Annotated in this window: 45 protein-coding genes, 4 tRNA genes, 3 rRNA genes and 2 pseudogenes (2 of these 54 cut by a window edge); 29 read left to right on the top strand and 25 right to left on the bottom strand. The window is 59.2% G+C overall.

All coding sequences use genetic code 11. From position 1 onward, the window contains the following. Positions 1–1,113, bottom strand: the 5' portion of a protein-coding gene (gene hemA / locus ACEN8Q_RS27855; RefSeq protein WP_008016623.1) for a glutamyl-tRNA reductase. 177 nt of this gene lie to the left of the window's left edge; 1,113 of the gene's 1,290 nt are visible here — the first part of the coding sequence; it begins with the start codon at positions 1,111–1,113; the stop codon falls past the left edge of the window. A gap of 329 nt (positions 1,114–1,442) precedes the next feature. Here hemA and ACEN8Q_RS27850 point away from each other — a divergent pair, with 329 nt between their 5' ends. The 9 genes from ACEN8Q_RS27850 to ACEN8Q_RS27810 all read left to right on the top strand — a co-directional run bounded on the left by ACEN8Q_RS27850 (position 1,443) and on the right by ACEN8Q_RS27810 (position 9,532). Beyond that, a complete protein-coding gene (locus tag ACEN8Q_RS27850; protein ID WP_413427047.1) occupies positions 1,443–3,167 on the top strand; it encodes a tetratricopeptide repeat protein in 1,725 nt (574 codons plus the stop codon). A 4-nt stretch (positions 3,168–3,171) separates the two neighbouring features. Beyond that, positions 3,172–3,789: a lipoprotein insertase outer membrane protein LolB gene (gene lolB / locus ACEN8Q_RS27845; protein ID WP_413427045.1), complete on the top strand. Its 618-nt coding sequence runs from the start codon at positions 3,172–3,174 to the stop codon at positions 3,787–3,789. Between the two features lies 1 nt (position 3,790). Beyond that, entirely contained in the window at positions 3,791–4,642 is an 852-nt protein-coding gene (gene ispE, locus ACEN8Q_RS27840) for a 4-(cytidine 5'-diphospho)-2-C-methyl-D-erythritol kinase (protein ID WP_413427043.1), read from the top strand. 36 nt (positions 4,643–4,678) lie between these two features. Beyond that, a tRNA-Gln gene (locus ACEN8Q_RS27835) sits at positions 4,679–4,753 on the top strand. A gap of 46 nt (positions 4,754–4,799) precedes the next feature. Continuing rightward, a complete protein-coding gene (locus ACEN8Q_RS27830; RefSeq protein ID WP_003171603.1) occupies positions 4,800–5,741 on the top strand; it encodes a ribose-phosphate pyrophosphokinase in 942 nt (313 codons plus the stop codon). 142 nt (positions 5,742–5,883) lie between these two features. Next, positions 5,884–6,483 carry a 50S ribosomal protein L25/general stress protein Ctc gene (locus ACEN8Q_RS27825; RefSeq protein ID WP_008016617.1) on the top strand — a complete coding sequence of 200 codons (600 nt, stop codon included), beginning with the start codon at positions 5,884–5,886 and terminating at the stop codon, positions 6,481–6,483. 169 nt (positions 6,484–6,652) lie between these two features. Then, on the top strand, positions 6,653–7,237 hold the full coding sequence (gene pth, locus ACEN8Q_RS27820) for an aminoacyl-tRNA hydrolase (RefSeq protein ID WP_007973893.1): 585 nt from the start codon (positions 6,653–6,655) through the stop codon (positions 7,235–7,237). Positions 7,238–7,259: 22 nt separating this feature from the next. Then, complete coding sequence (gene ychF / locus ACEN8Q_RS27815) at positions 7,260–8,360, top strand: redox-regulated ATPase YchF (RefSeq protein WP_223501897.1); 1,101 nt, start codon at positions 7,260–7,262, stop codon at positions 8,358–8,360. Between the two features lie 158 nt (positions 8,361–8,518). Then, complete coding sequence (locus ACEN8Q_RS27810) at positions 8,519–9,532, top strand: 1-aminocyclopropane-1-carboxylate deaminase (protein WP_413704022.1); 1,014 nt, start codon at positions 8,519–8,521, stop codon at positions 9,530–9,532. A 98-nt stretch (positions 9,533–9,630) separates the two neighbouring features. On the opposite strand, the gene ACEN8Q_RS27805 is transcribed toward ACEN8Q_RS27810, so the two are convergent. Next, complete coding sequence (locus ACEN8Q_RS27805; RefSeq protein ID WP_413704021.1) at positions 9,631–10,851, bottom strand: MFS transporter; 1,221 nt, start codon at positions 10,849–10,851, stop codon at positions 9,631–9,633. A gap of 334 nt (positions 10,852–11,185) precedes the next feature. Between ACEN8Q_RS27805 and ACEN8Q_RS27800 the strand changes: the two genes are divergently transcribed. After that, positions 11,186–13,243: a methyl-accepting chemotaxis protein gene (locus ACEN8Q_RS27800; RefSeq protein ID WP_413427037.1), complete on the top strand. Its 2,058-nt coding sequence runs from the start codon at positions 11,186–11,188 to the stop codon at positions 13,241–13,243. A 15-nt stretch (positions 13,244–13,258) separates the two neighbouring features. On the opposite strand, the gene ACEN8Q_RS27795 is transcribed toward ACEN8Q_RS27800, so the two are convergent. Beyond that, positions 13,259–14,164 carry a LysR substrate-binding domain-containing protein gene (locus ACEN8Q_RS27795; RefSeq protein ID WP_413427035.1) on the bottom strand — a complete coding sequence of 302 codons (906 nt, stop codon included), beginning with the start codon at positions 14,162–14,164 and terminating at the stop codon, positions 13,259–13,261. Between the two features lie 226 nt (positions 14,165–14,390). Between ACEN8Q_RS27795 and ACEN8Q_RS27790 the strand changes: the two genes are divergently transcribed. The 6 genes from ACEN8Q_RS27790 to ACEN8Q_RS27765 all read left to right on the top strand — a co-directional run bounded on the left by ACEN8Q_RS27790 (position 14,391) and on the right by ACEN8Q_RS27765 (position 20,004). Further along, positions 14,391–15,509, top strand: a complete 1,119-nt coding sequence (locus ACEN8Q_RS27790) for an ABC transporter ATP-binding protein (protein ID WP_413704020.1) — start codon at positions 14,391–14,393, stop codon at positions 15,507–15,509. Positions 15,510–15,524: 15 nt separating this feature from the next. Next, positions 15,525–16,445, top strand: coding sequence for an ABC transporter permease (locus ACEN8Q_RS27785; RefSeq protein ID WP_108228443.1), 921 nt, complete (start codon positions 15,525–15,527; stop codon positions 16,443–16,445). Then, positions 16,445–17,251: an ABC transporter permease gene (locus ACEN8Q_RS27780; RefSeq protein WP_008016604.1), complete on the top strand. Its 807-nt coding sequence runs from the start codon at positions 16,445–16,447 to the stop codon at positions 17,249–17,251. Before ACEN8Q_RS27785 ends, ACEN8Q_RS27780 begins: the two co-directional genes overlap by 1 nt. Before the next feature lie 27 nt (positions 17,252–17,278). After that, positions 17,279–18,325: an extracellular solute-binding protein gene (locus ACEN8Q_RS27775; protein ID WP_413704019.1), complete on the top strand. Its 1,047-nt coding sequence runs from the start codon at positions 17,279–17,281 to the stop codon at positions 18,323–18,325. A 60-nt stretch (positions 18,326–18,385) separates the two neighbouring features. After that, positions 18,386–19,840: an amidase gene (locus tag ACEN8Q_RS27770; RefSeq protein WP_413704018.1), complete on the top strand. Its 1,455-nt coding sequence runs from the start codon at positions 18,386–18,388 to the stop codon at positions 19,838–19,840. Between the two features lie 87 nt (positions 19,841–19,927). Then, positions 19,928–20,004 (top strand) — tRNA-Met (locus ACEN8Q_RS27765). A 99-nt stretch (positions 20,005–20,103) separates the two neighbouring features. Here ACEN8Q_RS27765 and ACEN8Q_RS27760 read toward each other — a convergent pair. Beyond that, complete coding sequence (locus tag ACEN8Q_RS27760) at positions 20,104–21,213, bottom strand: DUF2817 domain-containing protein (RefSeq protein WP_413704017.1); 1,110 nt, start codon at positions 21,211–21,213, stop codon at positions 20,104–20,106. Between the two features lie 166 nt (positions 21,214–21,379). Here ACEN8Q_RS27760 and ggt point away from each other — a divergent pair, with 166 nt between their 5' ends. The 3 genes from ggt (at position 21,380) to ACEN8Q_RS27745 (ending at position 24,065) form a co-directional block, all read left to right on the top strand. Then, complete coding sequence (gene ggt / locus ACEN8Q_RS27755) at positions 21,380–23,212, top strand: gamma-glutamyltransferase (RefSeq protein ID WP_413704016.1); 1,833 nt, start codon at positions 21,380–21,382, stop codon at positions 23,210–23,212. Positions 23,213–23,387: 175 nt separating this feature from the next. Beyond that, complete coding sequence (locus tag ACEN8Q_RS27750) at positions 23,388–23,690, top strand: type II toxin-antitoxin system HigB family toxin (protein WP_090457679.1); 303 nt, start codon at positions 23,388–23,390, stop codon at positions 23,688–23,690. A 3-nt stretch (positions 23,691–23,693) separates the two neighbouring features. Further along, the gene (locus ACEN8Q_RS27745; RefSeq protein WP_413427258.1) at positions 23,694–24,065 is read left to right on the top strand and encodes a helix-turn-helix domain-containing protein; all 372 of its coding nucleotides are present in this window, start codon (positions 23,694–23,696) and stop codon (positions 24,063–24,065) included. 57 nt (positions 24,066–24,122) lie between these two features. Here ACEN8Q_RS27745 and ddlA read toward each other — a convergent pair whose 3' ends face one another. Then, positions 24,123–25,217 (bottom strand): D-alanine--D-alanine ligase, encoded by a 1,095-nt coding sequence (gene ddlA / locus ACEN8Q_RS27740; protein ID WP_413427259.1) that lies wholly within the window; start codon positions 25,215–25,217, stop codon positions 24,123–24,125. A gap of 167 nt (positions 25,218–25,384) precedes the next feature. Here ddlA and ACEN8Q_RS27735 point away from each other — a divergent pair, with 167 nt between their 5' ends. After that, entirely contained in the window at positions 25,385–26,194 is an 810-nt protein-coding gene (locus tag ACEN8Q_RS27735) for an AraC family transcriptional regulator (protein ID WP_413427280.1), read from the top strand. 76 nt (positions 26,195–26,270) lie between these two features. Next, the gene (locus ACEN8Q_RS27730) at positions 26,271–26,639 is read left to right on the top strand and encodes a cupin domain-containing protein (RefSeq protein WP_413427260.1); all 369 of its coding nucleotides are present in this window, start codon (positions 26,271–26,273) and stop codon (positions 26,637–26,639) included. Between the two features lie 12 nt (positions 26,640–26,651). Here ACEN8Q_RS27730 and ACEN8Q_RS27725 read toward each other — a convergent pair whose 3' ends face one another. The 6 genes from ACEN8Q_RS27725 to ACEN8Q_RS27700 form a co-directional block, all read right to left on the bottom strand. Beyond that, positions 26,652–27,251 (bottom strand): flavin reductase family protein, encoded by a 600-nt coding sequence (locus tag ACEN8Q_RS27725; protein ID WP_413427261.1) that lies wholly within the window; start codon positions 27,249–27,251, stop codon positions 26,652–26,654. Between the two features lie 320 nt (positions 27,252–27,571). Beyond that, entirely contained in the window at positions 27,572–27,781 is a 210-nt protein-coding gene (locus ACEN8Q_RS27720; RefSeq protein ID WP_413427262.1) for a hypothetical protein, read from the bottom strand. A 133-nt stretch (positions 27,782–27,914) separates the two neighbouring features. Continuing rightward, positions 27,915–28,970: a hypothetical protein gene (locus tag ACEN8Q_RS27715; RefSeq protein WP_413427263.1), complete on the bottom strand. Its 1,056-nt coding sequence runs from the start codon at positions 28,968–28,970 to the stop codon at positions 27,915–27,917. Positions 28,971–29,098: 128 nt separating this feature from the next. After that, on the bottom strand, positions 29,099–30,385 hold the full coding sequence (locus ACEN8Q_RS27710) for a sel1 repeat family protein (RefSeq protein ID WP_413704015.1): 1,287 nt from the start codon (positions 30,383–30,385) through the stop codon (positions 29,099–29,101). Then, positions 30,385–32,199, bottom strand: coding sequence for a phospholipase D-like domain-containing protein (locus ACEN8Q_RS27705; RefSeq protein ID WP_413427265.1), 1,815 nt, complete (start codon positions 32,197–32,199; stop codon positions 30,385–30,387). Before ACEN8Q_RS27705 ends, ACEN8Q_RS27710 begins: the two co-directional genes overlap by 1 nt. Continuing rightward, the gene (locus tag ACEN8Q_RS27700) at positions 32,196–34,931 is read right to left on the bottom strand and encodes a type VI secretion system Vgr family protein (protein ID WP_413705519.1); all 2,736 of its coding nucleotides are present in this window, start codon (positions 34,929–34,931) and stop codon (positions 32,196–32,198) included. Before ACEN8Q_RS27700 ends, ACEN8Q_RS27705 begins: the two co-directional genes overlap by 4 nt. A 553-nt stretch (positions 34,932–35,484) precedes the next feature. On the opposite strand from ACEN8Q_RS27700, the gene ACEN8Q_RS27695 reads away from it, so the two are divergent. Further along, on the top strand, positions 35,485–35,832 hold the full coding sequence (locus ACEN8Q_RS27695; protein ID WP_413427267.1) for a DUF6124 family protein: 348 nt from the start codon (positions 35,485–35,487) through the stop codon (positions 35,830–35,832). Positions 35,833–35,927: 95 nt separating this feature from the next. Here ACEN8Q_RS27695 and ACEN8Q_RS27690 read toward each other — a convergent pair. From ACEN8Q_RS27690 to ACEN8Q_RS27680, 3 genes and pseudogenes are all read right to left on the bottom strand, one after another. Beyond that, positions 35,928–36,362: pseudogene (locus tag ACEN8Q_RS27690) on the bottom strand (methyl-accepting chemotaxis protein); the annotation flags it as partial. Positions 36,363–36,515: 153 nt separating this feature from the next. Continuing rightward, a pseudogene (locus ACEN8Q_RS27685) lies at positions 36,516–37,154 on the bottom strand (PAS domain-containing protein); the annotation flags it as partial. A 207-nt stretch (positions 37,155–37,361) separates the two neighbouring features. Continuing rightward, positions 37,362–38,672 carry an MFS transporter gene (locus ACEN8Q_RS27680; RefSeq protein ID WP_413704014.1) on the bottom strand — a complete coding sequence of 437 codons (1,311 nt, stop codon included), beginning with the start codon at positions 38,670–38,672 and terminating at the stop codon, positions 37,362–37,364. A 201-nt stretch (positions 38,673–38,873) separates the two neighbouring features. On the opposite strand from ACEN8Q_RS27680, the gene ACEN8Q_RS27675 reads away from it, so the two are divergent. The 3 genes from ACEN8Q_RS27675 (at position 38,874) to ACEN8Q_RS27665 (ending at position 42,228) form a co-directional block, all read left to right on the top strand. Next, the gene (locus ACEN8Q_RS27675; protein WP_413704013.1) at positions 38,874–40,292 is read left to right on the top strand and encodes a short-chain fatty acid transporter; all 1,419 of its coding nucleotides are present in this window, start codon (positions 38,874–38,876) and stop codon (positions 40,290–40,292) included. Between the two features lie 94 nt (positions 40,293–40,386). After that, complete coding sequence (locus tag ACEN8Q_RS27670; protein ID WP_413704012.1) at positions 40,387–41,559, top strand: hypothetical protein; 1,173 nt, start codon at positions 40,387–40,389, stop codon at positions 41,557–41,559. A gap of 144 nt (positions 41,560–41,703) precedes the next feature. Continuing rightward, a complete protein-coding gene (locus tag ACEN8Q_RS27665) occupies positions 41,704–42,228 on the top strand; it encodes a lysine methyltransferase (RefSeq protein ID WP_413427271.1) in 525 nt (174 codons plus the stop codon). Between the two features lie 6 nt (positions 42,229–42,234). On the opposite strand, the gene can is transcribed toward ACEN8Q_RS27665, so the two are convergent. After that, complete coding sequence (gene can, locus ACEN8Q_RS27660; RefSeq protein WP_413427272.1) at positions 42,235–42,879, bottom strand: carbonate dehydratase; 645 nt, start codon at positions 42,877–42,879, stop codon at positions 42,235–42,237. Between the two features lie 141 nt (positions 42,880–43,020). On the opposite strand from can, the gene ACEN8Q_RS27655 reads away from it, so the two are divergent. Continuing rightward, complete coding sequence (locus ACEN8Q_RS27655; RefSeq protein WP_413427273.1) at positions 43,021–43,425, top strand: serine kinase/phosphatase; 405 nt, start codon at positions 43,021–43,023, stop codon at positions 43,423–43,425. 139 nt (positions 43,426–43,564) lie between these two features. On the opposite strand, the gene rimI is transcribed toward ACEN8Q_RS27655, so the two are convergent. Both rimI and ACEN8Q_RS27645 read right to left on the bottom strand, forming a co-directional pair. Then, entirely contained in the window at positions 43,565–44,017 is a 453-nt protein-coding gene (gene rimI, locus ACEN8Q_RS27650; RefSeq protein WP_057398073.1) for a ribosomal protein S18-alanine N-acetyltransferase, read from the bottom strand. Continuing rightward, positions 44,010–44,756, bottom strand: a complete 747-nt coding sequence (locus ACEN8Q_RS27645; RefSeq protein ID WP_413427282.1) for an energy transducer TonB — start codon at positions 44,754–44,756, stop codon at positions 44,010–44,012. Before ACEN8Q_RS27645 ends, rimI begins: the two co-directional genes overlap by 8 nt. A gap of 219 nt (positions 44,757–44,975) precedes the next feature. Here ACEN8Q_RS27645 and mksB point away from each other — a divergent pair, with 219 nt between their 5' ends. From mksB to mksF, 3 genes are read left to right on the top strand one after another with little or no spacing between them, the layout of a single operon-like run. After that, complete coding sequence (gene mksB / locus ACEN8Q_RS27640; protein WP_413704011.1) at positions 44,976–46,256, top strand: Mks condensin complex protein MksB; 1,281 nt, start codon at positions 44,976–44,978, stop codon at positions 46,254–46,256. After that, a complete protein-coding gene (gene mksE / locus ACEN8Q_RS27635) occupies positions 46,246–46,947 on the top strand; it encodes an Mks condensin complex protein MksE (RefSeq protein ID WP_057398076.1) in 702 nt (233 codons plus the stop codon). Before mksB ends, mksE begins: the two co-directional genes overlap by 11 nt. Further along, the gene (gene mksF, locus ACEN8Q_RS27630) at positions 46,944–49,784 is read left to right on the top strand and encodes an Mks condensin complex protein MksF (RefSeq protein ID WP_413427275.1); all 2,841 of its coding nucleotides are present in this window, start codon (positions 46,944–46,946) and stop codon (positions 49,782–49,784) included. The genes mksE and mksF overlap by 4 nt, the downstream gene beginning before the upstream one ends. Before the next feature lie 214 nt (positions 49,785–49,998). Here the strand turns inward: mksF and ACEN8Q_RS27625 are convergent, their stop codons facing one another. The 8 genes from ACEN8Q_RS27625 to ACEN8Q_RS27590 all read right to left on the bottom strand — a co-directional run. Next, a complete protein-coding gene (locus ACEN8Q_RS27625) occupies positions 49,999–52,302 on the bottom strand; it encodes an intermembrane transport protein PqiB (protein ID WP_413427277.1) in 2,304 nt (767 codons plus the stop codon). Then, entirely contained in the window at positions 52,295–52,918 is a 624-nt protein-coding gene (locus ACEN8Q_RS27620) for a paraquat-inducible protein A (RefSeq protein ID WP_085715997.1), read from the bottom strand. Before ACEN8Q_RS27620 ends, ACEN8Q_RS27625 begins: the two co-directional genes overlap by 8 nt. Beyond that, positions 52,905–53,564, bottom strand: a complete 660-nt coding sequence (locus ACEN8Q_RS27615) for a paraquat-inducible protein A (protein WP_413427279.1) — start codon at positions 53,562–53,564, stop codon at positions 52,905–52,907. Before ACEN8Q_RS27615 ends, ACEN8Q_RS27620 begins: the two co-directional genes overlap by 14 nt. A 147-nt stretch (positions 53,565–53,711) precedes the next feature. Continuing rightward, a 5S ribosomal RNA gene (gene rrf, locus ACEN8Q_RS27610) occupies positions 53,712–53,827 on the bottom strand. Positions 53,828–53,985: 158 nt separating this feature from the next. Further along, a 23S ribosomal RNA gene (locus ACEN8Q_RS27605) occupies positions 53,986–56,877 on the bottom strand. Between the two features lie 244 nt (positions 56,878–57,121). Beyond that, positions 57,122–57,197, bottom strand: a tRNA-Ala gene (locus ACEN8Q_RS27600). Positions 57,198–57,227: 30 nt separating this feature from the next. Further along, positions 57,228–57,304 (bottom strand) — tRNA-Ile (locus tag ACEN8Q_RS27595). A gap of 81 nt (positions 57,305–57,385) precedes the next feature. After that, positions 57,386–57,534, bottom strand: a 16S ribosomal RNA gene (locus ACEN8Q_RS27590); it runs 1,388 nt beyond the window's last position. The 16S, 23S and 5S rRNA genes sit together here with 2 tRNA genes alongside, the layout of an rRNA operon.

The raw sequence follows: 57,534 nt of genomic DNA, 5'->3' as shown, positions 1-57,534 counted from the left end.
GGCACTGGTGCCGTTGGCCAGCAGGCGCTGGGCCTTTTGCAATTCTTCGTCGCGCAGGCGTTCGCTCTGTTGACGATAGGCCTTGAGTACATCCACCGCCGCCAATTCACGCAGGCGGACCATGAAGTCTTCGGCGCCGACCGAGACCATCTCTTCGGCAGCCTGGGCTGCGCCCTGGCGGCTCTTGAGGTTCTCGGCGACCACTTCGTGGAGATCGTCGACGCTATAGAGGTAAACATCGTCCAACTCGCCGACTTCTGGCTCGATGTCACGCGGAACGGCGATATCCACCATGAAGATCGGTTTGTGCTTGCGCAGTTTCAAGGCGCTTTCCACTGCACCCTTGCCCAGAATCGGTAACTGGCTGGCGGTGGAACTGATGACGATATCGCTGCGCACCAGCTCCGCCGGAATATCCGACAGCAACACGGCATGGGCGCCGAACTGTTCGGCCAGAATGCTGGCGCGCTCCAGGGTACGGTTGGCGACCACGATGCGCTTTACACCCAGGTCATGCAGATGGCGGGCGACCAGGGTGATGGTCTCGCCGGCGCCGATCAACAAGGCCTGGCTGCGCTGCAAGTCGCTGAAAATCTGTTTCGCCAGGCTCACCGCGGCAAACGCCACCGATACCGGGTTCTCGCCGATGGCCGTGTCGGTGCGCACCTGCTTGGCCGCGTTGAACGTGGCCTGGAACAGCCGCCCGAGCAATGGCCCGATAGTGCCGGCCTCGCGGGCCACGGCATAGGCTGACTTCATCTGGCCGAGAATCTGCGGTTCGCCCAACACCAGCGAGTCGAGCCCGGAAGCCACCCGCATCATGTGACGAACTGCCGCATCATCTTCATGCACATAGGCGCTTGCGCGCAGCTCGTCGAAGCTCAAATGATGATATTCGGCCAGCCAGTGCAGCACGACGTCCGCCGACAGGTGATCCTGTTCTATATAGAGTTCACTGCGATTGCAGGTGGAGAGGATCGCAGCTTCGCGGCTGTCGGTGAGTCGGCAGAGCTGCTGCAAGGCCTCAACCAGTTGCTCAGGGGTAAAAGCCACGCGCTCGCGGACGTCTACTGAAGCAGTCTTGTGGTTAATACCGAGTGCAAGGAAGGCCATTCAAAGTCGCTGATTGTGACGTGAAGCCGGTAATTGTCCTACTTCGACGGAGTCAGAACAACTACTCGATATCTATTGGCCCGGTAGGCGTCGTCGCATACTGAGAGCGGTTCTTGTTTCGCATCCCTTTGTAGGAGCTGGCTTGCCAGCGATGGACCGACAGGCGCCGCGTCTTTGCGGTTAAAACGCGTCATCGTTAACGACCATCGCTGGCAAGCCAGCTCCTACACAAGGACCCGGTGTACACGGGTAAATTGGCGGCTCGGTTATGTTTGGCCGAAAGCTTGTGTCATGATGATCTGACCGCAGGTTAGTCGTCCTCTTCCTATATGAATAGATCTTCCGCGTTGCTCCTCGCTTTTGTCTTCCTCAGCGGCTGCCAGGCCTTGGCACCCGTTTCGTCGGACGGTACGCCGCCGGTTGAAGACAGCACCCCGGCCCCTGAAAAGCCCAAGGTCTACAGCTCGTTCAGCGAGGAAACCATCTTCAGCCTGTTGAGCGCCGAACTGGCTGGCCAACGCAATCGTTTCGACATTGCGCTGGACAATTATGTGACCCAGGCCATCAACACCCAGGATCCGGGCATCTCCGAGCGGGCATTCCGTATCGCCGAATACCTGGGCGCCGATCAGGCAGCCCTGGATACCGCGCTGATCTGGGCCAGGAACGCCCCCAGCGACCTCGAAGCGCAACGCGCAGCCGCCGTGCAACTGGCGCGCGCCGGGCGTTATGACGACTCCATGGCCTATATGGAGAAAGTCCTGCAAGGCAAGGGCGACACCCATTTCGACTTCCTCGCGCTGTCCGCGGCCGACACCGACCAGGACACCCGCAACGGCTTGATGAAAAGCTTCGACCGTTTGTTGCAGCGTCACCCGAACAACAGCCAGCTGATTTTCGGCAAGGCGCTGCTGATGCAACAGGATGGCGACGCCAAAGGCGCGCTGACGCTGCTGGAAAACAATCCACCGGATGACGGCGAAATCGCTCCGATCCTGCTGCGCGCACGCCTGCTGCAAACCCTCAATCGCGGTGACGAAGCCCTGCCGCTGCTGCAGAAAAGCATCAAGAAATACCCGGACGACAAGCGCCTGCGCCTGACTTACGCACGCATGCTGGTTGAACAGGACCGCATGAACGACGCCAAGGCCGAGTTCTCGAGCCTGGTCCAGCAATACCCGGAAGACGACGAACTGCGTTACTCCCTGGCGCTGGTCTGCCTGGAAGCCAAGGACTGGAAGGAGGCCAAGGGTCATCTTGAAGACCTGATCGCCCGGGAAAGCCATGTCGACTCGGCGCACCTGAACCTCGGCCGCATCGCCGAAGAACAAAACGACCCGCAAGGCGCACTGATCGAATATGCCAAGGTTGGCCCGGGCAACGACTTCCTGCCGGCGCAATTGCGTCAGGCCGACATCCTGATCAACAACGGCAAGACCGCCGAAGCGCAACGCAAGCTGGCGGCAGAGCGCGATGAACAGCCGGATTACGCCATCCAGTTGTACCTGATCGAAGTCGAAACCCTGTCCGCCAACAATCAGGGCGACAAGGCCTGGAATGTTCTGCAACAGGCCTTGCAGAAATACCCGGACGACTTGAACCTGCTCTACACCCGCGCCATGCAGGCGGAAAAACGCAATGACCTGGCGCAGATGGAAAAAGACCTGCGCACGATCATCAAGCGCGACCCGGACAATGCCATGGCGTTGAACGCCCTCGGCTACACCCTGTCCGACCGCACAACGCGCTACGCCGAAGCCAAGGCCCTGATCGAACAGGCGCACCAGATCAGTCCGGAAGACCCGGCGGTACTCGACAGCCTTGGCTGGGTGAATTACCGCATGGGCAACCTCGACGAAGCCGAGCGCCTGCTGCGCCAAGCCCTGGATCGCTTCCCCGATCAGGAAGTCGCCGCTCACCTGGGCGAGGTCCTGTGGGCCAATGGCAAACAGCGCGAAGCCAGACAGGTCTGGGGCAAGTTCCTCAAGGAACAGCCTGACAGCCCTACCCTGCGCGGCACCATCAAACGCCTGACCGGATCAGAGACTCTTTAAGATTATGTTTTTGCGCCATTTCATCGTTTTCAGTTTTATCGCCCTGCTCGCCGGTTGCGCCGGACTGGGTCCCCGCGAATCGGTCGAGGGACACGGCAATCCAGCCCAATGGCGTGAGCACAAACAGCAACTGACCAGCCTCGATGGCTGGCAGATCGACGGCAAGATCGGCATCCGCGCCCCGAAAGACTCGGGCAGCGGCACGCTGTTCTGGCTGCAACGCCAGGATTACTACGACATTCGCCTCTCCGGCCCGCTGGGTCGTGGCGCGGCACGCCTGACCGGACGGCCGGGCAAGGTTTCGCTGGAAGTCGCCAACCAGGGGCGTTACGACGCACCGAACCCTGAAGTGCTGCTCGAAGAGCAACTGGGCTGGAAGTTGCCGGTGTCCAACCTGGCGTGGTGGGTCCGCGGGCTTCCGGCTCCGGACAGCAAAAGCCACGTGACACTGGATGCCGACAGTCGCCTGGCCAACCTCGAACAGGATGGCTGGCAGGTCGAATACACCGACTACACCCAGCAAAACGGCTACTGGCTGCCCGAGCGAATCAAGCTGCATGGCACCGACCTTGACGTCACACTGGTGATCAAGGCCTGGCAACCGCGCAAACTGGGGTCGTGACATGCCAGCCAATCGCCTGACTTTGCCGTCTCCGGCCAAACTCAACCTGATGCTGCACATTCTCGGTCGCCGCGAAGACGGCTACCACGAACTGCAAACGATGTTTCAGTTTCTCGATTACGGCGACGAAATCACTTATGCCCTGCGCGATGACGGCGTCATTCAACTGCACACCGAATTCGCAGGCGTCCCCCACGACAGCAACCTGATCGTCAAGGCCGCGAAAAAACTACAGGAACAGTCCGGGTGCACGCTGGGCGTCGATATCTGGATCGAAAAAATCCTGCCCATGGGCGGCGGCATTGGCGGCGGCAGTTCGAATGCCGCAACGACTTTGCTCGGCCTCAATCACCTGTGGCAATTGGGTTGGGATGAAGATCGCCTGGCTGGCCTGGGATTGACGCTGGGTGCCGACGTCCCGGTTTTCGTGCGTGGCCACGCGGCTTTCGCCGAGGGCGTGGGGGAAAAACTGACCCCTGTCGACCCGGAAGAACCGTGGTATCTCGTGCTGGTGCCGCAAGTCTCTGTAAGTACGGCAGAAATTTTTTCAGATCCGTTGTTGACACGTAACACTCCTCCCATTAAAGTGCGCCCCGTTCCCAAGGGAAACAGTCGAAATGACTGCTTGCCGGTGGTAACAAGGCGTTATCCAGAGGTACGTAACGCTTTGAATTTGTTAGGTAAATTTACCGAAGCAAAACTCACCGGAACTGGAAGTTGTGTGTTTGGGGGCTTCCCAAGCAAAGCTGAAGCTGATAAAGTCTCGGCCCTTCTTACAGAGACCCTTACAGGGTTTGTAGCAAAAGGAAGCAACGTTTCGATGTTGCATCGCAAGCTGCAAAGTCTGCTCTAAAGGAACCGATTACAGGGTAATCGTTGCAACAGATACAGGGGCGTCGCCAAGCGGTAAGGCAGCAGGTTTTGATCCTGCCATGCGTTGGTTCGAATCCAGCCGCCCCTGCCATTTTCCTATACTCATCCAGGTTACCCTCAGCCTTCAGGTACTGCGCGTGTCCAAGATGATGGTCTTTACGGGGAACGCTAACCCCGATCTGGCTCGGCGTGTCGTACGTCAGCTGCATATCCCTCTCGGTGACATCTCTGTCGGTAAATTCTCCGACGGCGAAATTACAGCCGAGATCAATGAAAACGTCCGCGGTAAAGACGTCTTCATTATTCAGCCGACTTGCGCTCCGACCAACGATAACCTGATGGAACTGGTAGTGATGGCTGATGCCTTCCGCCGCTCCTCGGCTACTCGTATCACTGCTGTTATTCCTTACTTTGGTTATGCCCGTCAGGATCGCCGTCCGCGTTCCGCACGTGTGGCTATCAGCGCGAAAGTCGTGGCTGACATGCTTACCGTAGTCGGCATCGACCGTGTTCTCACGGTTGATCTGCATGCTGACCAAATCCAGGGTTTCTTCGATATTCCGGTAGATAACATCTACGGCTCCCCGGTTCTGGTGGATGACATCGAAGATCAGCGCTTCGAAAACCTGATGATCGTGTCCCCGGACATTGGTGGCGTCGTGCGTGCACGTGCCGTTGCCAAATCCCTGGGCGTGGATCTCGGGATCATCGACAAACGCCGTGAGAAAGCCAATCACTCTGAAGTGATGCATATCATCGGTGATGTCGAAGGGCGTACCTGTATTCTGGTCGATGACATGGTCGATACCGCCGGCACCCTGTGCCACGCGGCCAAGGCCCTGAAAGAGCATGGCGCAGCCAAGGTTTTCGCCTACTGCACGCACCCGGTACTGTCAGGTCGGGCGATCGAAAACATTGAAAATTCCGTGCTGGACGAGTTGGTGGTGACTAACACCATTCCTCTGTCCGCTGCAGCACAAGCCTGTGCGCGTATCCGCCAACTGGATATCGCACCGGTAGTTGCCGAGGCGGTCCGCCGCATCAGCAATGAAGAATCGATCAGCGCGATGTTCCGCTAAGGGCCCTGCCCTTCTCGAAATGTCTCGTTGACGAAAAGCGCCCCGCCCCGGCATTCCTGTCGGGGCGGGGCTTTTTTGCCCATATCGCCTTTAGCGCTGGTCGCAAACGCTGGGGCGAGTGTGGTTATTTTGGAGATACAACATGAACGATTTTACTCTGAATGCTGAAGTGCGTTCCGACCTGGGGAAAGGTGCGAGCCGCCGCCTGCGTCGTCTCGCAAGCCTGGTTCCAGCTGTAGTTTACGGTGGCGACAAAGCCCCTGAATCCATCAGCATGCTGGCCAAAGAAGTTGCCAAACTGCTCGAAAACGAAGCGGCTTACAGCCACATCATCGAGCTGAACGTTGGTGGCACCAAGCAGAACGTCGTGATCAAAGCCCTGCAGCGTCACCCGGCCAAAGGCCACGTGATGCACGCTGACTTCGTACGCGTAGTCGCTGGCCAGAAACTGACCGCTATCGTTCCAGTGCACTTCATCAACGAAGAAGCACCGACCAAGAAAGGCGGCGAAATCTCCCACGTTGTTGGCGAGATCGAAGTTTCCTGCCTGCCGAAAGATCTGCCTGAGTTCATCGAAGTCGACCTGGCTAACGCTGAAATCGGTTCGATCATTCACCTGTCCGACCTCAAAGCTCCTAAAGGCGTTGAGTTCGTTGCTCTGGCACACGGCGATGACAAGGCTGTTGCCAACGTCCACGCTCCACGTGTTGCTCCAGAAGCTGCAGAAGGCGCTGCAGAGTAATTTTACTCTGTACGCCGGAGTGACCGGAAACATCGCGGACTAGAGCGTAGCGAGAAAGCGGGCGAGAACGCGGAGTTTACATCATGGTAAATGAGCAATTTTCGTCCACTTTCGCCGCACTCCCTGATTGCGGCGATGTTTTCCACCACTCCAATGAAGGGCCCCTATCGTGACTGCCATCAAACTGATCGTTGGCCTGGGAAATCCAGGCGCTGAATACGAACAGACCCGGCATAACGCAGGGGCCCTTTTTGTTGAGCGCATCGCGAACGCACAAGGCGTGAACCTTGTGGCGGACCGCAAATATTTCGGCCTGACCGGGCGCTATTCGCATCAGGGTCAGGATGTTCGCCTGCTGATTCCCACCACGTACATGAACCGCAGCGGCCAGGCCGTGGCGGCCCTTGCAGGTTTCTTCCGCATCAAGCCTGAAGAAATCCTCGTGGCACACGACGAACTCGATCTGCCTCCGGGCGTCGCCAAACTCAAAGTGGGCGGCGGCCATGGCGGTCACAACGGGTTGCGCGACATCATTGCGCAACTGGGCAACCAGAACACTTTCCACCGCCTGCGGCTTGGCATCGGTCACCCGGGCGTCGCCAGTATGGTTTCAAATTTCGTCCTGGGTCGTGCGCCACGCGCCGAACAGGAAAAACTCGATGCCAGCATCGACTTTGCCCTCGGCGTGCTGCCGGATATCCTCGCCGGGGAATGGAACCGCGCGATGAAAAACCTGCACAGCCAGAAGGCCTGACTCTTATCCGAGGGGAAACACCATGGGATTCAATTGCGGCATCGTCGGCCTGCCTAACGTCGGCAAGTCCACCCTGTTCAACGCCCTGACCAAATCCGGGATCGCGGCCGAGAACTTCCCCTTCTGCACCATCGAGCCGAACAGCGGTATCGTGCCGATGCCGGATCCGCGTCTGGAAGCCTTGGCGGCCATCGTCAATCCAAAGCGCATCCTGCCGACCACCATGGAATTCGTCGACATCGCGGGCCTGGTTGCCGGCGCGTCGAAAGGTGAAGGCCTGGGCAACAAGTTCCTGGCCAACATCCGTGAAACCGATGCCATCGCCCACGTGGTCCGCTGCTTCGAAGACGAGAACGTGATTCACGTCTCCAACAGCGTCGACCCGAAACGCGATATCGAAATCATCGAGCTGGAACTGATTTTCGCCGACCTCGACAGCTGCGAGAAACAACTGCAGAAAGTCGCGCGCAACGCCAAGGGCGGTGACAAGGACGCAGTGGTCCAGAAAGGCCTGCTGGAGCAACTGATCGCTCACTTCACCGAAGGCAAGCCGGCGCGCAGCCTGATGAAGAACATGGGCACCGACGAGAAAGCGGTGATCAAGGGCTTCCACCTGCTGACCACCAAACCGGTCATGTACATCGCCAACGTCGCTGAAGACGGTTTCGAAAACAACCCGCACCTGGACGTGGTCAGGGCCATCGCCGAAGAAGAAGGCGCCGTGGTTGTTCCGGTGTGCAACAAGATCGAAGCGGAAATCGCCGAGCTCGATGACGGCGAAGAAAAAGACATGTTCCTCGAAGCCCTGGGCCTCGAAGAGCCTGGCCTGAACCGCGTGATCCGTGCCGGCTACGAAATGCTACACCTGCAGACCTACTTCACCGCCGGTGTCGAAGAAGTCCGCGCCTGGACCGTCCGCGTCGGTGCCACCGCACCACAAGCCGCTGGCGTGATCCACACCGACTTCGAAAAAGGCTTCATCCGCGCCGAAGTGATCGCCTACAACGACTTCATCCAGTACAAGGGCGAAGCCGGTACCAAGGAAGCCGGTAAATGGCGTCTGGAAGGCAAGGATTACATCGTCAAAGACGGCGACGTGATGCACTTCCGCTTCAACGTGTAACGGTGACCGTGGATTTACACGGAACCCGATAGACTGAAAATCCCCGTAATCACTCGCTGATACGGGGATTTTGCTTTTTGGGATCGTGGTAGCGCGCAGCCCTCTCACATGTGCTCTGCTAGACTAAAAACGGCTCATCCGTGATCTGGAGAACCGTCATGCTGGATAAATTTGAACGCTATCCACTCATGTTCGGCCCTACGCCGATTGAGAAACTGAATCGCCTATCGGCGTGTCTCGGGGGCAATGTCGAGCTCTATGCCAAACGAGAGGATTGCAACTCCGGGCTCGCGTTTGGCGGTAACAAGATCCGAAAGCTGGAATACATTATTCCCGATGCCATTGCCTCGCAGGCAGATACGCTGGTGTCCATCGGTGGCGTCCAGTCAAACCACACGCGCCAGGTCGCGGCTGTTGCTGCCAAACTCGGCATGAAGTGCCGTCTCGTTCAAGAAAGCTGGGTTCCGTTCCCGGATGCGGTCTATGACCGGGTTGGGAATATCCTGATGAGCCGCGTGCTGGGGGCCGAAATTGAATTCGTCGACGAAGGTTTCGATATCGGCATCCGCGAGAGCTGGGAGCGGGCGCTGGAAGATGTTAAGGCGAAAGGAGGTAAACCGTATGCCATTCCCGCCGGCGCTTCTGTGCACAAATTTGGAGGTCTCGGCTATGTCGGCTTCGCCGAAGAAGTACGCGAACAAGAGACCAGGATGGGGATCAGGTTTGATTACATAATCGTCTGCACTGTGACCGGCTCCACGCATGCAGGCATGTTGGTGGGATTTGCCAAGGATGGTCGTGCCCGCAATGTGATTGGTATCGACGCCTCCGCCACACCTGAACAAACCAGGGCACAAGTGCTGGCCATTGCTCAGCAAACGGCCAGACTTATTGGGCTTGGCCAGGAAATCACAGCTGACGATGTTGTCCTTAAAGAAGAATATGCCTATCCGGCCTACGGCATCCCATCAGAAGAAACCAATGCAGCCATCCGGTTGTGCGCTCGCATGGAAGGCATGATGACGGACCCGGTCTACGAGGGAAAATCCATGCAAGGCCTCATTGATCTCGTCCGCCAGGGGTTTTTCCCGGATGGGTCGAAGGTGCTTTATGCACATCTCGGTGGTGTACCGGCGATTAACGCGTACAGCTATATCTATCGAAACGGCTGAATTTTTAGAGGTCCTGAAACCGGCGTAAACCATATTCAGGACGCAACACGACAGAAATTTCGGCCACACCACCGCCCCCACACTCGATGGTTGTTGGTTCAGGCCTTTTTGGTACGCGGCAAAAAGATCGCCAACCCCCCAAACAACGGCAGGAACGAACACAGGTAGTACACGTACTCGATGCCGTGAATGTCCGCCAGATGGCCCAGCAATGCCGCGCCAATCCCGCCGAAGCCGAACATCAGGCCGAAGAACACCCCGGCGATCATCCCGACATTGCCCGGCACCAATTCCTGGGCGTACACCACGATGGCCGAGAACGCCGAGGCGAGAATGAAGCCGATGACCACGCTGAGAATGCTGGTCCAGAACAGGTCGACATGCGGCAGCAGCAAGGTGAACGGTGCAACGCCGAGGATCGAAAACCAGATCACCGCCTTACGCCCGATCTTGTCGCCGATCGGCCCGCCAAAGAATGTCCCCGCCGCTACCGCGCCCAGAAACAGGAACAGGTGCAACTGTGAACTGGCGACCGACAGGTCGAATTTCTCGATCAGGTAGAAGGTGAAGTAGCTGGTGAGGCTGGACATGTAGAAATACTTGGAGAACACCAGCAACCCGAGCACGACCAGCGCGCTGATCACTCGCCCCCTGGAAAGGCCGTGAGTCGCCGCCTGACCCTGCTTGAGCTTGAACAGGCTCAAGTGGTTGGCGTACCAGCGGCTGATCCGGTAGAGCACGAACAGCGCAAATACCGCGAACAGGCCGAACCACGCCACGTGCCCTTGACCGAAGGGAATGATGATTGCCGCCGCCAGTAACGGGCCGAACGCCGAGCCTGCGTTCCCCCCGACCTGGAAGGTCGATTGCGCCAGCCCGAAGCGCCCGCCTGAAGCCAGGCGCGCCACGCGGGACGCTTCGGGATGGAAGGTCGAAGAACCGATGCCGATCAACCCCGCCGCCAGCAGAATCAACGGGAAGCTGCCGACCACCGACATCATCAGAATCCCGATCAAGGTACAGACCGTACCCGCCGGCAGTAGCCACGGCTTGGGATGGCGGTCGGTGTAGTAACCGACCCACGGCTGCAACAGCGAGGCCGTCAACTGGAACGTCAGGGTGATCAGGCCGACCTGGGTGAAGGTCAGGCCATAGTTGGCCTTGAGCATCGGATAGATCGACGGCAGTACTGACTGGATCAGGTCGTTGATCAAATGCGCCAGTGCCACCGCGCCGATGATGCGCATCACCAGGGGGGGGCTGCTTTGGGGCGTAGCGGACGCCGGCACTGAACCGGTCTGGGCATTGCTGATAGCCATGGGGTTTTCCGTACAACAGGTGGGTGCAAACGGGCAGGTGCGCCAATGTGCCATTTTTCAGTGCAGCAACGCCATCCCCTTAGCCTGCTAACGACTTCGATTTTCATCGCCACATTGTTGATGGCGCATAGCCATGGTCTGAATCTTGCCTTACTTGTCTGCTTGAACGCGGCTTCCTTACAAAGGGGGCCGACAATGGGAAGTTTCGCCACAGAGTCAGCCTACAGAGCGGACAAGGGTGAACTTTCGAGGCCTTTTTAGAGGGCACGAGTCGGCGGTGCAACAACCTCCGACGCACGCCTATGGTGCGTGGTGTCCAGAGGAGTCATGGGGCATGCAGGCTTTTTTATCACCGGGGATCGGGTTGCTGGGGCGTTTCGGCTTTGCACGCAAATTCCAGCTGTTGTTTCTGCTGTTTATCCTGCCGCTCGCCGGCAGCCTGTGGATGATCGGCCAGGACTATCGCGACAAACTCAGCCTGATTTCCGGCGAACGCGCCGGGGTGCGGCAACTGCTCGCCCTTGATGCGCTGGATGACCTGCTCGCCGCCCAGCGTGATCGCGCCGCCCGGTGGCGCGCCACGGAAACCAATCGTCAGCCAACGCCGGCCACCCTCGCGGCGATGGCTGCGTTCGATGCAGCTCAACCCGCCGTCAGCCAGGCCACTGCCGAATTGGGCAATGCCCTGCAAAAAGAAGCTGCCGAGAGTGAAACGCTATCGCGTTATCAGGCCCTGCAAACCGCCCTCGATGGCCTCGACTCAAAAAGCCTGAGCAATGTCGGCTGGTGGCCGGATGGCTACGATCGCTTCACCAACGCCTTGAGCGCCCTGCAAGCCTTGCGCGAGCAGATCGCCATGGACAATCGCCTGACGCTGGCACCGTGGCTGGAAACCTACTTGCTGACGCAGATCTCCACCCAACATGCGCCAGACCTGATCGAGCGAGTCGGTCGCCTGGCGGCGGTGGGCCAGGCGTCGGTAGTGTCCGGGCAGTTCACTCTGCAAAGCCGCTTGCAACTGCGCGACTTGCGCAGCCGCATCGGCGATGCGCGCGAGCAGCTGGTGAAAACCGCAGGCCTGCTCGAAGCGCGCCTGCCCGGCGCCCTGCAAACCTGGGCCGGGCAATACCATGACAGCCTCAAGCACCTGGACGCCGGCCTGAAGGTGCTGGATGACGGCGTGTTCGGCGGCAGCATCAACCTCAAGCCGGAGGACTTCGAACGCAGTCTCGATGCCCTGCTCTCTGATCTCGCCTCGTTGCGTCAGCAGTCGCTGGTGTCGCTGGATCAACGCCTTGATTACTACCACGGCTCGGCGATCCGCCAGTTCATTGTGGTGGCCACAGTGCTGGGCTGCCTGCTGTTGGCCGCGCTGTATCTGTTCATCTGTTTGCAGGCCTCGATCCGCCGCAGCGCCAGCGGTATCACGCTACTGGCCGAGGCCTTGCGCGATGGCAATCTGAGCCTGCAAGTAGCGGTTCAAGGGCGGGACGAACTGGCGGCCATCAGCACCGCGTTGAACGTCGCCGTGGTGCAACTGCGCACCAGCCTGCAAGGGGTGGATCACGAAACCCTGCAATTGAGCCACGCCGTGCAAACCCTCAACCATCACTCCAGCGACGCCTTGGGCGAAGTCGAAGCCCAGCAGTTGCAGATCAGCCAGATCGCCGCGGCTGCGACGCAACTGGCCGCCACCTCACAAGGGGTGGCCCACAGTTGCGAACAGGCGTCCGGGAGCGCCCAGCACACCCGGCGCATTGCCGCCGACAGCAGCCGTGACAGCCAGCGCACCACCGCGAGCATCCAGCAACTCAACCAACGCCTGAATGAAACCGCAGCGGCACTGGGCCGGGTCAGCGAGCAGGGGCAGCAGATCCAGTTGGTGGTCGACACCATTCGCGGCGTCGCCGAGCAGACCAACCTGTTGGCGCTAAACGCTGCAATCGAAGCGGCGCGGGCCGGCGAACAGGGTCGCGGCTTTGCGGTAGTGGCCGATGAAGTGCGCAGCCTGTCGCAACGTACGCAATCTTCGACTGCGCAGATTGCCGGTACCGTCGATAGCTTGCGCAACACAGTGAACGAAGCCGTGAGCCTGATGGAAGCGGCCTGTGGTCAGGCGCAATCCGATGCACAGGCAGTGACAGGCCTGGGTGAGCGGCTCGGGGAAATCGCCAGCGCGGTGCAAAGTGTCACCGATACCCTGGCGCAAATCGCCACGGCGGTGGAGGAGCAGGCCAGTACCGCCGACGAGGTCAGCGGCAATATCCAGCAGGTCGATCAAGCGGCGGTGCGTTTGCTCGAAGGTGCGCGCGCGGTGAACCAGGCAGCGGACACCTTGAGCCACGGCAGCAAGGCCCTCAGCGACAACACCGGGCGCTTCCGCTTGAGTTGAATCCGGCAGCGCTGCTCAGGCGCGGATCACCGCCTCCGGGAAGTCCTGCTCCAGCTCGGTCTTGAGCCAGTCGATAAACCACACCACGTCCGCCGAGAGCTCGGTGGACGGCGTGAGCACCCGATAGCTTTCCAGCTTCACTTGCGCGTCCACCACCCGCACCAACTTGCCGCTGTGGAGTTCTTCGCGCACCAGCACTTCGTTGGCCAGCGCAATGCCCTGCCCGCTCTCGGCCACCGACAACGCGTGGTCGTTGTTGACGTAGAGCATGTCCGAATTGAGGTGCATGTCGAGGTCGTTGGCGGCGAACCACAGGTTCCACCACTCACCGTCATCGACGTGGATCAGGTTGTGTTTCACCAGGTCCGCGGGGCTGTCGATGGGCCCGACGCTGGCCAGATATTCGGGGGAACAGATCGGAAACACCCGAGGACAAATCAGGCTGGTGCGGGAGTGGGCATATTGGCCGTCCAACCCGTAGACGATGCCCAGGTCAGCGCTTTTGCCATCCACTTCGGTGAAGGTCGAATTGGGTTCGATGGCGAATTTCAAACCCGGACGCAGATGGCGCATGGTCTCTATGCGTGGCATCAGCCAGCGCTTGGCGAACCCCGGCACCACCATGATGCGCAACCAGCGCTCGGCGTGTTTGGGCTGCGCCTCTTTTCCGGCTTCGATGATCAGTTGCAGGGCGGCGCTGATCTTGCGGTGGTACTTCTCCCCTGCCGCCGTCAGGTTGACTCCGCGAGAGGTGCGCTCGAACAGTTGGATGCCCAGCCAGTCCTCCAGCAGCTTCACATGGCGGCCGATGGCCGGCTGGGTCACGTGCAGGGCTTTGGAGGCTTCGACATAGCTGCCCAACCGGGCCGCGGCATCAAAGGCACGCACCGCGTTGAGCGGCGGCAAACGGTGGTCAGGCATGGTTTTCGGACGCCTTGTGCTGTTAAATTTTTTAACAGCCCCTATGTTAAAATTGAAGTTTCGCCCCCGCAACCCCTCGCTGATAATCGAGCCACAGCAGAACAAAAGAACAGCTGGTTACAACACTCGAACGCAATCTCGATCCTGCCCAGAAAAATAATATCCATGGTCCGACGGCTCCGCTGTTTACAGCGCTCGCGGACGATGGGGGAATCGGAGGTAACGCATGAATGCCCTGCATTCGCTGCAAACGCCGGCGGTGTCCATCCGCTCAGTGCGCAAAGTCTACGGTGATCCAAAGACTGGCCCGGTGGCGCTCAAAAGCATCGACCTGGACATTCGCGACAACGAATTCTTCACCCTTCTCGGCCCTTCGGGCTGTGGCAAAACCACGCTCCTGCGGATGATCGCCGGGTTCGAATTCCCTACCGAAGGCGAGATTCTGCTCTACGGCGAAAACATCGCCGACCGCCCGCCATTCCAGCGTCCGGTCAACACGGTGTTCCAGCATTACGCGCTGTTCCCGCACATGACCATCGCCGAGAACCTGGCCTTCGGTCTTGAGTCCCACCCGATGGGCAAGATCCTGAACAAAACGCAGATGGCCGAACGGGTGCGCGAGATGCTTGCCCTGGTGCAGATGGAGCGCTTCGCCAACCGCAAGCCGGCACAACTGTCCGGTGGTCAGCAACAGCGCGTCGCCCTCGCTCGTGCATTGGCGCCACACCCGAAAGTGTTGCTGCTCGACGAACCGCTCTCGGCCCTGGACCTCAAGCTGCGCCAGGCCATGCGCGAAGAGCTGAAAACCATCCAGGCGCGTACCGGCATCACCTTCATCTTCGTCACCCACGACCAGGAAGAAGCCCTGACCATGTCCGACCGCATCGCCGTGTTGTCCGAAGGCGAAGTGCAGCAGGTCGGCCGCCCGGAAGACATCTACGAGCGCCCGCGCAATCGTTTTGTCGCGGACTTCATCGGTGAAACCAACTTCATCGAAGGCACCGTCACCCGCGTCGAAGATGGCCTGGCCTGGTTCGCCGGCCCGGCCGGTCACCCGCTGCCTGCGCAGCCGTGCAGCAATGTGCGGGTCGGTGCCAACGTCGCGTTGTCGGTGCGCCCCGAGCGTTTGCATCTGGTGCCAGGCAATACCGACGGTGCCTTGCCGTGCCGGATCGAAGCGCAGATCTACCTCGGCACCGACCTGCAATACCAGGTCAGCCTGAGCAACGGTTCGCGCCTCACCGTGCGCACCCCCAACTGCGTCGACCAGAGCAAACGCTTCGCACCGGGAAGCCAGGCCGGCCTGTTGTTTGACCAGGGTAGCGCCAGCGTCCTGCACGATTGAGCACGAGGAATTGCCATGCACGCTTTACCGATTGCCAATACCCTGGAACGTCGGCGGGCTTTCCAGAGTTTTCTCGGTGTCAGCCCCGCGCTGATTGCCATCGGCCTGTTTCTGATCGTGCCGATCCTGATCGTCATCGGTTACTCGCTGATGGAAGCCAACCCCTACGGCGGGGTGAACAAGGTGTTCAGCAGCGACGCCTACACCTCGCTGCTGTTCGAACGGCAACTGGATGACAGCCTGGCCTTCGCCGACTCCTACCTGATCATCGCCTTGCGCTCCATCGGCATCGCCGGACTGACCACCGTCATCACCTTGCTGATCGGCTTTCCGGTCGCGGTGTGGCTGGCCATGCAACCGGCCCATCGCCGAGGCCTGCTGATCTTTCTGATCACTGTACCGTTCTGGGCGAACCTGTTGATCCGCACCTATGCGTGGATCCTGCTGCTGCGTAACACCGGGGTGATCAACAACAGCCTGATGGGGCTCGGGGTCATCGATCAGCCGCTGCAACTGCTTTACACCGACGGCGCGGTGCTGCTGGGGCTGGTCTACACCTACGCGCCCTTCGTGGTGCTGCCGATCTACGCCACCCTGGAAAAAATGGACATCCGCCTTCTCGAGGCCGCTCAGGACCTCTACGCCGGGCGCGTGCGTACTTTGCGCAAGGTGGTGTTGCCTATCGCCAAACCGGGGATTCTTGCCGGCGCCATCCTCACCTTCGTGCCTTGCCTCGGAGCGATGATCGCCCCGGAACTGCTGGGCGGCGGCACGCGAATGATGCTCGGCAACCTGATCTTCCGGCAGTTCAGCGATGCCCGTAACTGGCCCTTCGGCGCAGCCCTGTCGCTGGTGCTGATGGCAGCGGTGATGTTGGTTCTGACGGTCTATGCCCTGCGTGCCGAACGCCAGCGCATCGCCAAAGGAGGTGCGTGATGATCGGCCTGTTCAAACGCAACACGCTGGGTGTGCAGGATTTCCCGGGCTTCGGCGGATTCAGTTTCCTGTTCTACCTGTATCTCTACGCGCCGATCGTGGTGCTGGTGGCGTTCTCGTTCAACGCCAATCAGTCGGCAACGGTATGGACCGGGTTCAGCCTCGACTGGTATCGCGCTGCGTTCGCCAACCAGGCCCTGCGCCAGGCGGCCGGCAACAGCCTGTTGATCGCGGTCTGCGCCAGCATGGTCGCCACGGCCATCGCCACCCTCGCCGCCCTCGGCACGTCACGGGGGGCGAAATTCAAAGGCCTGCAATTGTCCATGGGCGCAATCATGCTGCCCCTGGTATTGCCGGAAATCGTGGTCGGCGTCGCCACCCTCGCGCTGTTCTCCACCATCGGTCTGTCCCTGGGCTACGGCAACCTGATCATCGCGCACACGGTGTTCTGCATTCCGTTCGCCTTTCTGCCGATACGGGCACGCCTGAACGACATGGACCTGTCCCTGGAACAGGCCTCGGCCGACCTCTATGCCGGCCCGTGGCGGACCTTCCGCAAGGTGACCCTGCCGCTGCTGATGCCGGGGATTTTCTCCGGGCTGATGCTGGCCTTCATCGTGTCGCTGGATAACTTCGTGATCTCGATGATGGTCTCCCAGGCCGGCACCACCACCTTGCCAATCTTCATCTTCGGCCTGTTGCGCATGGGCGTGACACCCGACGTCAACGCCGTGTCGACCCTGATCCTGGGCGTCTCGGTGCTGTTCGTCACCCTTTCTTATCTGCTGGGCAAAAAGAAATCCTGAACCTTCTACGCACTGTGGGGAAATAGCATGAGCAAGTGGATTAAAAGCATCGGCACGTCGTTGTTCCTGACCTTGCCGCTGACCATGGCCGGCAACGTTCAGGCCGCGGAAAAACTCAATGTGGTGAGCTGGAGCGGTTACTTTTCGCCGGAGATCCTCGCCAAGTTCCAGAAGCAGACCGGCATTGAAGTCACCGTCGACTCCTACGACTCCAACGAAACTCTGTTGGCCAAATTGAAACAGGGCGGTGCGGGTTACGACGTGGCGATCCCATCCCACCAGTTCATTCCGATCCTGATCAAGGAAAAGCTGCTGGAGCGTTTCGACCCGGTCAACGAGCCCTACTATGCCGGCGTCGTCGACAACCTGAAAAAACCCACCTGGGACCCCGAGGGCGCCTACTCCGTGCCGTTCATCTGGGGCACCACCAGCGTGGTGCTCAACACCGAGCGCTACAAGGGCCCTGCCGATACCCTCAAGGTGCTTTACGAGCCACCGACCGAGCTGCAAGGGCGAATCAACATGTTCGACTCGGTCAGTGATGTGGTGGACATGGCCAGCCTGTACTTGAACATTCCGCTGTGCAGTGAAGATCCGAAGCAGATGCAGCAGATTCTGACCCTGCTCAAGGCGCAGAAACCGTTCGTCAAGACCTACAGTTCCAAGGCGGGTTCGATCCGCGAAAACCTGGCGTCCGGTGAGATCGACATGTCGACCTTCTGGGGCGGTTCGTCGATGCGCGCCCGGGAAATGAAACCGAGCCTGAACTACCTGTACCCGAAAGAAGGCGTACTGGCCTGGGTCGACAACATGGTCATCCCGACCGGCAGCAAGAATCCGGCGAACGCCAAGGCGTTCATTGCGTTCCTCAGCCAGCCTGAAAACGCGGCAATGACCCAGAACTTCCTCAAGCACCAGAGCCCGATCAAGGGAGTGGAACCGTTCCTCGACGCAGGCCTCAAGGATGCGCCGGAACTGCACATCCCCGAAGGCACTCCGGTGGTGTTCAGCAAGACCTGCGGCGAAGGCGCGATCCGCCTGGCCGACCGTCTCTGGACCAACCTGATGCGTTGATCGCTACCGCCCCGACGCAATGGCGGGGCGTTTTTCCAGCCGTCTGAAAGGCCGCTTGCAATGAACTCTAATAACATCAGCGAACTGGTCCTGTTGCAGGCCCACGAGCTCGCCGAACGCATCCGCCTGCGCCAGGTTTCCTGCCGGGAAGTGATGCAGACTTATCTTGCCCATATCGAACGCTTCAATCCGCAGGTCAATGCCCTGGTGAGCCTGCAAGCGCCGGAGGACCTGCTGGCCGAGGCCGATCAGCGCGACGCCGAGTTGGCCCGTGGTGAATACAAAGGCTGGATGCACGGCCTGCCCCACGCGATCAAGGACCTGTCCCTCACGCGCGGCATCCGCACTACCTTGGGTTCGCCGCTGTACAAGGACTTCATCCCCGAGCGCGACGGCATCATGGTCGAGCGGATCAAGGCCGCCGGAGCGATCATCATCGGCAAGAGCAACACCCCGGAATTCGGCCTCGGCTCGCAAAGCTACAACCCGCTGTTCGGCGCGACCGGTTGCGCCTACGACCCGAGCAAGACCGCTGGCGGCAGCAGCGGCGGCGCGGCGGCGGCGCTGGCCATGCACCTGGTGCCGGTGGCCGATGGCAGCGACATGATGGGCTCGCTGCGCAACCCGGCCGCGTTCAACAACATCTTCGGCTTCCGTCCGTCCCAGGGCCGCGTGCCCTTCGATGACAGTGCCGACCTGTTTATCGACCAACTCGGCTACGAAGGCCCCATGGCTCGCAGCGTGCGCGATGCGGCGTTGCTGCTGTCGGTGCAGGCCGGGGCCGATGCGCGGGCGCCGCTGTCGATTGCCGAGACCGGAAACGCCTTTGCGGCACCGCTGGAGCGGGACTTCAAAGGCACTCGCCTGGGCTGGCTCGGCGACTTCAACGGCTACCTGCCGATGGAAAAAGGCATCCTCTCGCTGTGCGAAACGGCCTTTGCCGATTTCGAAAGCCTGGGTTGCCATATCGAGCCCGTACAGCCGGAATTCGCGCCAGAGAAGCTGTGGAGCAGTTGGCGGACATTGCGCCACTGGATGGTCGCCGGCTCGTTGGGCGCGACCTATGCCGACCCGCAAAAGCGTGCACTGCTGAAACCGGAAGCCTGCTGGGAAGTGGAAAACGGCCTGAAACTTTCGGCCACTGACGTGTTTGCCGCGTCGGTGATGCGCAGCGACTGGTATCGGGCGATCTCCAGGCTGTTCGAAAAATACGACTACCTGCTGCTGCCGAGCGCCCAGGTATTCCCGTTCGATAAAACCCAACCGTGGCCCGCCTCCATCGAAGGCGTGAGCATGGACACCTATCACCGTTGGATGGAGGTGGTGATCCCCGGCACGTTGTCCGGCTGCCCGGTGGCTAACGTACAGGTCGGCTTCAACGCCAGCGGCCTGCCCATGGGCCTGCAAATCATCGGCAGACACCAGGCCGACTTCGCTGTCCTGCAACTGGCGCACGCGTACGAACAGGCCAGCCGCTGGTTCCAGCGCTGCCCTTCACCCCTGCTCAGAGGATAGATTTTGATAAACGGTTGAAAGCGCAGAGAAATATTTTAGATTTGTGCTTGACGCATCCCCGTTACCGGTGAATAATGCGCGCCACTTGGCTACATAGCTCAGTTGGTTAGAGCATAGCATTCATAATGCTGGGGTCCGGGGTTCAAGTCCCTGTGTAGCCACCAAGTACTAAAAACGGCTTACCGCAAGGTAAGCCGTTTTTTTATGCCTTGAAAAAAACACGCTGCGGTTGCAGGAAATCCTCAACCGCATGCGCGCATCGATCAGACGCCAATGGTCGACAATGCAGACAACGCCCGCTCCCAGATCTGCCACGTGCGCAACCAGACCATCGCCTGCCAATCGCTATCCGCCGGATAGAACTGCTCCAGCAGATTCAACTTGATCCCGCGTCCCGTTGCGTCACTTGGGTTGCCATGCAAATGCAGCCAGTGGTCATCACGCAGATGCCGGTGAACGTCCGGCCCGGGATAGGTCCCGCACTCGATGACGAAAGGCATCAGCCGTACCTGCGGCAGTGCATCGATCAACGCCTGTGAGGTATAGCCGGTGGCCGTCGCGGCCACGCCGGTTTCGCTGACAGTCTCGGCGCCGGTTTGCAGGCTGTAGAGCCATGGGCCGTAAATCGCCTGCGCATCCGCCAGCGCCGGATAGGCGGACTCGGTGATGGTCAGCAACATCGGATGACCGTACTCGCCCGCGCCGGTGTGCAAGTCGAAACACATGGCGACCTCGGCATGGCTCACGTGCTTTTGCACGATTTGGTGCAGCGTGCGGTTCGACCAGCTCGGCGCCAGCCCGCCGTAAAACAGGCCATCGGGATGAGCATGCTGACCGCCCTCGACAATCGACATCAACGCCGGCCAGCCATGCAGGCGAATCTGCTCGTCGAGCAAGGCATCGGCACGATCACGCTCCGGGCCGTGCAACTGCGGACAGGCATAGATTTCATGCAGGGCGTTGTACGCCTGGTTGTCTGGCAGCGGGCGCTGGAAGTTCAGGTGATTGCGGTTCAGGTCGATGTTGTCTTCGTTGACCCGGCGCAACCACGCCATGCCCCAAGGGTTGATGGCATGGATCATGACCACGGCGACATCCGATGGCAGGGAACGCCTGCCCAACTCCTGCAGCCATTTGATCTGGCACCCCGAGCCGTAGAAACCTTCAACCCCGTGGGTGCCGCTCAACGCAATCAACAAGCGCCTGGCGCCCGGATCACCGAGTACCGCCACATCGGTACTCAACGATTCGCCGAACGGGCCTTTGAGCGGGTGTGGATATTCAGTCAGCGTTGCGCCTGCGGTAGTCGCGGCGGCCAGGAACTGTTCACGCTGGGTGCGATAGCCGGGCTGGGTGGGGAATTCGGTTTGCATGTCTGCCTCTTGTTGATTTTCTGGCCTGCCTGTTGGCAACGACCCTACAGAAAATCCTGCCATTGATGAAGGACAAAAACGTCAATGCCACGGGACCTGGTTTGCGTCCCTTCCGGTCGGCCGATACAGTCCACTGATCGTAGATCCAACGGACGGAGTGCCCCACGTGTTTTCAGCCTTCCCCTTGCGCCGCTATCGCCTGCCAGCCCTGGTTCTGCTCGCCAGTGCCTTGACCCTGGCCGCATGCCACAACGCTTCGGTGCCAACATTACCGCTCGCTCCGGAAAGCGCTTCCGGGTTCCGCACCGACCTGCGCACCCAACACGCCGAAAAATACATGGCAGCGGCGGCCAACCCGCTGGCGGCCGAAGCCGGGCGGGAGATGCTGCGCCGGGGCGGCTCGGCCATCGATGCCGCGATTGCGATGCAAGCCGTGTTGACGCTGGTCGAGCCGCAGTCTTCGGGCATCGGAGGCGGCGCATTGATCGTACTCTGGGATGGCAAGGCCGTGCGCACCTACGACGGCCGTGAAACCGCCCCGGCCGGCGCCACCGAGAAGCTTTTCCTGCAGGCCAACGGACAACCGATGGGGTTTACCCAGGCACAGATCGGCGGTCGCTCGGTGGGCACGCCGGGCGTACTGCGCGCCCTCGAACTGGCCCATCAAAAGCATGGGCGCCTGCCCTGGGCGCAGCTGTTTGAACCGGCCATCCAGCTCGCCGAGCAAGGCTTCGCCATTTCGCCACGCCTGCACCAGTTGATCGCCGCAGATTCGTCCATGTCGCGCTCAGCGGAAATGATGGCTTACTTGCGCAATGCCGATGGCAGCCCGAAAGCCGTCGGCACAAACCTGAAGAACCCGCCGCTGGCCGCCGTGTTCAAACGCATCGCCCATGAAGGTCCCGATGCCCTGTACAAAGGCCCGGTCGCCGAGGAAATCGCGACCAAAGTTCAAGGTCACGCCAATCCCGGCAGCCTGTCCCTGAACGACCTCGCCCACTACCAGGCCAAGGAACGCGCTCCACTGTGTACTGACTACAAGCGCTGGCAAGTCTGCGGCATGCCGCCGCCGTCGTCGGGCGGGATCGCCGTGGCGCAGATTCTCGGCACACTGCAAGCCCTGGAGGCTCGCGACAAGCACCTGGCGCTGGCACCGCTGAAACCGGTCAAGACCACGGCCCCGGCCGGCATCGAACCCGCCCCGCAAGCCGTGCACCTGATCTCGGAAGCCGAACGCCTGGCCTACGCCGACCGCGCACAGTACGTAGCCGATACCGACTTCGTACCCGTGCCGGTCAAGGGCCTGGTGGACCCGGCCTACCTCGCCAGCCGTGCCGCCCTGATTGGCGAACGCAGCATGGGCACAGCCAAACCCGGCACCCCACCGGGCATTCAGGTGGCCTACGCGCCGGACCGTTCGCCGCTGCGGATTTCCACCTCGCAAGTGGTGGCCGTCGATGACGCAGGCGGCGCCGTGTCGATGACCACCACCATTGAGTCGGCGTTCGGCTCCCACATCATGGTTCAGGGGTTCATGCTCAATAACGAGATGACCGACTTCTCGTTCATTCCCGAGGAGAACGGGCAGAAAGTCGCCAACCGCGTCGAACCCGGCAAACGCCCGCGCTCATCCATGGCCCCGACCCTGATCTTCGATCGCCAGAGCGGCGAATTCCTCGCCACTGTCGGCTCCCCCGGCGGCTCGCAAATCATCGAATACGTCGCCAAATCCACCATCGGCCTGCTCGACTGGAACCTCGATGCACAAGCCGCCATCAACCTGCCCAACTTCGGCAGCCGCAACGGCCCCACCGAGCTGGAACAGGGACAATTCAGCCCCGCGCTGATTCAGGCGCTGAAAGACAAAGGGCATAGTGTGAGCGAAATCGACATGACCAGCGGCACCCAGGCGATTGTTCGGGTCAAGGACGCCCAGGGGAAAGCATCGCTGACCGGAGGTGCCGATCCGCGGCGTGAGGGACAAGCGTTGGGGGATTGAGTCGTACACAGGTGTGAGAAAGGGCTTACCGGTGGGTAGGCCCTTTTTATAGGTAAAGAGTCCAGGTCGCCTCTCTCCCGCTGCTTTTTCCTACCCGCAAATAATTGCGTCCTGGTTAGAGTTTCCACGCCTCCACAGACTTGCATCAGTCCCACAATGGGACTAGGATCATGCCATGAGAATCATCGCCATCAATCAGTTGAAGCAATTTTGGGAGAGATACCCGAGCGCAGAACAACCCTTGCTGGCCTGGATTGACGAGGTAAGAAATGCAGCCTGGAAAACACCTGCCGACATAAAGCTGCACTTCGCTACAGCCAGTATTCTCAAAAGCCGCAGAGTCGTGTTCAACATCAAGGGTAACGACTTCAGGCTGATAGTCGCCGTGGCTTATCGCTTTGGCGCCGTGTACATAAAATTTGTCGGCACTCACAAGCAGTACGACACGGTCGACGCTGATAACGTCGAAATGGAGTAACCCATGAACATTCACCCGATTCACACCGACGAGGATTACCGCGCCGCTCTCAAGAGCGTGTCTGCACTGTTTGAGAATGAACCTGAAATTGGCACTCCCGAGGGAGATTACTTTGACATCATGATTACGCTGATCGAGTCGTATGAGTCGAAGCACTTCCCCGTCGACTTACCCAACCCTATCGATGCGATCAAGTTCCGGATGGAGCAGTCCGGGTTGTCCGCCGCCGATCTTGCACCCGCCATCGGCCGCACAAATCGTGTTTATGAAGTACTCAATGGCAAGCGAGCGTTGACGCTTCCGATGATCTGGAAACTGCACGAGCTGTTCGGGATACCCGCCCAGAGCCTGATCAAACCGGTCAAGCACGCTTGATCAGGGTCGGCTCTTGCAAGCATACCCACCGATAATACGGGCGATGCAGAACTCCACTTACCGACTGATCTTCAACCCCTGCCGAACGTGGTGCTTCTCCAGCGCCAGCTCGATCAGTCGCGTCACCAGTTCGCTGTAGGTCATGCCGGTGGCCTGCCACAGTTTCGGATACATGCTGATGCGGGTGAAGCCGGGCAGCGAGTTGATTTCGTTGATCAGCACTTCGCCGCTGTCGGTCAGGAACACATCGACGCGGGCCAGGCCGGAACAGCCCAGTACCTGGAACGCTTCGACGGCCAGGGCGCGAATGCGTTCGCTGGCCTCGACGCTGATATTGGCCGGCACCACCACTTCAGCCGCCTTGTCGTCGATGTATTTGCTGTCGTAGGAATAGAACCCGCTATGCACCACGATCTCGCCACAGCCACTGGCGATGGCCTCTTCATTGCCGAGCACCGCGCATTCGATCTCGCGGCCGCTGACGGCAGATTCGATCAACACCTTGGTATCGAAACTTAACGCCAGTTCCACCGCAGCGGTGTATTCGACCTCGTCGGTGACCTTGCTCACGCCCACGGAGGAGCCCTGGTTCGCCGGTTTGACGAACAGCGGCAAGCCCAGCTTGCCCTGCACCTCGGCAAATCCGGTGCGGGCCGCCGTGGCGCGGGTCAATGTCACGAACGGCGTCACGGCCAGGCCGGCATCGCGCAGCAGGCGCTTGCTGACGTCCTTGTCCATGCACACGGCCGAGCCGAGTACATCGGAGCCGACAAACGGCAAATCGGCCATGCGCAGCAAGCCTTGCAGGCAACCATCTTCACCGAGGGTGCCGTGGACAATCGGGAAGATCACATCGACGTGGCCGAGCATTTCCTGGCTGGAAGTTTCCACCAGTTGCTGGCTGGCCTTACCCGGCACCACGGCCAGTTCGCGGTTGGACTGGTTGAGGGCGATCAGCGCCGGGTTTTCCTGATTCAGCAAAAAATTCGAAGGATCGTTGAGGTGCCAGTGGCCCTGTTTGTCGATGCCGATCAGCACCGGCTCGAAGCGCGAACGATCCAGCGCATCGACGATGTTTTTCGCCGATTGCAGCGACACCTCATGCTCAGCCGAACGGCCCCCGAAAATGATCCCCACGCGCAACTTGCTCATGACCTGGCCTCATCCTGACAAAAAGAAAAAACGACCTGCAGAGAATGCGTCACACAGTGCAGTATTTGCCCTTGGTTTTCTAGCGTACCTGTCGCCTTGCGATCAGAAGACAGCGAGTCGCTGACTGGGTTACCGTGCTGCGCATCGAGCTCAAGACAATCATCACCATGGCCAAGTACCCGCCTCGCACTGACTGGTTCCATCGCGCGCCCGATGTCGGTGGGCTACAGCGTTTCGAGGCGTTTTTTGCCGGCCATGGCTACGATCTTCACCGCCACGATACCTATGCCATCGGCCACACCCTGGCCGGGGTGCAGAGTTTTCAGTATCGCGGTGGCTGGCGGCACAGCCAGCCTGGCGCAACGATCGTGCTGCACCCGGACGAAGCTCACGATGGCGAGGCTGGCACCGAGTCCGGTTTCCAGTACCGGATGATGTACATCGAACCGGCGCTGATCCAGCAGATGCTCGGCGGCCAACCGCTGCCGTTCATCAAGACCGGACTGTCGAACGACCCCCGCCTGTTTGCCGCCACGGGAGCCTTGCTGCGCAGCCTTGATTGCCCGCTCGACCCACTGGAAGAACAGGATGCGCTGTTCGATCTGGCGCAAGCCTTGAGCAGCGTTTCCGGCGTGCCAACCAAACGCTCGGGTTTCGATTACGTGGCCGCGCAACGCGCGCGGGAATACATCCACAGCGCCCTCGATCGCACCGTGACACTCGATGAGCTGGCGCAACACAGTGGTCGGGATCGCTGGAGCCTGTCCCGGGATTTTCGCCTGTTGTTCGGTACCAGTCCCTATCGCTACCTGACCATGCGACGCCTGGACATGGTTCGCGCGCTGCTGACTCAGGGACAGACACTGGTCAGCGCCGCGCTGATCGCCGGCTTCACCGATCAGAGCCACATGACTCGGCAATTCAGCAAAACCTACGGCTTGCCACCGGCCCGCTGGCTGAGCCTGCAGCGGCGCTGAGCCACGCACAATCGTTCAAGAATCGCGCCGGGTGGCTGGCTATCGTGGGTTCACATACAACCGCGAGAGCTGTTCCATGAACACATATGAAAGCCTGAACTTCGCTGAAAAACTCGCCCGGATCGATACGCACTGGTCGCCCCGGGTCATCGCCGAAATGAACGACTACCAGTTCAAGGTGGTGAAACTGCTGGGGGATTTCATCTGGCACGACCACCTCGATACCGACGAAACCTTCATCGTTCTGCAAGGCCAGTTACGCATCGACTTTCGTGACGGCCATGTGCTGGTGAACGCCGGGGAAATGTATGTGGTGCCCAAAGGCGTCGAGCACAAACCCAGCGCCGGGCAGGAGGTAAAACTCCTGCTGATCGAACCCAAGGGCGTGCTCAATACCGGCCGCGAAGGTGGCGAGCGCACGGCCGAGAATGATGTCTGGATTTGAGCGCTGCCTGCCTCACGCCTGCAAGCTCTTGCCGTCCACCGGGTCACCAATGGTCAAGAAGTGCCCGCCCGCCACGTGGTGCAAGGTGCGCAAGGCGTCCTGCCCTTCGAAATGCCAGCGGCCTTCGCTGAACACGCGTTCGTCGGCCTGGGCGGCAATCACTTCGGCCAGGAACAGGTCGTACTGCTGGTGATTGTTCGGCTCCGGCAACAGGCGACATTCCAGCCAGGCCACGCAACCTTCGAGCATCGGCGCATCAACCGCCTGGCCGGCGAACGTCTGCAAGTCGTAGGTTTCAAACTTGTCGCGCCCCTGACCCTGGGTCAATTCCAGGCCGGAGGTCGAACCGACGGTCTGCACAATGTCGGCCTGGGCAGCGCAAGGAACGTTCAGCACAAAAGCGCCCGAGGCTTCCAGCAACTGGCGAGTCCAGGTGGACTTGTCCAGCACCACGGCAATTTTCGGCGGCTCGAAATCCAGCGGCATGGCCCAGGCTGCCGCCATGATATTGCGCTGGCCACCGTGGGCTGCGCTGACCAGCACGGTCGGGCCATGATTGAGCAGACGATAAGCCTTGGACAAGGGAACCGGACGGCGGTGGGAAATGCTCATGGAAGTCTGCTCCTGGGGGGAAATGAGCCGATTGTAGCGGCATCCCAAATGAAAAGATCACAGCCTGCGGCAGCTCCTACAGGATGAACGCCCATCGCCAACCGTAACTCTCAACGTGAATGCGTCGAACGCTTCCAGTTCTTCATTCGCTGCATGTCGTTGCTTTCGTTCAGTACCAAAGGAAAGCCTTCAGTCAAGCACGCTGACAACCGGAGTTTTCGCGATTCAATGCACTGGACCACTGGCCGAATCACCTCGGCTAACGATAATTGCGTCGTCATTGGTGATTGTTTGCTCAATGTTTTGACCAGTGACTCCCATCACTTGACCATCTTGTGAATACGCACCTCGACATGACCGCCGCCAAAAAAATCCATGCGATAAATACGCACCTGATCCTCGATTCGCACTGTAAATGATTCAATATGGGACAAATCCCGGATACCTACCGATTTGGGGATAAGATTTTCGATGGACACACCACCGTCATTCATGATTATCGTTGCCCCGTCCGGGCGAGTGATTTTCATGCCTCCTTCAATTTTCTCCACCACGTTGCCAGAATTCGCACTGTAACAAATAACACTGGAAAATTATCGAAATTAAATCTGTGCGCAGACTCTAACCAGATATTCATCCAGTAATCACTTCCGCACGTAAAAGCTAATAGCTATGCTTCTTTTGTTCAGCGCGCTGACGGCGTTCCAATTCAAGCGTGAGTAATAGTGTAGCGTCACTGGGACGAAACTCCATTTGTTTAGGAAGGCGGCGGGCGAAATCCGGAAGCTCACTTATTTCATAGCTCCAGTTATTTCCATAAAACCTCTTAATCAGCTCAAGTTCAGGCGTTGTGTTTCTTGACATTAAATCTTCCTCTATCGGGCGCAGTGATGGGTTGTTACTGGCTTTGCTCACTGTGAGGTCACTGGAACTGGAATTAAGCGTCCTGGCTATGCTCTCCACATGCATCAGGCATGGTTCACAGCCTTCGTTGACTCCTTTTATCCATAGTCGATAAGCATCCAACCGCCGACCCTCCATATCCGCCAGGATGCCAAGTGATTTATAAGCATTTGCATGATTTTTACTCACTGCACACTCAAGCATCAACTTGCCGATGGGCCGTAGCGCCTTCGACTGTACTACTATCGTTGATCCTACCGCTGTCATCGCGTCGACGCTTCCTCGGTCGATTGCGGCATCAAGCCAATAATACATGCCGTCGTCCTGCCTCCCGAAATAAGTTCCTATCTTGTAAGCTGCGATGGGAATCCCTTGTCCGCCGAGTTCGACGAGGCGGGCAAAGGCTTGTTTCTTCGAATCACCGGCTTTTGTATGTCGATATGACCATACGCTATCGAAGTATTTTGCTTTCCAGCTCCCAGATTTAATCGCCGTCTCTAACAAGTCTTCACGCTTCTTTCTGTGAGCAGGGTCTATAAAAAAGTTTTCAATTTGATCGGCGCGAGAAACATACTCAACGAATTTACTGAAGGTGTCGGATGCCGCGGCTTTTTCTGTAGGCGTGAAAGTTTCTTCATCACGACAGATGAAGTTTTTTCCCTGAAACGGCCTTGTCAAACTTGGATTGTCGCTGGTTTCACCCGAACTGTTTTCCCATGCGGGCGAACTATTGAATTCCTCCAGACTTTTGTTTAATGGTTGTGCCGAAACCAAGCCAGCGAAAATCAGAAGTAGAACCGTTGTGAGTGTTCGCACGAATTTTCCTTTTTCATAAAATTAATAAATATGTAGCTGTGATGATTCGAACGACATTCTGATTTAATGCAAAAATTCGGACTTTTGAGTACTTCGCCAGTTTTCTCGCGACATCAGAGCGCAACGCATCATCCGAGCAACCCCCATGTCACACCCCGCTGAGTCTTTACGACCTTTACGGACAGTGGCCACATACGCTCGCGATCGAACTCGACTTTGGCCTTCGGCATGATCTCGCCTTGTTTGAAGTAGCGAGCGGTATTCGCTTGCGCCAAGTAATAACGCCCGTGGCCGTCCCACCTGATTTTCCAGTAGCCGCTTTCCGGGCAGGCTTTGCCGCTGCCACAAGTCGGTTCCAGAAAGTGGTTTTCGCTGAACGAGGGAGAGCCCGGCATGGGTTTGCCCGTGGCAGGATCGAGCACCATGGCCTTGGCCAGTTGGTTGATTAGTGCGGTGCCGGGGTTTTCTGGCGGGATGTTGGCCAGGCGTGCTTCGAGCCATTGGAGTTTGCCGTCCCAGGCGGGCAACTGGGCGGGGGGTAATGGGAGGATTTCGTTGATTTCGGGGACAACGGGGTTGGCATAGGAATAGTTGGCGAGGATTCGCCAGATTTTTCCGTAGCGCTCGGCGCGTTCGAGGTCTTCTTGTTGGCCGAGGTAATTAAGTTCATCGGAAGGGGGGGGATTGCGAAAGCCTTCTGCTAATCGAGAAGCAGAGGTGCTGTTACCAGCAGCAACGCCCATCTGTAAAACTTCCATTGCATCCGTGTATTTCTCTTCGTCCATAAGATAGATCGATAGCATGGAAGCTGCTTTACCGTGGCCCTGCTCGGCAGCGCAGCGACGCATCTGACGAGCAATGTCGGGAGCCATGTTGCTTGGCGACAGCTTGTCGCCCACATAGGCCTGGGCTTGGGCACTGCCCATATCGGCCGCCTTGCGGTAATAACGTAAGGCCATTTCCGGGTCTTCCTTAAGCCCCGCCGAACCCTGCTGCAGAAAGATCCCGATAAAGTAATAACCCGTCGCCACTCCTTCGCTGATCAGTCTCTCGCTCAAGCGCAAATGCTCATCGCCACGCAGTTGGAAATGCCCACGCATGGCACCGTTCTGCAGATTGATGTTGGCCTTGTAATGACCATTTTCGGCAGCGATGCGGTACAGCCGTTCGATCTCGGCATCGACGCTTTTATCCTCTTTGAGTTGATTGTTTTTCTGTAGCCAGCGGGCGTACTGGAACAGCACATCGGCTTCGGCGGAGGGTGCGGGAATCTGCTCGTGCTTGCAGGTGAAGGCCAGATCAGCCTTGATCTCGTTCAGTGATTTCACATGAGGGTCCTTCTTCATATAGGTAAAGGTGCTGCGGCTGTCGCAGGCCGTCAGGAGCAGGAAAGACAGCAGGAAAATTCGATGCATCAGTCGATGTTCCTCAGCGTGGCGGTGTCGTAATAGAACTCGACGAGCGGGGCGTAGGGCACTCCACCGTATTTGTCGTCCTGGAGCTTTTTGTTTTTCTCGATGATCTTCTGCCATTCGTCGAACGCCTTCGCCGGATCATCCTGCGCCCCCATCCCACCCGTATGCAGATCCCACAATCTGCGCCGTAATGCCTTCGTCACACTCGCCCATTCATGAATAATGTTCAGCTCGCTATCCACCTGCATGCTGCGGGTGTTGATGTTGGCCGAGCCCTGAGTGGTGAACACATCATCGACAATCATCAGCTTGGAATGGACGTACACCGGCATCCAGTTACCGGGCGTTGAGTCGGGAGCGACCAGTGAGCACAGGTGCACCTTCAGGCCCGTACGGCCTTCTGCCTTGACCGTGCTTTCCTTGATTACGCGGATTTGCCGATCCAACTGGTACTCCCAGTCGTCAAGCTCCCGCTGGCCGACCCGGTCACGAGGCTCGAAGGTCGGCCGGGGCGGGGCGTTTTGTTTCACTTCTTCAATGCGCTGCAGTTTGGTGACCTGGGGAATGAGTTCGCCCCGTCCCAAGCTCTGGAGCACGCGCTGAGTATTGAGCGCGCCGGGTTTTACACTGTCGTCGCCGGCATTGGTGATCACGAACAGGTGCAAGTTGCCGTAGATGCCTGGGTCGCGTCCCGCGCGAGTCTGGCCGGCGGCAACAGCCTTGATCAGCTCGGCCAATGGCGGCCAGCGAAAATACTGGTTCTCGATATAGATGAACTGGGTCGCGTTGTTGACGGCTTGCAGATACGCCCGCTCGATGTCGCGCTTCCCCTCCTGGGCCTGGGTGCGCACGATCTGCGCGATTTGCCGGGTAGTATCCGGGGTGCATTGCAGTTGCGGACCGGTCTGCATGGACTGGCGCGAGGCAATCAGGTTTTCGCCGGTTTCCTTGCGCCAGGCCTTGGCGAAGTTGTTGTGCAGGGCTTCCAGAATCGGCCCGCTAACGCGGCTGGAAATGTCCTGGCGCGGGGTCTTGCCACGCGGGCCTCTGTTGGGTGGTGGCTTACGCTCCTCGGACCGGTTCAGCGCGGAATGGTCGTCGGTGTCCCAGTACTCGTCGAGCATGTTGTGGCCCATGACGAAACCGACGGCGCGGTCCGGCAATTCAAAGTCGACCAGCACGGTTTTTTGATGGTGCGTCGCGGTCGCTGCCAGGGTAAAGCGCGTAGCGCTACTGGCCTGCGGGTCAAGACGCGCGCGCCGCACTTGATGTTCGATTTCCGCCCGCTCAGTCAGGTCGAAACCGCGACTGACAAACACCGGCAACCCCTGCGCGCCATGCTGGGCCGCTTTATCGTTCGAGACCGCGCACTCGGCAAACCACTGGCGGTCATAGTCGTATTGCGCCTGGGTGGAACTCTGCAAGGCCCGATCATTGACGCGGAACATGCCTTTGCCTGGCAAGTTGGCTTCACCCGCCATGCCTGCCGCATTGAAAGGCGCCTCCCACCCCAGTATCCGGACCTTGATGCCTTTTTTGGCCTTGGCCTTCAGTAACTCGCCGATGCACGACGCCTTGCCATCGCGGATGAAATACATCGATGGCTGGAAACCCCAGCATATGATGTCGACCGTTTCCTTGGCGTTGAAAATAGCCTCGTGAACCGCCCTGAACGCTTCTTCACCGTTGATCAACGGTTCATAGGTCGCCATGGCAGGCAGGTACTCGGTGTCCTGCACGTACCAGGGCGGGGTACAGGTCACCTCCTGGGTATGTTGGAGTGCGAGCGGTGAGACGATCTCGTACTGGCTCATGGTGTTTTCCCTTCCTGATCGCTGATTCCGTGCAGCACCGCGTCGTACAACGCGCGGTGATCGGTGTGTGAGGTGGGTTGGCTCATCTCCGAATCGGGCTTCGCGTTGTGGTTGTGCAAACCACGGTTGGCCAGATGCGCCTGCTCGGCATTGCGGTATTCGGTGGGCACCGGTATGTGGTGGGTCACGCCGTTGGCCATGACCAACCGGTAGCCCCGCGTAACAACCTGATGATCGATCAGCAGCTGCCCAGTCTTGTCCAATACGCCTCGTTTGAGTTCGGCACCGTCGGCGTAGAGCGTGTACGGCATGCCCGCCCAGGCTTGGCGGGTGGCATTGGGGGCTTGCGATACGCTGAATCGCAGCGTTTGTTTGGACAGGCTTACCGGGTAGTCCGGATGGGTGGCGGTCATGCTGGCCGGGCCGCTGTATTCGAAGTGCGCGGCCTTGACCTTGTGGTCGCCCATCGTTCCCGATTCGATACCGCCCTGCTCCAGGGTGAAGTAGCTGCCCCCGCCATTCAGAGTGATTTTCTTCTTCGCCGTGATGCGGATTTCATCCTCGGTGCTGGTGATGTCCAGGCCATGGCGGGCGAACAATTCCAATTTGTCGTTCTGCGCCTGAATCTGCACCGGCCCCTGATTGGCAATCAGCTTGATCCCCAGCTTGCGCACGAACAGGCTCAGGCCCTGGCCGACGCCGATGAACAAGCGCTTGACCACGCTGATGTCGGCTTCGCCGCCGGCGTTGAGCATCAGGTTGTGCTGCGCCGCCAGTTGCAGATGCTGGCCGCTGGTCAGGGCGATGCCCTGCGGGGCGCTGAGCAGCAGGACTGAAGACTTCAACGCTTCCAGATCTTTGCGCAGCAGTTGCAGTTGTGCCGCTACATCCGCCGGCTCGGCGCTGGCGGCCTGGGCGTCGACCGAGAGCTTTTGCAGTTGTTCGCCGGCCTGTTGCAGGCGGTCCACGGCGGCGCTCATGTCCAGCACTTGGCCTTGCGCCTTGGCCTGACTATCCGCACTGATGAACAGGCCCTTACCCGCGCGTAGCGCCCCCCAATCATCCGTGCGCAGCTCAAAGCCTTCCCCGCGCTTCTGCTTCTCGGCATTCACCAGATGCCCCAGGTTGAGCTGGCTCTTGCCGCCGTACTCGGTGCTGAGTTTGACGTGCTCCTGCCCCCGCTCGTCTTCCATGCGCAGCTTGTTGTTGGCCGGGGTGCGCAGCACGTTGCAGGTGTAGTCGCGCTTGCGCAGGGTCACGTGGTCCGGGTGTTCGCTGTCGTGCAGGGCGTGGGCGATGTACGGGCGGTCGGGGTCGCCCTGTTCGAAGGCGATGGCCACTTCGGTGCCGCAGATCAGCGGCAGGTGCAGACCGTGGGTGTCGCCGGCGTAGGGTCGGGCGAGGCGCAGCCACAGGCTTTCCTGGCCGAGTTTCCAACTGTCGCGGTCGAACAGGAAGTTGACCTTGTAGCGGCCTTGCATGTCGATCTCGGCGTATCGGTCGCGGGCTTGGCCGCTGGTGACCCGGGCCGGGACGGTGCCGGCGATTTGCGGTTTGGCCAGGATCTCTGGGCGGAAGCACAGGTATTCCGAATACGGCATGGCCTCGAACTTCGCTTCGAAGCTGGTATCGCGGGCGGCGCTCGTTGTGAGGCCAATGATCGTGCAGCGCGGGCTGAAGGCCCGGGGCGCGCCGCCGCTGATGCTCAGCACCTGGCCCGGCGCCAGGGTGGCGCTGCTGCTGGTGCCGCTCAGGAGGGTCTGCCGGTTGAGGTAGCGCTCGTGGGCCAGGCGGGCGTAAAAGTAGCCGCTGTCCGCGGGCAGCTCGTGATAGAACTGGTAGCGGTCGCCGAGCCGGGTGTAGGGCTCGGCGTAGTGATAGGCCTCGCCGTAGGTGGTCGTGGCGCCGCGGGTCTGGTCGACGTCGGCGTCGAGGTGGGCGTAGGCGTCGCGGTGCTGGTAGGCGCGGATGCTGACGTGTTTTTCCACCACCTTGTGGCGGGTCTGCAGGGCCCACACGCCGTCCTCGCCACTGGCCAGCTCGGCCGGTGGGCGGTACGGTAACTCGACGTCGAACTGGTAGCCGCGCTGGTCGTCGCAGAAATTCACCACGTCGATGTTCAGCCGTTGGTCGCTGGCGATGCAGTACCAGATGCCGACCTCGGCCAGCAGCCGGCTGATGAAGACCAGGTCGCTTTCACCGTACTGCATGACCTGTTCGCGCCGGGGGTATTCGCGCGACAGGTCGAAGACGAAGTCCTGATACGCAAACTGGTGGCGGCTGCGCAGGACGTGTTCGACGATCTCCGGGACCGACTGATGCTGGTAGATGCGGTATTGGCGGCCCCGCCCGAGCAGAGCCAGACGCGGTTGCAGGGTGACTTCGTAGCGCGCTTCGTCGGCGGAGGCGGACAGGCGCTGCAAACCGGTGATCACGCCGTGCAGGGTGCGCAGCGGTGTGATTTCAGGGATGGGCAGGCCTTTGATGACCGGTGGTTGGTTGGCGGCGTACAGGCTGAAACGCGCGTCCTTGCCGAGCAGCTGTTCGGCGGCGAGGTCCTGCTCGGTGCTGGTGAATTCGATGTGGTAGCTGAAGGGCTGGCTCAGGTGTTCCTGGCCGTCAAAGGCCAGGACGTCGAGGCGGGCGTCGAGGTCGCGGACCCAGAGTTTGTGGCGGCTGTGGTCGAAGAAGACGGGCAGAATGGTGTTCAAGTACGAACCTCCCTGGGGCATTCGGGGAGGTTTCATTTCCATCCCCGTTCAAGCGCTCGACAGCTTTCTGGAAGCTGATAAGGGTTGAAATCGGAGGCTTCCGATATGCGCGTAGGATGCGTCCGGGATGCTGGTGTGTCGGGTCTGTAGGATTTCTTCGGCGTATTTGAAGGGGGGCGAGTCGAGGGTTTTTCGATCCCTCTCGGGAGCTATTTGGCGGGCCAGTTTTTGCGTGTTTAAAAGTCCGTCAAGTTACTTCGCGAAAGCCACAGCGCCTTGCGTCGTTGCCTACAGGTACGCCAGAATCCGCCGGCTTGTGCGGTCCGGAATCGGTCGGTAACTTGAATTGGGTCACTGATGGTCAGTGATCGGGTTTAGTCGCCCGGCTAAGGTAAAGCGGTCGCACAAGCATCATCAGTCAGGTATCCACCTGCGCTTGATGGTAGCTGTGCGCTTGGCGTCTTCGGGCGCGCCGGTTTTTGCTTTCCTTGCCGGTCGACTAACTTGCGCACAGCTGCCACCCTTTCGTTTAGTCGCGAGATGGTTGCCGCCCTACTACAGAAGGGAAGCATCTATGTTCAAACCTAGTCCTAATCCGCCGGGATCTGATCCGGCATCGCCGTCCGCAAATCCTGAATCAAACAACTCCTGCGATCCCTCCAGGCGCATCCCTTCAACCGCCGACATCCGCGCCACCCCACGCAAACTCTGCACGATGTTTTTCGTCAACCCAGAGTTGGATACCGAAACCCTGCTGGCCCATGCCTGCGAGTCGCTGGCCTCAGCCAACGTCATGACCATGGATCTGGCGGATCGTACGGAGGGGACGAGTCGCAATACGCTGTTGGGGATTGCCCAAGTCATCCTGCTGGGGGAACTGGCGGTGAACCGGGCGCTGTATCGGATTGATCCGCCCGAATAGAAATCAAAAGATCGCAGCCTGCGGCAGCTCCTACATTGGACTGGCGTACATCCTGTAGGAGTTGCCGTACGCTGCGATCTCTTAGCGATCAGACACTAGTTGGACAACTGATTGGCAAACTGCCCCACCGCATCGACCACTTTCTGCGCGCCGTCCTGGATCTCGACAATCACCGTACCTGCTTCCGCCGCCAGCGCCAGGCCCTGTTCTGCCTGAAGCTTGCCGTCGGTCATCAGTGCCACGGCGTTGCGCGCCATGTCCTGGTTCTGCCGCACCACGAGGACAATTTCGTCGGTGGCCTGGCTGGTCCGCGAAGCCAGTTGCCGGACTTCATCCGCCACCACGGCGAACCCTCGACCCTGCTCGCCCGCACGCGCCGCTTCGATGGCCGCGTTGAGCGCCAGCAGGTTGGTCTGCTCGGCGATGCCGCTGATGGTCTTGACGATGGTACCGATCACCAGCGACTGCTCGTTCAAGGCTTCGATGCCATCGCCAGCGGTTTGCATATGCCTGGCCAGGTCACGCATCACGTCCACGGCCTGGGTCACCACGGCGTTACCGCGCTGGGCGCTTTGGTCGGTTTGCTTCGACGTGCTGTAGGCGATGTTGGCCGCCTCGGCGACGGCTTGCTCCTGATTGACCTGATCGGTAATCACCGTGGCGAACTTCACCACTTTGTAGAGTTTGTTGTTGGCATCGACCACCGGGTTGTAGGACGCCTCCAGCCAGACCGTACGACCATGGCTGTCGATACGTTTGAAACGGTCGGCGACGTATTCGCCCGTGTTCAGGCGACGCCAGAAGTTCTGGTACTCGGCGCTGTTGTACTCTTCCGGCAGGCAAAAGGTGCGGTGATGTTTGCCCTTGATCTGCGCCAGGCTGTAACCCATGCCACTGAGGAAGCGGTCGTTGGCGGTCAGCACATTGCCGTTGAGGTCGAATTCGATCACCGCCGTGGAGCGAACCAGTGCGCCGATCAGGTTCTCGTGTTCACGAGAGGCCTCGATGGTGCGGGTCAGGTCGCTGGAGAAGATCGAAAATTGCTTTATCCGCCCATCTGCCGAGCGCACCGGTTGCAGGATCGAGCGCAACCACGCCTCCTGGCCCGTACCGCGTAGCAGGCGCACTGCGCCAGCGAAGTGCTCGCCACGGGTCAGCGCGTTCTTGAAACGCAACTGGAATTCATCGGATTTGACGTGATCCGGGACGAAGTCGTCGATGTGTCGGCCGATCAGGTCAGCACTCTTGTAGTGCATCTCGCCAAGGAAGTTCTGGTTGACCGACTGAACCCGCCCGTCGCTGTCGAGGGTCAGCACCAGCATCTCGCTTTCAAGACTTTCCTTCACTTGCTGGAGGCTGGAGAGTTCTTCACGAAGAGCCGACAGCTCCTGCTTCAAGCGTTTATTGAACATGGGAAAGCACCGATGGACAGGGGTAGAAAGCGATATGCAGCCTAACCATCGGCCTTGGAAACATTTTCTTAAGCGTGCTTCAGGTTTGTCCTACAAAAATAGTTACGACATGCCCGATCAATGCGCGCCAGCGGCAGAACAGCCTGCGATTCTCGGCATCCGCGCACCGAAGTACGCCGCACTGCCCACGCCCACTGCGCCCATCACCGCACTGAACATCACACAAATCCATGGACTCCACGGCATCAGACCGATCAACAACAGCGGTGTGATGCTCGCCCATGCGGCGTAGGCAATGTTGTAGGTGAACGAGATGCCCGAGACACGAATTCGCGCCGGGAACAGGCTGACCATCACCGATGGCACCGCGCCGACCACCCCGCAGGCCAGCCCTGCCACGGCGTAGGCCAGGCCGATCCAGTCGCCGCCCATGATCAGGCAGGCATACAGCACGCCGATGCCCAGCGGCAGCAGCAGGCTATAGAGCATCACCGTGCGCCAGGCGCCGATGCGGTCGACCAGCAGCCCGGCGAGTACGCAGCCGATGTTCAAAAACACGATACCCAAGGCGCTCAAGGCGAAGGTACGGCTGGCGGTCATGCCAAAGGTTTTCTGCATCATGGTCGGGGTGATGACCACGAACACCACCACGGCCGAGGTCAGCACACAGGTGAGAATCATCGCCGGCAAAATGGCCAGCCGATGCTCACGCAAGACCGTGCGCAACGGCAGCTCGCCCGCCGCTTCGCGTTGCGCCTGCATGGCCATGAACACCGGGGTTTCGCTGAGCCAGCGACGCAGCCACACGCCAATCACCCCAAACACGCCGCCGAGCAGGAATGGGTAACGCCAGGCGTAATCGAGGATTTCCGCCGGGCTGAATGCCTGCGCCAGGAAGGTCGCGGTCAATGCACCGATCAGGTAACCGAAGGTCAGCCCCGCCTGCAGGAAACCCAAGGCATAACCGCGATGGGCGATGGGCGCGTGCTCGGCGACGAATACCCAGGCACTGGGCACCTCACCGCCCACCGCCGCGCCCTGGAGGATGCGCAGGGCCAACAGCAGCAACGGTGCGAAATAGCCGATTTGCGCGTAGGTCGGCATGATCCCGATCAGCAGGCAGGGCAACGCCATCATCAGGATGCTCAGGCTGAAGACTTTCTTGCGCCCCAGACGGTCGGCGAAGTGCGCCATCAGGATGCCGCCCAACGGTCGCGCCAGGTAACCGGTGACGAAGATCCCGAAGCTTTGCAGCAGGCGCAGCCACTCGGGCATTTCCGGCGGGAAGAACAACTGGCTGAGGGTCAGCGCGAAAAACACGAAGATGATGAAATCGTAGATTTCCAGGGCCCCGCCGAGGGCGGCGAGCCCCAGGGTCTTGTAGTCCGAGCGGCTGAACGGCGCCGGGCGCGAATCGGTGTTAGTCATGAAAAGAACTCTGGCACAGGCAAAAACCAAGGCGCTCATGGTCTACGCAAATGCACCGGCGGACAACCCGTTAGACCAAAGTCCCATAGCCACGAAACAGCCCCACAAAAATCCTCGGCTTGAATTAATGTTGGCGCCTGTCCAGACGGGCCGCTACTGCCCCGAAGACCACAACAAACATAAAAATCCGAGGTACCCTCCGTGGCCGCCAAGATCGAAGATAGCCGCTCCGCCCGCTTTGCCCTGCGCTGCTCAAGTTTTGCCGAACGCTGGTTTCCCGACTCCTGGGTGTTTGCTGCCCTGGCGGTGATTATCGTGGCCCTGGCCACCATGGCGATGGGAGCCAAACCCACCGACGCCGCGATGGCCTTTGGTGACGGTTTCTGGAGCCTGATCCCCTTCACCATGCAGATGGCCTTCGTGGTGATCGGCGGTTATGTGGTCGCCAGTTCGCCGCCAGCGGTGAAACTGATTGATCGCCTGGCGAAAATCCCGAAAAACGGCCGTTCTGCCGTGGCTTGGGTCGCCCTGATCTCCATGGTCGCGTCGCTGCTGAACTGGGGTCTGTCGCTTGTCTTCGGCGGCCTGCTGGTGCGCGCCCTTGCCCGTCGTACCGATCTGAAAATGGACTATCGCGCCGCCGGTGCCGCCGCCTATCTGGGTCTCGGTGCCGTGTGGGCACTGGGCCTGTCGTCGTCCGCTGCACAATTGCAGGCCAACCCGGCGAGCCTGCCGCCATCGATTCTGTCGATCACCGGGGTGATTCCATTCACCCAGACGATCTTCCTCTGGCAATCCGGTGTGATGTTGCTGGCCTTGATCGTCATCTCGCTGATCATTGCCTACGCGACCGCCCCCGGCCCGAATTCGGCGCGTGACGCCAAGGCTTGCGGCGTCGACCCGAGTTTCAACCTGCCGCCGCTGCAACCACGCACCCGCCCCGGCGAGTGGCTGGAACACAGCCCGCTGCTGACGATTCTGCTGGTGCTGCTGGCAGCCGGGTGGCTGTTCCACGAGTTTTCGACCAAGCCGGCCATCAGCGCGATCTCCGGGCTGAACACCTACAACTTCCTGTTCATCATGCTGGGTGCCCTGTTGCACTGGCGTCCGCGCAGCTTTCTGGATGCCGTATCCCGTGCGGTGCCGACCACCACCGGTGTGTTGATCCAGTTCCCGCTGTACGGCTCGATCGCCGCACTGATGACTACGGTCAAGGGCGCCGATGCACAGACCCTGGCACACCACATCTCGACCTTTTTCGTCAGCATTGCCTCCCACGACACCTATGCCCTGCTGATGGGCGTGTACTCGGCGATCCTCGGTTTCTTCATTCCGTCCGGTGGCGGCAAGTGGATCATCGAAGCGCCGTACGTGATGCAGGTGGCCAACGACCTGAACTATCACCTGGGTTGGGCCGTGCAGATCTACAACGCCGCCGAAGCCTTGCCGAACCTGATCAACCCGTTCTACATGCTGCCGCTGCTGGGCGTGCTGGGGTTGAAGGCGCGGGACCTGATAGGCTTTTCCTTCGTGCAGTTACTGGTGCACACGCCACTGGTGCTAGTGTTGTTGTGGGCACTGGGGACGACGCTGGCGTATTTGCCGCCGGTAATGCCGTAACCATGAAAAAGGGCCGATATTGAAATCGGCCCTTTTTGTTCCGCCCTGTCTGTTTCAGTATTTGCTGGTCTTAAACGCTGAAAAGGATCTGAGCATGTTCAAACTCGCGGCACTCACCCTCGCAGCCCTCACCCTGAGCACCACCGTCCACGCCGATGCCAATTTGAAGCTGGGCACTACCGAACGCGTTACCCGCCTCTTCGCCTACCCCAACAATTGCAACGTGATCTGCTTTCGCAACTGGACGCTTGAGCAAACCGTCGAGCATTACCTGACCCAGAGCGTGCAGCGCGATGGCTACGGCGACGCGAAGGTTCTGGTCAAAACCGACAATGGTCAGCTCTACGCGGAAATCATCGGCGTGCCCAACGGCTATGAAAAACCTTTGGCGGCACTGCTTGATGCCGGTGACCTGGCCTATAACGGAGCCAGCAAACTGAATGCCGACGGCAAATGGGCGTATAGCTGGTACCTGTTCCTGCCGCTGGGCATGGCCCTGGAGAACCGCAAAAGTGTTGAGTTGCTGCACTTCCCGCCCGACTATTCGTTGACTCAGGCCCAGGATTACCTGAAGTCCGCCACTACGGATCGTTGGGCCACGCTGCTCACCGCCAATGGCATCCCGGCCGAGCAGACGCCAGGCTTTCAGACCATTGTCGACATCGCCCCTATCGCCGCCCCATCCAATGCTGGCAAGGACCTGGAGGGCGTCTACAGCTACTTCAACAACTACCAGACCACCATGGTCAAGAATGTCAGCCTGCACCCCAGCGGTGAAACATTGCCGATGGTCGCCTTCGGCGCACCGGTGCGTAGCTGGATCAAACAACAATACGGGGCGACCGTGAACGTGCTGGGCCTGGCGACAATCAGCCCGAGTGACGGGGTGAACGTGCGGGTGCTGGGTTCCAACCACCCGAGCTACATCTGGTACGCCGCCGACCCGGCGAACTATTCCGGCAACGATGCCAAGGCCAAGGCTGATGCGGCGGGCCTGAAAGTCATGGGCCAGGATTTGAGTGCCGCGTGCTGGCAGGCCGTCATGGGCCGCCAACCGGACAGCAATGCTGATGTCGAGCTGAAAACCTGCACTCAAACCTGGCAAGTGGCCGAGAAAGAAAAAACCTGCGAGCTGTTCTACACCTCGATTCGCAACCTGACGCCAGGCCAGGCAGCGGCCAAATGCTCGACGGCAGCGATTCAATTGCAGCTCAAACAGCTCAAGGCGCCAGCGCCAGCCACTGCCCTGCCCGTTCCACCGTTATAAACCGATTGCGGGCGGTCGACCTGTCAGTTATGACAGTAGACCGCTCGCGATATCTGCGAGAGGCTTGGGCCGTACCCACGTGCTGCAGCACTGACAGGATCGTCAGTCGATGGAAGTCGCAGCACCCAGCCGACAAGGATCGTTATGAGAACTCACGCCTTTCACGGAAAACACCCACATTCTGCGCAAGGTGTTTACCCCTTTTCGGAGCTGCCCGTTCGTCTGGGATTTCCGTCCCTGGCCGACTTCGAAATCATTGAAAACGCCAACGGCCAAGCCACAGCCATTGCAGCACGGCGCGAATTCCCGCGAATCACTCGTATCTGCCGGGCGTCGGGGCATTTGCTGCCCTATCGCTGCCGCCATACCCGCCAGCTCGCGCCAGGCGTGCATGTCTACGACCCGCGCTTCTGCGGACTGCTGCGACACTCCTGCGACCCCAATGTCTTTCTCGACATGAGCGAGTTGTGGTTATGGGCGCTGAAGGACATCAGCCAAGGTGACTGGCTGACCATGGACTTCGCCGCCACCGAAGACAAACTGCAACGCCAGTTCGCCTGCCAGTGCGGCTCATACGATTGCCGCGGCTGGATTACCGGCTACGACGAATCGCCAAACGCCGACGGCCAGGCGTTTCTGCAACACTGGCGTCGGCGAAGCCACGATTGACGGGCCTTATTGCGAATCGATCGGTCGCAGGCGGTACTGCGGCGGCAATTGCTCGAAGCCGCTGATGGTGGTGTTCAGGCTTTTCCAGCGACCGTCCTTGATGCCGTAGATGCAACCGTGGATCGACAGGCTCTGCCCGCGGTGCCAGGCATTTTGCACAATGCTGGTATGGGCGACGTTGGCCACTTGCTGAATCACGTTGAGTTCGCAGAGGCGGTCGACCTGTTCCTCTTCAGTGGCCAGTTTGGCGAGTTCTTCGCGCTTCTCGTAGTAGAGATCGCGAATCGAACGCAGCCAGCCGTCGATCAGGCCGAACTGGCGATCCTGCATCGAGGCGCGCACGCCGCCGCAGCCATAGTGGCCGGTGACGAGGATGTGCTTGACCTTGAGTACGTCGACTGCGTACTGAATCACCGACAGGCAGTTAAGGTCGGTGTGCAGCACCACGTTGGCCACATTACGGTGTACGAACAGATCGCCCGGTAGCATGCCGACGATCTCGTTGGCCGGCACCCGGGCATCTGAACAACCGATCCACAGATACTCAGGCGTTTGCTGGCGGGCCAGTTTGGCGAAGAAATCCGGGTCTTCCTTGGTGATCGCGTCAGCCCAACGCTCGTTGTTATCAATCAGGTCTTGTAAGTCGTGCATGCTGTAAGGCCTCAAGAAAGATGCGCTGCTTTGACAGACGACCGCCCGTCGGGGTCACGCAAGAACCGTAAGTGTTTTCGTTGGAATTCTCGTGTGTCCGGTGAGTCCACCCTAGTAAGGCCCACAGTATGAGGAATTGCCATGACTGATTCACGACGTCCGTACGATGCGGTGCAACCGGAGCCCATCGATGATAACGAAGACCGCATGGGTTCGGTGCGTGAGCTGGATTTCGATGCCGAAGAACCCGGCGCCAGAATCGGTGACGAACTGCCGGACCAGGAGCGCGAGCAACTGATGCCACGCCGGCGCGTACGTGAAGCGGGCCTGACCGGCGCCTCGACCGACGACCATCAACCTACCGACGATGACTTGAGCCCGGAAACCCTGATCCGTGAAGACGGCGCCCGGGATGCCCATGAGGCGGGCAGTGATAGCCGAGCGGATTGGGACCTGAGCATCGTCGACAAGGACGATATCGGTGGCGGGTATGGCCTGGATGAGGCTGAACTGGCGCGGCGGGATCCGATCGACAGGAAGCGTTGATTGTTGGCGTCTGACAGATCGCTTTCGCGAGCAAGCCCGCTCCCACAGGATATTTGTCGTTCACAACATTTGTACACGACACAATACCTTGTGGGAGCGGCGGTGCGACGATTCGACTTGCTCGCGAAGCTTTTTGGTCTCAATCGACCAAAGTACAGGCCATGACCACCGCATCTTCGCGCCCACCCACCGCCGGGTAGTAATCCCGACGCCGGCCGATTTCGTTGAAGCCATAGCGTTCGTACAGCTTGAACGCCGCGGTATTGCTGTCGCGCACTTCCAGGAAACACTCCCGGGCGTCGGCCTTGCAGGCAATCGACATCAAGTGCTCAAGCAAGGTCAGCCCCAGGCCCCGGCCCTGGTTTTCCGGCTTGACCGTAATGTTCAGCAGGTGCGCCTCGTCGAGGATGATCTGCACTACACCGTGGCCTACCTGTTGCTGGCCTTCGAACATCAGCCAGATCTGATACTTGCCCAGGCCATCGAGGAAAATCCCGCGAGTCCACGGGTGACTGTAAGCCGCGTATTCGATTTTCAGTACAGCTTCCAGGTCTGCCTCGGTCATCGGGCGAAACGATACAGCGTCACTCATTCGATTCTTTCCAGCGCGCCATCAGCCGACGCATGGCTTGCCACACGGCGGCCTTGCGCTGTGGCTCTTCCATTAATAATTCCAGGCCCGGCACCGCCCAGGCCGCGCCCAGTCCTTCGATCTGCAACTCGCGATTGAATGCCCCGGCATCCGCCTCACCGGCAAACCGCACCGCGGGCAGGCCGATCAGCCACAAGCAGGCGCATGGCGTTTCTTCCATCCGCACGGAAAGGAAACCCTGTACGAAGTCCCGCGCGGCTTCCGGTCCCTGATCCATCGTGCCACGCACCAGCAGCGGCCAGCGTACCGGCTCACCGACGATCTGCGGGCTGTCCGGCAGACCGGCGGCGCGCAGCATGTCCTTGAGCAGCAGGTAGGCAGGATCGCGGGTCTGGAAGGATTCGCCTGTGGGTAACTCCACCAGCAGCAGGCAGCGCCCGGCCCGCAGCAATTGCAGGGCGAAACGCGGGGGCGGCACGATCGGCGCCTTGACCACCACGGGCGCTTCTTCGGCCTCTTCCACCGGTTTGGCACCGGTGCGCGTGCTTGCCAGCGATGGCCGCGGTACTTCGATCTTCGCCCGCTCGGCCGGCCTGACCACCGGCGCTACGGGCGTTTCAGCCACGACAGCCGGCACGACAGGCGCGAGCGCAACTGGCTCGGGCGTCTCCAGCAGTTCGGGCCGCGACGGCGCAGCAAAGGGCAATTCGGTGCGCGGCAGCCAGTTGACCACCTGCATGGCGGCCAGATAAGCGCGACGACGGGACTCGATAAGCAAAGGTCGGCCACTTGTGGATAACTAAAGTGCGCTGATTCTACCGCCGTTCGCTGAAGATCGCCCGCAGTTGATCGATGCACCTTACCGAAAAGAAGGCGACAGTCCGTCCCGAGAGTGAATCGCATTGCCCCCGATGCAGTACAATCGCGGCTTTTAATCGCCAACCAGCCGGCCATTCCGATGATCGAACCCAAGCGCGTCTTGCGCGCCCTCGCTGAACACTGGGCACTTCTGGAGCCACTGTGCGAGCACTTCGACCAAGGCACACTGAGCCTGAACGAACTGCGCACGCAACTGGCCGCCCAGCAACTCGACAGTACGCCGCAGGACATCACCAGCCTGCTGGATGTGTGGATTCGCCTCGACATCCTGGTTCCCGTGGCCAAAAGCCCGAACCGTTTCGAGCTCAATGCGCAGATTCACGACTTCCTCGCCTATCTGCGCCGTGAACACCGTCTGGGCCTGTGCCTGGAGATCGAAGCCTACCTGCGCCACCTGGAGCGTCTGGCCGGCTATATCCAGGACGCGTTCGATATCCGCGACGGCAATGACCTCGCCCGCCAGTTACGCCTGCTCGACATGCGCATGCGTGACGTGCTGAAAAAACTCGATAACGACGAACAGGCACTGGTGGCTGTCGCCGAACGGGCGAAAACCAGCGACCGGCAGATTCCGTTGCGCCAGCGTTACGCTGAAGTGCTGGCGACCTGGGACGAATACGTCGAGCCGATGATTGATCTTGTGAACGCCGACGGCGCCTTCGAACAAGGCGTGCGCAAGGTCGAAACCGTCCTGCTGAAGATGCTCAGCGAACAGCAACGCCTCGGCCACCTGGTCGACGACGACATGCTGCTGCGCACCCACGCGCGCATCCTCGAAATGCAGACCAGCGCCCAGTTGACCCTGCGTCATGCCCGCGAATTGCTGTTGCCGCTGCGTGAAGAAGCCCGCCGGCACAACGCCGTGACCCGCGGCGCGGCGCTGGCCTTGTCGATGATCCGTCGCAAGGGCCTCGACGCGGTGCCACAAGCGGCAATGCCGATGTTCACCCGCCCGCAGAGCACCTTCCTTGGCAGTGCCAGTCAGGTCGAAGCCTACGTTTATGCCCTGGCGCGTTTCGAACCGAAACCGGCGCGCTTCCCCAAGGCGCACAAGACCCACAAGGGCGGCGATGCACCACGAGCGCCGCGCACGGTTCGGGAAATGCTCGAACGCTGCGAAGACGCCTTGCCGATGCCAGACCTGATGACCTGGCTGCTGGAGCAGGAACCGGACGGCGCCACCGACGAATTGCTGTACTGGTTCTCGCGCCTGTCGCGGGAAAAACGCTTCACGCGCGAGCGTCTGGAACGTCGCGAATACCATACCCACGAGCATCAGGTCAGCCTGCGCTCCTTCGCCCTGCTCTCGGTCAGCGATGACGCCGCCGAGAATTCTGCGAGCATCCCAAATGCATCTTGATCTTTCCGAACTGTCCCAACTGGCGCCGATTTTTCGCGAGCTGTTCAAGGGTTACCACGTCAGCCGCCGCGATCCGGAGCTGTACGCACAGTTGTCGAACTTCCAGGACCAGTACCGCACGCTGTTCAAGGCCCTGGGCTTCGAACTGGTCTGCGACACCCGCGGCTTCTACTACTTCGTGCCGGACCTCGCGGCGGCGGCGGTGAACAAGACCGCCCAGCGTCTGGCGCTGTTCACCTTCATCCTCGTCGAGCACCTGGCCGATCAGGGCCGCGACCCGATCGCCGTGCTCGACGGCGGCAGCCTGGGGCGTGATGAGTTGCCGTCGCTGCTGGAAAAATACCGCGACCTGTTCATCCAGGCCGAAGTGCAGACCCAGGACGAACTGGAAGAAAAGATCATGCGCCGCATGACCCAGCTCGGTTTCGCCAGCGAAGAAAACGGCGTCTACCGTTTCCTGCCGCCGATGCACCGCTTCCTCGATGTGTGCCTGTCGGTGCAACAGGACCGCGATCTGGCTGCCAGCCTGCACAGCGTCCTGCCGTTGCCGGTACCGGTGCTGATCGACGAAGACAGCGACGAAAAACTGCTGCAGACCGACGACCCGCTGGACCTCGCGGAATTTGAGGATGAAAGCGAAGAAGATGCCTTGGCCCGCGCCATCGCCGAAGAACAGGAGCTCGACGCATGAGCAAGGAACGTTACGGCATCCGCCGCTTTGCCCTTCTGAATACCGCCGGCTACAGCCTTGGCCTGTTCCCGCTGGAAGAACCGCTGTCGGTGTACGGCGCAAACAACCTCGGTAAATCCGCCTCGATCAACGCCTTGCAGTTCCCGATCCTGGCGCGCATGTCGGACATGAGCTTCGGCAAGTACAGCCTGGAACAATCCCGGCGCTTCTACTTCGCCTCGGACACCAGCTACATCCTGGTCGAAGTGAACCTGCCCCACGGCCCCCATGTGATCGGTGTGGTCGGTCGCGGCCCGGGTGGCGGTTTCGGTCACCAGTTCTTTGCTTACGCCGGCAAACTGGACCTGGCCCACTACCAGAAAAACGACACCTGCCTGCGCCAGAAAGAACTGTTCACCAACCTTGAACGCGAAGGCCTGAAGGCCTACGAACTCAAGCCGGATGAACTGCGCCGTTTGCTGGTCGGTGGCCACACTTCGATCCCGCTGGACCTGACGCTGATCCCGCTGCGCTCCACCAGCGAGCAAAGCCTGAAGACCTTCCGCGCGCTGTTCATCAACCTGCTGCACATGCGCGAAATCACCGCGGCCAAGCTCAAGCAGCTGTTCCTCGATGCCTTCGAGCACAGCCTGCGTTCCGGCAGCGTCGATTACATTGCCGCGTGCGAAGAAGCGTTCCGCGATGTGCGACGCATGGAGCAGGACTACAACTCGCTGGTCGCCGCCGGCCCCTTGGTCGAAGCCCTGGCCAACGGCGTGAAGCAACGCGATATCCTGCGCGGCAAACTGCACCGGATCTCGCCATTGCTCGACTCCTTGCTCGGCACCTGGTCGGACTACGCGAGTGCGCGCAAAGAAGAGCTGACCATTCAGGCCGAACACTACCGCAACGAGCAGGATGCCCTGCAAAACGACCAGCGCGGTGGTACTCAGGAACTGATGCGCCTGGAGCGGGAAATCACCGGCATCCAGCGCTGGCTCGGCGAATTGTCGGTGCTCAAGCATCGCTTTGCCCTGGTCGATGACGTCAAGGTGCTGGAACAGCAACTGCTGGCCGCGAAGGACGCCCACGACGAACTGGCCGGTGCACTGGCACAATCGCGCCAGTTCAGCGCCGAAGACCTGGATGAGCGCCTGCGCGACCTGGAAAAACGCCTGAAGTCGGTCAAGCAGCAACTCGATCACGCCGATAACAACAGCTACGCCCGTCTGCGCGAAGAGTTCTCGCAGCAAGACGTCGAACGCCTGATGCGCCTGTTCAACAGCGCACTGTTCAGCCTGCCGCTGGGTGAACACGGCATCACCCTTGACGACGATGGCGAATGGGTCAAATCCGTGGAGTTGATCCTCGACGGTTTCAAAGGTGAACGCTTCGAGGTGCCGGGCCTGTCCATCGACATCTCGCACATCGAACCACCGGCGTTACAGGCCCTGGCTGACCGCGCAGCCCTGCGCGACCAGAAAGAACGCCTGGAAAAAGAACTCAAGCAACTGAAAACCCAGCAGGCCGTGGCTGCCGACCGCGCCGCGAGCAAGACCCAGACCGAAGTGCTGTACCAGCAAGTGCTGGATGCGCAGAAAGCCCTGGAAGATTTCCGTCGCGCGCAAACCCTGAGCGCCGAAGAAGGCGACAAGCTGGAACAGATGGCGCAGATGGAAGCCGCGCAGGACGAATTGAAGCGTTCCAGCGATGCCTTTACCGAGCGCGTCCAGCAACTGTCGGCCAAGCTGCAACTGGTCGGCCGGCAGATCGGCGACATGGAAGCCAAGCAACGCACCCTCGACGACGCCCTGCGCCGCCGTCAGTTGTTGCCGGCGGACCTGCCGTTCGGCACACCGTTCATGGACCCGATCGACGACTCCATGGACAACCTGCTGCCACTGCTCAATGACTATCAGGACAGCTGGCAAGGCCTGCTGCGGGCCGATGGCCAGATCGAAGCGCTGTACGCCCAGGTGCGCCTCAAGGGCGTGGCCAAGTTCGACAGCGAAGACGATATGGAGCGTCGCCTGCAACTGTTGATCAACGCCTATGCGCACCGTACCGACGAAGCCCTGACCCTGGGCAAGGCTCGCCGTGCCGCCGTGACGGACATCGCCCGGACCCTGCGCAACATCCGCAGCGACTACGACAGCCTCGAACACCAGCTGGCACTGTTCAACCGCGAGATCAACAAACGTCAGGTCTCCAACCTGCAAAGCTTCCGCATCGTGCTCGCACCGAACAAGGAAGCGCTCAAGCACATTGACCAGATCATCCACAGCGCCGGTCAGTACGAGGAAGGCGAAACCCTGTCGGTCTTCGACCTCAGCCAAAGTGCCGAGCAGGACAACAAGAACGAAGAGGCCAAGGAATACCTGGCACGGCTGGTGGCGGCCAACCACAACCAGCTCGGCCTCAAGGACTTGTTCGAACTGGCGTTCGAAATCACCAAGGTCAACGGCCAGCCGGTGATCCACACTGACATCGACGGCGCGGCGTCCAACGGCACCACCATGACCATCAAGGCGCTGACCAACATGTACTTGTTGCTGCACTTGATGGACCGTGACCAGGCCGGTCGCGTGCGCCTGCCGTACTACCTCGACGAGGCGGCGGACATCGATGAGAAGAACCAGGCCGCATTGCTGGAAACCAGCCTGCAACTGGGCTTCGTGCCGATCCTGGCTAGCGTGAAGCCGCAGGTCTGCGCCAGTGTCGCCATCGACCTGGAAGGCGGCAGCGGGCCTAACGGGATCTACATCGACGAGGCGGACTGGAAGTACATCCGACGTCACGACCAGGTGAAGGCGACAGTCAACGAACAAGCAGATGAACCGGAGCTGGACGCGGTCTGACGCTTGAATCGAAGGCAATGAAAAGGCCGCGGTCCAATGGATTGCGGCCTTTTTTCTGGCAACTGAAAACTTTCAGTGAATTTCAGGGCCTCTTCGCGGGCAAGCCCGCTCCCACAGGAAATTGGGTGTACACAATATTTGCGACCAACCAAGAACCCTGTGGGAGCGGGCTTGCCCGCGAAGGCGTCATCACTGACGCCACACAACCCTCAGACTATTTACCGAGGGAAATCTTCGGTGCCCAGGTCAGCCATTCCTCTTCGAACTTGTCGAACAGCGCGAACGTCTGCTCCGGTTGCGCCGGGTTGCCCATGCGCTCGCCGTCCGGCGTGGCAAAGGCGACACCGCCCTGAATCATCGTCTCCAGGGATTCAGTACGCACCGTTGCACCTCTGAACAGGCCGACATCGAAGTCGAATCCGCTGGTGTTCCAGAACCGGGTGCCGCTGCGTACCAGTGGCGCGTACTTCGGCTCGATCAGGATATGTATCAGGACACGGTCAGCGGTCTGACCCAGTTCATAACCCGTCACCTTGCCCACGGTGATTTCGCGATACGTCACCGGCACGCCGGCTTTCAGCGATCCACGACGAGCGGCGCTCAGTACCAGACTCAGTCCCGCCTCCTGCTTCGCCGTTTCCGGCACAGTGGCCAAAGCCACGAAGTTCTTCTGCGGCCCAAGATTCTTCGGCGCCGGTTGCACCTCGATGTATTGCCCGGTCACCAGGGTTTCGAGGTTGGAGGTCTTGATCAAACCCAGCTCAGGCTTGACCACCCAGAACTGACTACCGACCCGGGCAATGCGCTCCGGCACTTCCGTAATCCGCGCGGTCAGCAGCACCGATTGCAGATCCTCGCTGAGATCAACGCCTTCCACCTTGCCGACATCCAGACCCTTGAAACGAATCGGAGTGCCGGTACGCAAGCCATCAGCACGATCCAGCCTGATCGTGATGACTTCGCCTTTTTGCGTGGCATCGTCATGGCTGGCGAACAAGCGGAAGCGTGGAATGCGCTTCTGCAGCGGCGCCTTGGCTTCCGGGGTTTCAAACGCGATACCGCCGGCCATCAAGCTTTGCAGCGATTCACTTTTGACTTGAATCCCACCGGTCAGTCCGCCCGTGAGCGTGATGCCGCTGGCATTCCAGAAACGTGTCGAAGCGTTGACCAGATCCTCGTACTCCTTCTCGATGTGCACGCCGATGATCAACTGCTTCTTGGTGCGCGAGAACTGATAGCTCTGTACCGAACCGACCTTGACCTGCTTGTAGAGAACCGGGCTGCCGACTTCCAGCGAGCCGAGATTTTCCGTGAACAACACCAGGTGCAGACCAGGTGCACGCAGATCCAGCGGAGGCGCCTTGGCCCGTGCCACGAACTCCCGTTGTGGCGCCGCCCCCTTGTCGCCAGGGCGCACAGCGATGTAGTTACCTTTGACCAGCGCTTCCAGGCCGGTGATCCCCGCCAGGGAAATCGACGGTTTGACCACCCAGAATTGCGTACCGTCCACCAGGTAATCTTCGGCCAACGGGTCCATCGTCAATTCGGCGGTGGCCCCGGACAGATCGGGATCGACCTTCAGCGCCTTGAGATTGCCGACCTGAATGCCTTTGTACATCACCGGCGTACGACCGGCCTGCAAGCCTTCGAAGTCGCTGAGCTTGACCTTGACCCGGATACCGGCCGCCGCTGCATCGAAGTCTTCGTAGAGCCTGAACGGCAGGCTTGGATCAGTAGGCGGGCTGTCCTTGCGGTTTTCAGGTGTAGCGAACGCAATACCACCGGCGACGATGCTGGCCAACGACTCGCTGCGCACCTTCACACCCGACAGGTTGGCATCGATGCTGATGCCGCTGGCGTTCCAGAAACGCGTATGTTTGCGCACCAGTTTGGCGTAGGTCGGCTCGATGAAAACCTTGAGCTCGACGGTGCTCTGATCTTCGGAGAGCACGTAACTCTTGATCTGCCCCACCTTGATCTGTTTGTAGAACACCGGGCTGCCGCGGTTCAACGAACCCAGGCGATCAGCCTTGATGGTCAGGTGCAGACCCGGTTGGGCATCGGAGAGCGGTGGCTCCTGAGCCAGGGCCTTGAACTTGCGAACCGGCTCACCCTCGCCCGGACTGATGGCAACGTAGTTACCCGAAACCAGCGTCTCAAGACCCGTAATGCCGGCCAGCGTCACGCTCGGCTTGACCAGCCAGAAGCGCGTGCTGGTTCGCAGGTATGGCTCTACGTCCTTGTTCATTTCGATGCTGGCAATCACACCTTTGGAACTGCCCTCGTCATCGAGCTTGAGGTTTTTGACCTTGCCGACCGACATGCCCTTGTAGACGACTTCCGTCTTGTTGGCCTGAATGCCTTCGCCACTTTCAAAGCGCACCTGAATCTCGATGCCATTCTCGGTGTAAGCACGCCAGCCGAGCCAGCCACCGATCATCAAGGCGATCAGGGGCAACACCCAAATGGCAGACCAGTTGGAGGCCGGTCGGGTTTTCGCTACAGGCAAATCAGTCATGGTCGTCGTCCGACTCCGTGTTATCCCAAATCAGTCGGGGATCGAAAGTTACGGCGGCAAGCATCGTCAGAATCACCACAGTGGCGAAAGCGATGGCGCCAAGATTGGCTTCAATGCTGGCAAGCCGTCCAAAATTCACGACCGCCACCAGGATGGCGATCACAAAGATATCGAGCATCGACCAGCGGCCGATGAACTCGATGAAGCGGTACATCCAGATACGCTGGCGAGCCGAAAGGGGCTGACGACGCTGCACGGAAAACAGCAGTAATGCGATGCCTACCAGCTTGAAGGTGGGCACCAGGATACTGGCGATAAACACCACGGCCGCAATGGGGAACATTCCGTAGTGCATCAACTCGATCACACCGGCCATGATCGTGCTGGGCGCACCTTTGCCCAAGGAGTTCACGGTCATAATCGGCAACAAATTGGCCGGTATGTAGAGAATGGCGGCGGTAATCAGCAATGCCCAGGTCCGTACCAGGCTGTTCGGGCTGCGAGCATGCACCAGCGCTCCGCAGCGCGTACAAACTTGCTCATCGGTATCAGCTTCCTGCCTGTTCAATTCATGACACTCCTTGCAAATCAGAATGCCTGCATCAATCGCCCGCATGGGCATCCTCTCCTGATAATGCTTGCCAGATCTGGTGAGGCGACATCACGACTTCCAGCCAGACTTGAATCAGCAACAAACCAATGAAGCACGCCAGGCCGAGGCCTACGGTGATTGCTGCCATATCTGCCAGCTTGACGATCGCTACGAGTACACCCATGAAGTAAACCTCGAGCATCCCCCATTCGCGTATATGGTGATAAATGCGATAGAGCAACAGGCCGTAGCTGCGTCCGACATCAAAACGGATGCTCAACAATACGGCCAATTGGCACAGTAGCTTGAGCAGCGGAATCCCCATGCTGCACAGGAACACGATCACTGAAACGCTTTGCATGCCTGTGTCAAAAAGCGCGACAACACCGCTCCAGACCGTGTCTTGCGAAGATTGCCCGAGCAGATTGAGTTGCATGATGGGTAAAAAGTTCGCCGGAATAAACAACAGCAGGGCGGCAATGACCAGGGCAAGGCTGCGCTGTACGACGTTGTAGCGATTGGCATAAAGCTCGTAGCCACAGCGCGGGCACAGGGCTTTTTCGCCATGGGCGAGTACTGGCTTACGCATGAGCAGGTCGCACTCATGACAGGCAACCAGATTGTCTAGCGGTAATTCTGACAGCCCTTGGGCGTCAACCGGATCCGGCATAAAGGCTCTGAGTCTGAAAAAGTTGGCCCTATTCTAGTGCCATGAACTGAAAATAACTGTGCAAAATGTGCAACAGCCAGCCCTGTTTTTTCACGCACAAAAACAAAACCCCTACCTGCGTACGCAGATAGGGGTTTCGGAATTTAATCTTGACGATGACCTACTCTCACATGGGGAAACCCCACACTACCATCGGCGATGCATCGTTTCACTGCTGAGTTCGGGATGGGATCAGGTGGTTCCAACGCTCTATGGTCGTCAAGAAATTCGGGTACTGAGTCGTGACCGGAGGGCCTCGCTTCAGCAAATTGGGTATGTGATGGAAATCGGTGTTTTGTGAGCGTCGAACTTTCGGTTCTTTCGTCTTCACACACCGCAATCTGATGCTTCTTTCGAAGTAAGCAAATTGCTTGGGTGTTATATGGTCAAGCCTCACGGGCAATTAGTATTGGTTAGCTCAACGCCTCACAGCGCTTACACACCCAACCTATCAACGTCGTAGTCTTCGACGGCCCTTCAGGGAGCTCAAGGCTCCAGTGAGATCTCATCTTGAGGCAAGTTTCCCGCTTAGATGCTTTCAGCGGTTATCTTTTCCGAACATAGCTACCCGGCAATGCCACTGGCGTGACAACCGGAACACCAGAGGTTCGTCCACTCCGGTCCTCTCGTACTAGGAGCAGCCCCTCTCAAATCTCAAACGTCCACGGCAGATAGGGACCGAACTGTCTCACGACGTTCTAAACCCAGCTCGCGTACCACTTTAAATGGCGAACAGCCATACCCTTGGGACCGGCTTCAGCCCCAGGATGTGATGAGCCGACATCGAGGTGCCAAACACCGCCGTCGATATGAACTCTTGGGCGGTATCAGCCTGTTATCCCCGGAGTACCTTTTATCCGTTGAGCGATGGCCCTTCCATACAGAACCACCGGATCACTAAGACCTACTTTCGTACCTGCTCGACGTGTCTGTCTCGCAGTCAAGCGCGCTTTTGCCTTTATACTCTACGACCGATTTCCGACCGGTCTGAGCGCACCTTCGTACTCCTCCGTTACTCTTTAGGAGGAGACCGCCCCAGTCAAACTACCCACCATACACTGTCCTCGATCCGGATAACGGACCTGAGTTAGAACCTCAAAGTTGCCAGGGTGGTATTTCAAGGATGGCTCCACGCGAACTGGCGTCCACGCTTCAAAGCCTCCCACCTATCCTACACAAGCAAATTCAAAGTCCAGTGCAAAGCTATAGTAAAGGTTCACGGGGTCTTTCCGTCTAGCCGCGGATACACTGCATCTTCACAGCGATTTCAATTTCACTGAGTCTCGGGTGGAGACAGCGCCGCCATCGTTACGCCATTCGTGCAGGTCGGAACTTACCCGACAAGGAATTTCGCTACCTTAGGACCGTTATAGTTACGGCCGCCGTTTACCGGGGCTTCGATCAAGAGCTTCGCGTTAGCTAACCCCATCAATTAACCTTCCGGCACCGGGCAGGCGTCACACCCTATACGTCCACTTTCGTGTTTGCAGAGTGCTGTGTTTTTAATAAACAGTCGCAGCGGCCTGGTATCTTCGACCGGCGTGGGCTTACGCAGTAAATGCTTCACCCTCACCGGCGCACCTTCTCCCGAAGTTACGGTGCCATTTTGCCTAGTTCCTTCACCCGAGTTCTCTCAAGCGCCTTGGTATTCTCTACCCAACCACCTGTGTCGGTTTGGGGTACGGTTCCTGGTTATCTGAAGCTTAGAAGCTTTTCTTGGAAGCATGGCATCAACCACTTCGTCACCCAAAGGGTAACTCGTCATCAGCTCTCGGCCTTAAGATCCCGGATTTACCTAAGATCTCAGCCTACCACCTTAAACTTGGACAACCAACGCCAAGCTGGCCTAGCCTTCTCCGTCCCTCCATCGCAATAACCAGAAGTACAGGAATATTAACCTGTTTTCCATCGACTACGCTTTTCAGCCTCGCCTTAGGGACCGACTAACCCTGCGTCGATTAACGTTGCGCAGGAAACCTTGGTCTTTCGGCGTGGGTGTTTTTCACACCCATTGTCGTTACTCATGTCAGCATTCGCACTTCTGATACCTCCAGCAAGCTTCTCAACTCACCTTCACAGGCTTACAGAACGCTCCTCTACCGCATCACTTGCGTGATACCCGTAGCTTCGGTGTATGGTTTGAGCCCCGTTACATCTTCCGCGCAGGCCGACTCGACTAGTGAGCTATTACGCTTTCTTTAAAGGGTGGCTGCTTCTAAGCCAACCTCCTAGCTGTCTAAGCCTTCCCACATCGTTTCCCACTTAACCATAACTTTGGGACCTTAGCTGACGGTCTGGGTTGTTTCCCTTTTCACGACGGACGTTAGCACCCGCCGTGTGTCTCCCATGCTCGGCACTTGTAGGTATTCGGAGTTTGCATCGGTTTGGTAAGTCGGGATGACCCCCTAGCCGAAACAGTGCTCTACCCCCTACAGTGATACATGAGGCGCTACCTAAATAGCTTTCGAGGAGAACCAGCTATCTCCGAGCTTGATTAGCCTTTCACTCCGATCCACAGGTCATCCGCTAACTTTTCAACGGTAGTCGGTTCGGTCCTCCAGTCAGTGTTACCTAACCTTCAACCTGCCCATGGATAGATCGCCCGGTTTCGGGTCTATTCCCAGCGACTAGACGCCCTATTAAGACTCGCTTTCGCTACGCCTCCCCTATTCGGTTAAGCTCGCCACTGAAAATAAGTCGCTGACCCATTATACAAAAGGTACGCAGTCACCCAACAAAGTGGGCTCCCACTGCTTGTACGCATACGGTTTCAGGATCTATTTCACTCCCCTCTCCGGGGTTCTTTTCGCCTTTCCCTCACGGTACTAGTTCACTATCGGTCAGTCAGTAGTATTTAGCCTTGGAGGATGGTCCCCCCATATTCAGACAAAGTTTCTCGTGCTCCGTCCTACTCGATTTCATGACCAAGAGATTTTCGCGTACAGGGCTATCACCCACTATGGCCGCACTTTCCAGAGCGTTCCGCTAATCTCAAAGCCACTTAAGGGCTAGTCCCCGTTCGCTCGCCACTACTAAGGGAATCTCGGTTGATTTCTTTTCCTCAGGGTACTTAGATGTTTCAGTTCCCCTGGTTCGCCTCTTGCACCTATGTATTCAGTACAAGATAACCATCTTATGATGGCTGGGTTCCCCCATTCAGACATCTCCGGATCAAAGTCTGTTTGCCGACTCCCCGAAGCTTTTCGCAGGCTACCACGTCTTTCATCGCCTCTGACTGCCAAGGCATCCACCGTATGCGCTTCTTCACTTGACCATATAACCCCAAGCAATCTGGTTATACTATGAAGACGACATTCGCCGAAAATTCGCACTTGCTCATAGAGCAACTCACAAATTTTACCTTAGCCTGATCCGCTACCAGTGAAAGTAACGTTCAGTCTATCTTTCTATCACATACCCAAATTTTTAAAGAACGAACTAGTCAAAGACTAGAAATCAACATTCACCATCATCGATGGAATGCTCATTTCTAAGCTTTACACAATCAGAAGCAGTAGTGGTGGAGCCAAACGGGATCGAACCGTTGACCTCCTGCGTGCAAGGCAGGCGCTCTCCCAGCTGAGCTATGGCCCCGTATTTCTACAGGCGTTTCCCACACAAAATTGGTGGGTCTGGGCAGATTCGAACTGCCGACCTCACCCTTATCAGGGGTGCGCTCTAACCAACTGAGCTACAGACCCAATTTCGGGCTGCTTCTTATCGTCTTCTTCAATGAATCAAGCAATTCGTGTGGGAACTTATGGAGCAGCTGAGTCGTCGATTAAGGAGGTGATCCAGCCGCAGGTTCCCCTACGGCTACCTTGTTACGACTTCACCCCAGTCATGAATCACACCGTGGTAACCGTCCTCCCGAAGGTTAGACTAGCTACTTCTGGTGCAACCCACTCCCATGGTGTGACGGGCGGTGTGT

This window comes from Pseudomonas sp. Pseusp16, from assembly GCF_047324915.1.
In the GTDB taxonomy this organism is placed as follows: domain Bacteria; phylum Pseudomonadota; class Gammaproteobacteria; order Pseudomonadales; family Pseudomonadaceae; genus Aquipseudomonas; species Aquipseudomonas fluorescens_CD.
This window is presented reverse-complemented; position numbering and strand designations above follow the sequence as displayed.

What these genes read in the sequence shown, in the direction of transcription:
- ACEN8Q_RS27625 (WP_413427277.1), bottom strand. Translation starts at nt 52,302, where the DNA reads ATGACTGATTTGCCTGTAGCGAAAACCCGACCGGCCTCCAACTGGTCT.
- ACEN8Q_RS27780 (WP_008016604.1), top strand. Translation starts at nt 16,445, where the DNA reads ATGATCGGCCTGTTCAAACGCAACACGCTGGGTGTGCAGGATTTCCCG.
- ACEN8Q_RS27805 (WP_413704021.1), bottom strand. Translation starts at nt 10,851, where the DNA reads ATGGCTATCAGCAATGCCCAGACCGGTTCAGTGCCGGCGTCCGCTACG.
- ACEN8Q_RS27785 (WP_108228443.1), top strand. Translation starts at nt 15,525, where the DNA reads ATGCACGCTTTACCGATTGCCAATACCCTGGAACGTCGGCGGGCTTTC.
- ACEN8Q_RS27720 (WP_413427262.1), bottom strand. Translation starts at nt 27,781, where the DNA reads ATGAAAATCACTCGCCCGGACGGGGCAACGATAATCATGAATGACGGT.
- ACEN8Q_RS27825 (WP_008016617.1), top strand. Translation starts at nt 5,884, where the DNA reads ATGAACGATTTTACTCTGAATGCTGAAGTGCGTTCCGACCTGGGGAAA.
- ACEN8Q_RS27795 (WP_413427035.1), bottom strand. Translation starts at nt 14,164, where the DNA reads ATGCCTGACCACCGTTTGCCGCCGCTCAACGCGGTGCGTGCCTTTGAT.
- mksF (WP_413427275.1), top strand. Translation starts at nt 46,944, where the DNA reads ATGAGCAAGGAACGTTACGGCATCCGCCGCTTTGCCCTTCTGAATACC.
- ddlA (WP_413427259.1), bottom strand. Translation starts at nt 25,217, where the DNA reads ATGAGCAAGTTGCGCGTGGGGATCATTTTCGGGGGCCGTTCGGCTGAG.
- ACEN8Q_RS27665 (WP_413427271.1), top strand. Translation starts at nt 41,704, where the DNA reads ATGAGAACTCACGCCTTTCACGGAAAACACCCACATTCTGCGCAAGGT.
- ACEN8Q_RS27700 (WP_413705519.1), bottom strand. Translation starts at nt 34,931, where the DNA reads ATGCCCCAGGGAGGTTCGTACTTGAACACCATTCTGCCCGTCTTCTTC.
- mksB (WP_413704011.1), top strand. Translation starts at nt 44,976, where the DNA reads ATGATCGAACCCAAGCGCGTCTTGCGCGCCCTCGCTGAACACTGGGCA.
- ACEN8Q_RS27620 (WP_085715997.1), bottom strand. Translation starts at nt 52,918, where the DNA reads ATGCGGGCGATTGATGCAGGCATTCTGATTTGCAAGGAGTGTCATGAA.
- ACEN8Q_RS27810 (WP_413704022.1), top strand. Translation starts at nt 8,519, where the DNA reads ATGCTGGATAAATTTGAACGCTATCCACTCATGTTCGGCCCTACGCCG.
- ACEN8Q_RS27655 (WP_413427273.1), top strand. Translation starts at nt 43,021, where the DNA reads ATGACTGATTCACGACGTCCGTACGATGCGGTGCAACCGGAGCCCATC.
- ACEN8Q_RS27710 (WP_413704015.1), bottom strand. Translation starts at nt 30,385, where the DNA reads ATGCATCGAATTTTCCTGCTGTCTTTCCTGCTCCTGACGGCCTGCGAC.
- ACEN8Q_RS27760 (WP_413704017.1), bottom strand. Translation starts at nt 21,213, where the DNA reads ATGCAAACCGAATTCCCCACCCAGCCCGGCTATCGCACCCAGCGTGAA.
- ACEN8Q_RS27695 (WP_413427267.1), top strand. Translation starts at nt 35,485, where the DNA reads ATGTTCAAACCTAGTCCTAATCCGCCGGGATCTGATCCGGCATCGCCG.
- ACEN8Q_RS27770 (WP_413704018.1), top strand. Translation starts at nt 18,386, where the DNA reads ATGAACTCTAATAACATCAGCGAACTGGTCCTGTTGCAGGCCCACGAG.
- ACEN8Q_RS27775 (WP_413704019.1), top strand. Translation starts at nt 17,279, where the DNA reads ATGAGCAAGTGGATTAAAAGCATCGGCACGTCGTTGTTCCTGACCTTG.
- ACEN8Q_RS27680 (WP_413704014.1), bottom strand. Translation starts at nt 38,672, where the DNA reads ATGACTAACACCGATTCGCGCCCGGCGCCGTTCAGCCGCTCGGACTAC.
- rimI (WP_057398073.1), bottom strand. Translation starts at nt 44,017, where the DNA reads ATGAGTGACGCTGTATCGTTTCGCCCGATGACCGAGGCAGACCTGGAA.
- ACEN8Q_RS27735 (WP_413427280.1), top strand. Translation starts at nt 25,385, where the DNA reads ATGGCCAAGTACCCGCCTCGCACTGACTGGTTCCATCGCGCGCCCGAT.
- ACEN8Q_RS27800 (WP_413427037.1), top strand. Translation starts at nt 11,186, where the DNA reads ATGCAGGCTTTTTTATCACCGGGGATCGGGTTGCTGGGGCGTTTCGGC.
- ychF (WP_223501897.1), top strand. Translation starts at nt 7,260, where the DNA reads ATGGGATTCAATTGCGGCATCGTCGGCCTGCCTAACGTCGGCAAGTCC.
- ACEN8Q_RS27790 (WP_413704020.1), top strand. Translation starts at nt 14,391, where the DNA reads ATGAATGCCCTGCATTCGCTGCAAACGCCGGCGGTGTCCATCCGCTCA.
- ACEN8Q_RS27750 (WP_090457679.1), top strand. Translation starts at nt 23,388, where the DNA reads ATGAGAATCATCGCCATCAATCAGTTGAAGCAATTTTGGGAGAGATAC.
- mksE (WP_057398076.1), top strand. Translation starts at nt 46,246, where the DNA reads ATGCATCTTGATCTTTCCGAACTGTCCCAACTGGCGCCGATTTTTCGC.
- can (WP_413427272.1), bottom strand. Translation starts at nt 42,879, where the DNA reads ATGCACGACTTACAAGACCTGATTGATAACAACGAGCGTTGGGCTGAC.
- lolB (WP_413427045.1), top strand. Translation starts at nt 3,172, where the DNA reads ATGTTTTTGCGCCATTTCATCGTTTTCAGTTTTATCGCCCTGCTCGCC.
- ACEN8Q_RS27705 (WP_413427265.1), bottom strand. Translation starts at nt 32,199, where the DNA reads ATGAGCCAGTACGAGATCGTCTCACCGCTCGCACTCCAACATACCCAG.
- ACEN8Q_RS27645 (WP_413427282.1), bottom strand. Translation starts at nt 44,756, where the DNA reads ATGCAGGTGGTCAACTGGCTGCCGCGCACCGAATTGCCCTTTGCTGCG.
- ACEN8Q_RS27615 (WP_413427279.1), bottom strand. Translation starts at nt 53,564, where the DNA reads ATGCCGGATCCGGTTGACGCCCAAGGGCTGTCAGAATTACCGCTAGAC.
- ispE (WP_413427043.1), top strand. Translation starts at nt 3,791, where the DNA reads ATGCCAGCCAATCGCCTGACTTTGCCGTCTCCGGCCAAACTCAACCTG.
- ACEN8Q_RS27745 (WP_413427258.1), top strand. Translation starts at nt 23,694, where the DNA reads ATGAACATTCACCCGATTCACACCGACGAGGATTACCGCGCCGCTCTC.
- ACEN8Q_RS27850 (WP_413427047.1), top strand. Translation starts at nt 1,443, where the DNA reads ATGAATAGATCTTCCGCGTTGCTCCTCGCTTTTGTCTTCCTCAGCGGC.
- ACEN8Q_RS27730 (WP_413427260.1), top strand. Translation starts at nt 26,271, where the DNA reads ATGAACACATATGAAAGCCTGAACTTCGCTGAAAAACTCGCCCGGATC.
- ACEN8Q_RS27670 (WP_413704012.1), top strand. Translation starts at nt 40,387, where the DNA reads ATGTTCAAACTCGCGGCACTCACCCTCGCAGCCCTCACCCTGAGCACC.
- ACEN8Q_RS27725 (WP_413427261.1), bottom strand. Translation starts at nt 27,251, where the DNA reads ATGAGCATTTCCCACCGCCGTCCGGTTCCCTTGTCCAAGGCTTATCGT.